8 protein-coding genes (1 of these 8 running past the window's edge) are annotated in these 57,671 nt (G+C 73.1%); 6 read left to right on the top strand and 2 right to left on the bottom strand.

Annotated elements, in window-relative coordinates:
- Positions 1–63: 63 nt before the first annotated feature.
- Entirely contained in the window at positions 64–708 is a 645-nt protein-coding gene (locus E1287_RS13785) for a hypothetical protein (RefSeq protein ID WP_131965318.1), read from the bottom strand.
- Positions 709–855: 147 nt separating this feature from the next.
- On the opposite strand from E1287_RS13785, the gene E1287_RS13790 reads away from it, so the two are divergent.
- Positions 856–1,818: a helix-turn-helix transcriptional regulator gene (locus E1287_RS13790; RefSeq protein WP_131965319.1), complete on the top strand. Its 963-nt coding sequence runs from the start codon at positions 856–858 to the stop codon at positions 1,816–1,818.
- 239 nt (positions 1,819–2,057) lie between these two features.
- On the opposite strand, the gene E1287_RS13795 is transcribed toward E1287_RS13790, so the two are convergent.
- On the bottom strand, positions 2,058–3,092 hold the full coding sequence (locus E1287_RS13795) for a sulfotransferase (RefSeq protein ID WP_131965320.1): 1,035 nt from the start codon (positions 3,090–3,092) through the stop codon (positions 2,058–2,060).
- Between the two features lie 348 nt (positions 3,093–3,440).
- On the opposite strand from E1287_RS13795, the gene E1287_RS13800 reads away from it, so the two are divergent.
- The 5 genes from E1287_RS13800 to E1287_RS46325 all read left to right on the top strand — a co-directional run.
- On the top strand, positions 3,441–19,250 hold the full coding sequence (locus E1287_RS13800) for a type I polyketide synthase (RefSeq protein ID WP_207934202.1): 15,810 nt from the start codon (positions 3,441–3,443) through the stop codon (positions 19,248–19,250).
- A gap of 6 nt (positions 19,251–19,256) precedes the next feature.
- Positions 19,257–35,780: a type I polyketide synthase gene (locus E1287_RS45600; RefSeq protein WP_131965321.1), complete on the top strand. Its 16,524-nt coding sequence runs from the start codon at positions 19,257–19,259 to the stop codon at positions 35,778–35,780.
- Positions 35,781–35,949: 169 nt separating this feature from the next.
- Entirely contained in the window at positions 35,950–36,819 is an 870-nt protein-coding gene (locus tag E1287_RS13810; protein ID WP_243718972.1) for a proline iminopeptidase-family hydrolase, read from the top strand.
- 7 nt (positions 36,820–36,826) lie between these two features.
- Complete coding sequence (locus E1287_RS45605) at positions 36,827–47,326, top strand: type I polyketide synthase (protein WP_165968991.1); 10,500 nt, start codon at positions 36,827–36,829, stop codon at positions 47,324–47,326.
- A gap of 40 nt (positions 47,327–47,366) precedes the next feature.
- Positions 47,367–57,671 carry part of the coding region annotated (locus tag E1287_RS46325) for a type I polyketide synthase (RefSeq protein ID WP_131965323.1) on the top strand (this coding region is incomplete at its 3' end). The annotated region continues 7,349 nt past the right edge of the window, so 10,305 of the 17,654 annotated nt are shown.

The following is a 57,671-nucleotide window of genomic DNA, read 5'->3' on the forward strand; positions in this document are numbered from 1 at the left end:
CTCCCCGACCCCGCCACCAACATGTACGCCGCCGCCGCCCGCAAGCCCTAGGCCCACCCGGCGTCAGGCCGACCACAACCAGGCTTTGGCGCGAGTCTCCTTGCAGCTGACGCGCAGGGGACGGTAGGCGTCCGGGTTGATCAGGCCGCCGCGGGCGGTGGCGTCGCCGTACAGCCTGTCGGACACGATGAGCCCGAGGTCTGCGGCGCCGTCGGCGTGCGCCTTCTTGAACGCGGCGGACTCCAGCAGGCGGAACAGATGGAGGACCGCCGGTCCGGCCACGCCGTGCGCGTCCCGGTGGACGTGACCCGCGTGGACGGCGACGCGCAACCTTAACCGCGCCGCCGACGACGCGAGGCGGTTGGAGCGGCGGAGCACCGCGGTCAGATGATGCGCGAAGGGATCCAGGAAGTCGTCGGCGGGCACGTCCGGCGGCGCGATGATGAGCGCGCCGTCCCCGCGGTCATGCCGGTAGCAGTCCCACCAGGGGATCCGGGTGATCTCGCAGGCCTCGGCCAGGCGCGTGTACATCTGGTGACGCTGGTGGAGTTGGCTGTGCGCGTCGCCGAGCAGGCCGAATGAGGAGATGTCGACGGCGGCCAGGGTGGCGTAGAGCGCGGGCGGCACGACGTGCGGCCGGACGATGACCTCCCCATCCGGCCGCGGGGGCGGCTGTTCGACGACGCGGAGATTGCGAGCGCTGGCCATGATTGCTGAACTCCGTTCATGTTTCGTGGTATCGACCTGCTCGGCGGGACCAGACGGTTACAGAAATCGGCCTGGCGTCAGGTCATTTAACGTCACGCCCTTTTCAGGACGAAGGCTCTCCTGGCTCAGATCTAGCAGATCGGCTGAATGAAGCTCGGAGCCCTTGACAAGAGTGCGAGCTTTGCTAGCGGCCAAGTGTGGCAGCGGAACTTTCCGAACTTCGGCGAATTTCTCCGGGTGATGCCGGACAATGACGGGCAACGATGCCTGCCGGAGCCTGTTGACATGCCGCCACGTCCACGCCCCTTGAACCCGTCGGTCCCCGTGGAGCGCTTCGCGCTGGCCCTGCGCCGCCTGCACAGGGACGCGGGCAGGCCCAAGCAGCAGGTGCTCGCCACCGCGATGCACTGCAGCCACGCCACCGTGTCGGCCATTCTCAACGGCCACCGGTTCCCCTCCTGGGAGCAGACGGCGGCGTTCGTCCGGGCCTGCCGCGGTGACGTCCAGGCGTGGCGGGCCCATTGGGTCGAGGTCGACCGGGAGATCAGCGCGGAACTCGCGCCGGACCACGGCGGGGAGGCGCTGCTGCACGCCCCCTCCTCATCGGTCCAGCATTTGACCGGACGCCACCACTACAAAGCCTTGACGGCGCAGATCCGCGAGACCCGGTCGCGCATCCTTACCACTTATATCCGCGTGACGCCGCCGTCGTACTTCGTCGGATTCACCGACCGCGACACGGGAGACGCCGCGGAAGAGTACTTCGCCGAGTTGAGCAATTGGCCCCTTTTGCAAGGGGAGCGATCGATGTGCCGCCTGATCTGCCTGCCCAACCGGGAAATGGTCGACTGGGCCAGAGGGCACCACGAGAGCTGCGGAGATCTCCCGAACTACGAAATGCGGGTCGTCGACTGGCAGATCAGCGCGGACCCCGTCAATCTGGCCGTCTTCGACGACACCGTCGCCTTCCTCACGTTCGCGGCGGGCACGGCCCAGGAGATGACCGGCTTCCGCATCGACGACCGGAACCTCGTGCGCGACGCCGCCGGATACTTCGGCCGGCTCTGGTCCAGCGGCATTCCGCTCGCCGACCGGCTCAGAGAACTCTGAACGGCGGCAGCCGCCTCGCGCGCTGTCTGCGGGCGTGCGGCGTCCTCGCGGCGGCCGTCTCTCCGGCTTCGAGCGGGCCGAGGTCGTTGTCGTGATATCCGGGACGAGGTCCCGCCCGGCATGGACTCGGCGGAGTCCCCGGCCGGGACGTCCACGCGGGCAGGACCCTCCCGTCGCCTATCTCGCCGCTCGGCACGCTTTCACCGACTGGCCGTTCGCGGGGGGAGCGGGTCAGGCTTTCAGCGGCGGGCCAGGGAGGCGATCATGTCGCTGCCCGGCTTGCACGCGGCCTCCAGGGCGGCGAGCTCGTCGGGGTCCAGGCGGGACGCGGCGCCGACGCGGCTGAAGTCGATCATCTTCCGGGCCTCGTCCAACCACTCCGGGGACGAGGGGATGCCGAGGAAATCGGCGAGCTTGGACAGCTGCGCCTGGGGGTCGGTCAGCAGCTCCTCGTACTCCAGGTTCATCCACTGGTCGGCGGGAAGCTGGGCCAGCGAGGACAGGCCGGTGGCGACCATCCCCGACCACATGTCGCCGAACGCGGACACCGGGATGTCGTGCTCCATGATCCGGTCGCCGTCGAACGGCGGCTTGACCAGGCCGTCCAGTTCGGGCGGCATCCGCTGCTCGAACTCCGCCCAGGAGGCGGCGGGCGGGTCCATGGACATGAACGCCCCCATGGTGAGGACGCCGTGCCGGAACATCGGATGCCGGCTCATGGACACCGCGCAGTCCGGGCCGTCGCGGTGCATGTGGATGAACCGCGCGTCCGGGAACATCTCCCGCAGTGCCGGGACGAACATCATGCTGTTCGCGGAACGCTCGACGATCGTCGGGCGGCCCAGCGTCTCCGCGAGCCAGCCGAACAGCGCTAAGTAGTGCTCGGCCGCGGGACGGGTCGGGTACGCGGAGACCTCCTCCGCCATCCGGTCGTAGAGGGAGTCCGGGTCGTCGGTGAGCATCGGCAGCGTGAGGTTGCAGATGGCCGGGACGCCGCTTTCGCGCTCGTACCGGCCGGTGTCGAACGGGTAGCAGAGCTCGGGCACTTTCCAGCCCGCCCGCAGGACGGCGCCGAAGATGGAGTCGGTGGACGACAGCAGCCGCCACAGCTCCTTCCCGTCCATCTCGTGCGTCGGGATTCCCTGGTTGTCGGCCGCGACCGCCATGGTGGCGAAGAACTCGCTGATGCTCAGGGTTTCCGGATTACGGTGCAGAATGCGGGACAGCAGCGTCGAACCGCAGCGGCCCGTCGACACCACGATGGCCAGAGACATTCGTCGTTCTTCCTTCCGTCGACTACTTCACCCGATCGCAGATCTGTTTCTGCAGGTCGCGCCGAGCGCTTATGGTGAAAACACTTCATTGGCGGACCAGGAAGAGCCGTGACCGAATGTTATCGGCGCTGACGCTACGGACGGAATGGACGTCGAACAACCCCTATGTCAACCCCTACCATTGGCCTCCGCACCGGATGAAACCGCACTGACCTGGCCATTTTTGGGCGATAGGGGTGGTGTGCCGGTGATCAGGGGTGCGCGCGGGTAGTGGCCCGCCCGCTCTGGCCGATTGAATTCGCTGGTGGCCGCGGGTTCGCGGTGTGTCGGCCGATTTCAGTGTGCGGGGTGGTCGGGATAAATACCGAGGAGAAGCTGCTCGACTATCTCAAGCGGACGACCACGGATCTGCGTGAGGCGCGCAGGCGTGTCGCCGAGTTCGAGGAGCGGGACCGGGAGCCGGTCGCGATCGTGGGCATGGCGTGCCGGTTCCCGGGCGGCGTCGTCTCGCCCGAGACGCTGTGGGACCTGGTCGCGGGCGGCGCGGACGGGCTGTCCGGCTTCCCCGTGGACCGGGGCTGGGACGTGGCGGGCCTGTTCGACCCGGAGCCGGGCCGTCCGGGCAAGAGCTACGTGGACCGTGGCGGATTCCTGCACGACGCGGGCTGGTTCGACTCGGGGTTCTTCGGCGTCGGCCCTAACGAGGCGCTGGTCATGGACCCGCAGCAGCGGCTGCTGCTGGAGGTCTCGTGGGAGGCCCTGGAACGGGCCGGGATCGACCCGTCCTCGCTGCGGGGGAGCCGCACGGGCGTGTTCGCCGGAGTCAACTACCACGACTACGCGTTCAACAGCAGCACCGGCGCGATCGCGTCCGGCCGGATCTCCTACACGCTGGGCCTTGAGGGGCCGGCGGTGACGGTGGACACGGCGTGCTCGTCGTCGCTGGTCGCGCTGCATTGGGCGATCCAGTCGCTGCGCACGGGCGAGTGCTCGCTAGCGCTCGTCGGCGGGGTCACGGTCATGGCGACCCCCGACACGTTCATCGAGTTCAGCCGCCAGCGCGGTCTGGCGGCCGATGGGCGTTGCAAGTCGTTCGCGGCGGCGGCGGACGGCACCGGGTGGGGCGAGGGCGCCGGGATGCTGCTGGTGGAGCGGCTGTCGGACGCTCAGCGGAACGGTCATCGGGTGCTGGCGGTGGTGCGGGGCTCGGCCGTCAACCAGGACGGGGCGTCCAACGGGCTGACCGCGCCGAACGGGCCGTCGCAGCGGCGGGTGATCCGCGAGGCGCTGGCCGCGGCTGGGCTCAGCACGGTGGACGTCGACGCGGTCGAGGCTCATGGGACGGGCACGAGGCTCGGCGACCCGATCGAGGCGCAGGCGCTGCTGGCGACGTACGGGCAGGATCGTCCGGAGGGGCGTCCGTTGTGGCTGGGGTCGATCAAGTCGAACATCGGGCACACGCAGGCCGCCGCGGGCGTGGCCGGGATCATCAAGATGGTCCAGGCGATGCGGCACGGGGTGCTGCCGAAGACGCTGCATGTGGACGAGCCGACCCCGCATGTGGACTGGTCGGCGGGGGACGTGGAGCTGCTGGCCGAGGCGCGCGAGTGGGCTGTGGACGGGCGTCCGCGCCGGGCCGGGGTGTCGTCGTTCGGGATCAGCGGGACGAACGCGCACGTGATCATCGAGGCCGCCGAACCGGCCGAGAAGCGACCGGACCGGACGGCCGGAGAGCCGCCGGCCGTCCCGTGGGTGATCTCGGCACGCGATCAGGCCGGGCTGCGCGGCCAGGTCGAACGACTGCGCTCGCACGTCGGGGCGCGCTCTGAGCTGGCGCCTCTCGACGTCGGATGGTCCCTGGCGACCGGGCGGGCGGTGCTGGAGCACCGGGCGGTGGTGATCGGCCGGGATCGGGACGAGCTGCTCGCGAGCCTGGACCGGCTCGCCGATCCGGACGGCCAGACCGCCGTGCAGGGCGTCGCCGGCTCGGGTCTGACGGCCTTCCTTTTCTCGGGGCAGGGCGCGCAGCGGCTCGGGATGGGCCGGGAGTTGTACGAGGCGTTCCCGGTGTTCGCGGCTGCTTTTGATGAGGTGTGCGCGGTGTTGGACGGTCAGCTGGATCGTCCGTTGCGTGACGTGATGTGGTCTGAAGCCGAATTGCTGGATCAGACGGTGTTCACGCAGGCCGGTTTGTTCGCGGTCGAGGTGGCGCTTTTCCGGTTGCTGGAGTCGTGGGGTGTGCGGCCCGATTTTCTGGCCGGGCATTCGATTGGTGAGCTGGCGGCGGCACATGTGGCCGGGGTGTGGTCACTGGACGATGCGGCGAAATTGGTGGCGGCGCGCGGGCGGCTAATGCAGGCCCTTCCGGCCGGTGGTGCGATGGCAGCGGTGCAGGCTTCTGAGGACGAGGTCACCGATCTGCTCGGTGATGGGCCGGTGGCGGTGGCGGCAGTGAACGGTCCTGCGTCGGTGGTGGTGTCAGGGGCCGAGGACGAGGTCGTCCGGATTGTCGAGCACTTTAAGGGGATGGAGCGTAAGGCGACGCGGTTGCGGGTGTCGCATGCGTTCCATTCGCCGTTGATGGATCCGATGCTGGACGAATTCCGCCGCGTCGCTGAGAGCTTGGATTACCGGCCCCCGGAGATCCCGATCGTCTCCACCTTGACGGGTGGAGTCGCCGCGTCCGGCGAAGTCGGCTCGGCGGAGTACTGGGTGCGGCATGTGCGTGAGGCGGTGCGGTTCGCCGACGCCGTCCAGACGCTGCGCGGCGGCGGGGTGACCCGGTTCGTCGAGCTGGGGCCGGACGGCGTCCTGACCGCGATGACCGAGACCTGCCTCGACGCGTCCGGGGAGGGCGAGGCGACGGTGGTGGCCGCCCTGCGCGGGAACCGTCCGGAGCCTGCCGCGCTGATCGCCGCGGTGGCCGCGCTGCACGTCAAGGGTGTCCCGCTGACCTGGCGGGCCGTGCTGGACGGCCAGGGCGCCGAGCAGGTGGATCTGCCGACGTACGCGTTCCAGCGGGAGCGGTACTGGCTGGTGAGCCCGGACGGGACGGGCGACGTCTCGGCCGCCGGGCTCCAGCAGGACGAGCACCCGCTGCTCGGCGCCGTGGTGGCGTTGCCGGAATCGGGCGGCGTGGTGCTCACGGGACGCCTGTCGCTGGACGCGCAGCCTTGGCTGGCCGACCACGAGGTGGGCGGTGCCGTCCTGCTACCGGGGACCGCGTTCGTCGACCTCGCGATCCGCGCCGGGGACCATGTCGGCTGCGGGTTCCTGGAGGAGCTGACGCTGCAGGCGCCGCTCGTCCTGCCGGAGCACGGCGGTGTCGCCGTCCAGGTCGTGGCCGGTGCGGCGGACGGGTCCGGACGGCGGGTCGTGGGCGTCTACTCGCGCGCCGGGGACGACGCCGCTGATCAGGTCTGGGTCCGGCACGCCACCGGGACGCTGACCGCCGAGGCGGGCGAGCCGTCCTTCGACCTCGCGGTGTGGCCGCCCGAGGGAGCGTCGGCCATCGAAGTGGACGGCGCCTACGAGCGGCTGGTGGACGCCGGATACGGCTACGGCCCCCTGTTCCAGGGCTTGAGAGCGGCGTGGCGCCGCGGGGACGAGCTGTTCGCCGAGGTCGCGCTGCCCGACGACGCATGGGAGGACGCCGGCCGGTTCGGGCTGCACCCGGCGGTCCTGGACGCGGTGCTCCACACGGGACTCGTAGCCAGGGCGCAACGTGAGCGACCGGAACACGAGGAGGAGGATGCGACGCTGCTGCCGTTCGCGTGGAACGGCGTCCGCCTCTACGCCTCGGGAGCGCCCGCCGTCCGGGCGCGGCTGACCCCGGTCGGCTCGGACGGGACGGCTCTGCACCTCGCCGATGGGGCGGGACGCCCGGTCGCGGCGGTGGAGTCCCTGGTGTCGCGCCCGATGACGCCGGGCCCGCTCACCGCAGCGGCTTCGGCGTCCCGTGATCCGCTTTACCGCCTGGAGTGGTCCACGTCGCCGGTTCCGGTCCCGAGCGCCCGCAGCGCGGGCGCCGCCAGTTCCTGGAGCGTGTGGGACGAACTCGCCGGGCAGGACGAGGACGCCGCCCCGGCCCCCGAAATCGTGGTCCTTCCCGTCGAGCACGGCCCGGCCGAGGAGGTCGGGGACGCTGTGCACCGCGTGCTCGCGGCTGTCCAGGCATGGTCGTCGGGGCGCCGGTTCGCGTCGTCGCGGCTGGTGGTCGTCACCGCGGGCGCCGTCCCGGCGGGCGGCGAGGACGTCACGCATCTGGCGGGCGCGGCGGTGTGGGGCCTGGTCCGCTCGGCGCAGTCGGAGGATCCGGGACGGATCGTCCTGGTGGACGTGGAAGACCTGGAAGAGCTGGCCGCAGCTGTGGCCGTCGTGTCGGCGACCGACGAGCCGGAGATCGCGATCCGGGGCGGTGCCGTTCGCGTCCCGAGGCTGGCGCGCGTGGACGCGGGGCAGCCGGGCGAGGCGGAGGAGCGCCCGTTCGGCGAGGGAACCGTGCTGGTCACGGGCGCGATGGGTGCTCTGGGTGCGCTGGTCGCACGGCATCTCGTGACCGTCCACGGTGTGCGACGCCTGCTGCTGGTCGGCCGCCGCGGCGCGGAGGCGCCCGGGGCCGGTGAGCTGGTGGCGGAGCTGACGGACCTGGGCGCGGACGTCGAGGTGGCCGCGTGCGACGTCGCCGACCGGACGGCGCTCGCGGACCTGCTGGCCGCCGTTCCCGACCGGCATCCTCTCTCGGCGGTGGTGCATGCGGCGGGCGTGCTGGACGACGGCGTCATCGCGTCCCTGACCCCCGAACGTGTGGACGCGGTGCTCGCACCGAAGGCCATCGGCGCGTGGAACCTGCACGAACTGACCCGCGACGCGGACCTGACGCAGTTCGTCGTGTTCTCCTCGGCGGCCGGTGTCCTCGGCGCGCCCGGACAGGGGAACTACGCGGCGGCGAACGCGTTCCTGGACGGGCTCGTCCAGCATCGCCGCGCGCTGGGCCTGCCCGGCCGGTCGCTGGCGTGGGGCCTATGGGCCTCCGACGAGGGGATGGCCGGGCGCCTCGATGACGACGGCGCGCGGCGGATGGCCCGCTCCGGCGTCCATGCCCTGACGGTTGACGAAGGGCTGCGGTTGTTCGACGCGGCCCTGACGGTCGAGCAGCCGTTGCTGGTGCCGATCCGGCTGGACCCGGCGGAACTGGCCGGAGCCGGAGCCGGCGACGAGCCGCCGCACGTCCTGCGCGGGCTGGTGACCCGCCGGCGTCCCACGGCGGACGCCGGAGCCGGAAGTGTGGCGGGCGCGGCCGGAGTGCTGCGGGAGCGCCTGTCCGTGCTCCCGGAGGACGAGCGCCGGACGGTCCTGCTGGAGATCGTGCGGGCGCAGGCGGCGTCCGTGCTCGGTTACTCCGATCCGGACCCGGTCGACGGCGAACGCGCGTTCCGCGACCTCGGCTTCGACTCCCTCTCGGCGGTTGACCTGCGAGGACGACTCAGCAAGGTGACCGGCCTGCGACTTCCCGCGACACTGGTGTTCGACTATCCGACGCCGGTGGCGCTGGCGGGCTATCTGGTCGATGAGCTGCTGGGGACCGATTCGGCCGGGGCGGGGGTCGCGGTCCGGGCGGCGGCGGTCGATGACGATCCGATCGCGATCGTCGGGATGGCGTGCCGCTACCCCGGCGGCGTCGTCTCGCCCGAGGGTCTCTGGGACTTGGTCACCGGCGAGATGGACGGGGTGTCCGCATTCCCCGCCGACCGCGGCTGGGACGTCGAGCGAATCTACGACCCGGACGGCCTCCGTCCGGACACCAGCTACGTCAACTCCGGTGGCTTCCTCCAGGACGTGGCGGGCTTCGATCCCGGCTTCTTCGGCATCAGCCCGAACGATGCCTGGCTGATGGATCCGCAGCAGCGGTTGCTGTTGGAGGTGTCGTGGGAGGCGCTTGAGCGGGCGGGTATCGATCCGACGTCTCTGCGTGGCAGCGCCACCGGTGTGTTCGCCGGGATGATGTATCACGACTACGCCTACAACAACAGCACGGGTTCGGTGGCGTCGGGCCGTATCTCCTACACGTTCGGTCTGGAAGGCCCGGCGGTGACGGTGGACACGGCGTGTTCATCGTCGTTGGTGGCATTGCATCTGGCGGTTCAGGCGCTTCGGGCAGGGGAGTGCTCGCTGGCGCTGGCGGGCGGTGTCGCGGTGATGGCGACGCCGGACGCGTTCGTGGAGTTCAGCCGTCAGCGTGGTCTTGCTCCGGATGGCCGGGCCAAGTCGTTCGCGGCTTCGGCAGATGGCACGTCCTGGGGCGAGGGTGCCGGGATGTTGCTGGTGGAGCGGCTGTCGGACGCCCAGCGCAATGGTCATCGGGTGTTGGCGATCGTGCGGGGCAGTGCGGTCAACCAGGACGGTGCCTCCAATGGCCTGACCGCGCCGAACGGCCCGTCGCAGCGCCGGGTGATCGGCCAGGCGCTCGCCACCGCTGGCCTGACCACGGGTGATGTGGACGCGGTCGAAGCGCATGGCACCGGCACCACGCTGGGCGACCCGATCGAAGCGCAGGCGGTGTTGGCGACTTACGGGCAGAACCGTGCAGAGGGACGTCCGCTGTGGCTGGGGTCGATCAAGTCGAACATCGGGCACACGCAGGCCGCTGCTGGTGTGGCGGGGATCATCAAGATGGTCGAGGCGATGCGCCACGGCGTCCTGCCCAAGACCTTGCACATTGACGAGCCGACCCCGCACGTCGACTGGTCGGCCGGGGACGTGGAACTGCTGACCGAGGCGCGGGACTGGCCGGTCAATGGGCATCCGCGCCGCGCCGGGATCTCCTCCTTCGGGATCAGCGGCACCAACGCGCACGTCATCATCGAGGAACCCGAGCCTGAACCGCAGCCGTCCGAGCCCGTCGATGAAGCGCGGGACCCGCTGCCGGTCGTGCCGTGGGTGATTTCGGCCCGCGACGAGGCCGGGCTTCTCGGTCAGGCCGGTCGTCTCCGCGAACACGTTCAGGCACGTCCGGAGCTGGCACCGGCGGACGTGGGGTTCTCGCTGGTGAGCACGCGTGCGCTGCTGGAGCATCGAGCAGTGGTGCTGGGCCGCGACCGCGATGAGCTGCTGTCGGGCTTGGACGCACTGACCGGTCCTGATGCTCTGCGCGGAGTGGCCGCGTCCGGTTCGACCGCGTTCCTGTTCTCTGGTCAAGGTGCGCAGCGGCTCGGGATGGGCCGGGAGCTGTACGAGGCGTTCCCGGAGTTCGCCGCCGCCTTCGATGACGTGTGCGGCGCATTGGACGAGCACCTGGAGCGGCCGATTCGGGACGTGGTCTGGTCTGAGGCTGAGCTGCTGGATCAGACGGTGTTCACGCAGGCCGGACTGTTCGCGATCGAGGTGGCGCTGTTCCGGCTCCTTGAGGCGTGGGGCGTCCGTCCCGATTTCCTGGCCGGGCATTCGATCGGTGAGCTGGCGGCGGCGCATGTGGCCGGGGTCTGGTCGCTGGATGATGCGGCCAAGCTGGTGGCGGCTCGCGGACGGCTGATGCAGGCGCTCCCGGCCGGTGGTGCGATGGCGGCCGTCCAGGCGTCCGAGGACGAGGTGACCCCGCTGCTCGCCGCCGGACGCGTCGACATCGCGGCGGTGAACGGCCCGGAATCCGTGGTGGTGTCAGGGGCCGAGGACGAGGTCGCCGGGATTGTCGATCACTTCGCGGGGCTGGGGCGTAAGACGTCGCGGCTCCGGGTGTCGCATGCGTTCCATTCGCCGCTCATGGACCCAATGCTGGACGAGTTCCGGGAAGTGGCCGACAGCCTCGGCTACGGGACACCGGCCGTCCCGATCGTGTCGACATTGACCGGCCGGGCCGCCATGGCGGAGGAGCTGGGCACGCCCGCCTACTGGGTGCGGCACGTGCGGGAGGCGGTGCGGTTCGCCGACGCCGTCCAGACATTGCACGCCGACGGGGTGACCCGGTTCATCGAGCTGGGACCGGACGGCGTCCTGACCGCGATGACCCACGCCTGCCTCGACGACGCTTCCGGCCGGGTGCTCGTGGCCCCGGCGCTGCGCAAGGGCGCACCGGAGATCGAAGCCTTTCTGGGCACGGTCGGGCGCCTGCACGTGGACGGTGTCCCGGTCGACTGGACGGCGGTCTTCGCCGGTCGTCCGTCCGGCGAGGTCGACCTGCCCACCTACGCCTTCCAGCGGCAGCGGTACTGGCTGGACGGGCCGGGCGCCGCAGGCGACGTCTCGGTGGCGGGGCTGCGTCCGGCCGAGCATCCGCTGCTCGGCGCGGTCGTGACGCTGCCGGAGTCGGGCGGCGTGGTGCTGACCGGCCGCCTGTCACTGGGGACGCGGCCGTGGCTGGCCGACCATCGGGTGCTGGGCAGCGTGCTCTTCCCCGGGACGGGGCTCGTCGAGCTGGCGATCAGAGCCGGTGATCACGTCGGCTGCGGGGTGCTGGAGGAGCTGACGCTTCAGACGCCGCTCGTCCTGCCGGAGCACGGCGGCGTGACCGTCCAAGTCGTCGTGGGAGAGGACGACGAAGCGGGACGGCGTTCCGTGGGCGTCTACTCCCTGCCCGCGGACGGCTCCGCCGACGACGCCTGGGTCCGCCATGCCACCGGAACACTGACCGCTGATGCCGGTGAACCGTCATTCGACCTGGCGGCATGGCCACCGGAGGGCTCCTCGCCCGTCTCGCTGGACGGCGCGTACGAGCGGCTGGCGGACGCGGGCTACGGCTACGGCCCGCTGTTCCAAGGGCTTCGGGCGATGTGGCGGCGCGGGGACGAGCTGTTCGCCGAGGTCGCGCTGCCCGACGAGTCCTGGGAGGAGGCCGGCCGGTTCGGGATGCACCCGGCGGTGCTCGACGCCGTCCTCCACACCGGTCTGATCTCCGGGGGCGGCGAACGGGCCGACGAACGAGACGGCGACGGCGAGATGGTCCTCCCGTTCTCCTGGAACGGTGTGCGGCTGTTCGCGTCCGGGGCGCCCGCCGTCCGGGCGAGGGTGGCTCCGTCCGGGCCGGACGGTGTGTCGCTGCAGCTCGCGGGTCTGGACGGGCGTCCCGTCCTGGCGGCGGATTCGCTGATCTCGCGGCCGGTTTCGCCGCGCCAGCTGTCCGCGCCCGCGTTCCACGACTCGCTGTACCGCCTGACATGGTCCGCCGCCGTCCCTGCCGCCGTCTCCGCCGCTCCGGCGGAGGTGACGTGGTGCCTGTGGGACGACATCGACCTTCACGACGGACCGGCACCGGACGTCGTCGCCGTCCGCGTCGCAGGCGACCTCGCAGGCGACTCGGTCATCGACGGGGTGAACCAGGTGCTCGCCGTCATCCGCGCGTGGTCGGCGGACGAGCGGTTCTCATCGTCCAGGCTGCTGGTCGTCACCTCCGGCGCGGTCGCGCTGGACGGCGAGGACGTGCGTGACCTGGTGGGCGCGGCGGTGTGGGGCCTGGTGCGGTCCGCGCAGGCTGAGGACCCCGGCCGCGTCGTCCTGGCCGACACCGACGACACCGACCTCGCCGAGGTGGTGCGGCTGGTGGCGGCGATCGGCGAGCCGCAGGCCGTGGTCCGCGCCGGGACGGGACATGTCCCGCGCTTGACCCGGACACCCGTTCCGACCGCCCCGGAATCCGAGACCGGCGAACCGGACGGACCAATGCTCGGCACCGGCACCGTCCTGGTCACCGGCGGGACAAGCGGGTTGGGCGCCTTGGTCGCGCGGCATCTGGTGTCGGCGCACGGCGTCCGGGATCTGCTGCTGACGAGCCGTCGCGGCATGGAGGCTCCGGGCGTGGCGGAACTGGTGGCGGAGCTTGCGGAATCGGGCGCGCGGGCGGAGGTGGCGGCGTGTGACGTGAGCGATCGTGCCGCGTTGGCGCGGTTGCTGGAAGGCCGCCGGTTGTCGGGTGTGGTGCACGCGGCCGGGGTGCTGGACGACGGGATGATCTCGTCGCTGACGCCTGAGCAGGTCGCGGGCGTGTTGGGCCCGAAGGCGGTGGGCGCGTGGAATCTCCATGAGCTGACCCGCGAGATGGACGTGTCGGCGTTCGTGATGTTCTCGTCGTCGGCGGGCGTGCTCGGCGCGCCGGGCCAGGGCAATTACGCGGCGGCGAACGCGTTCGTGGACGGGTTGGTGCAACACCGCCGTGCGATGGGCCTGCCGGGCCAGTCGCTGGCCTGGGGACTGTGGGCCGCCGACACCGGGATGGGCGGACGTCTCGATGACGGTGACCTCCGCCGGATGCGGCGCTCCGGCGTCCGTCCGCTGACCGTCGAGCAGGGCCTGAGCCTGTTCGACGCCGCCGCCCGGGCCGGGGACCCGCTGCTGGTCCCCATCGGGCTGGACCTCAACGCGCTGGCCGGGGCCGGTGACGGAGTGCCGCATGTGCTGCGGATGCTGGCGGGAGGCGCGCGTCCCGCGGCCGGGGCATCCGCAGGCGGTGCGGGCGGCGCGAGCGGTGCGCTGCGCGGGCGGCTGGCGTCGCTGCCGGAGGACGACCGCGTCCAGGCGCTGGTGGAGATCGTCCGGGTGCAGGCCGCGTCGGTGCTCGGCTACGACGGCCCGCGCGCAATCGACGGTGAGCGGGCCTTCCGGGACCTCGGCGTCGACTCGCTGTCGGCCGTCGAGCTGCGCAACCGGCTGAACCAGGCGACGGGCCTGCGGCTTCCCGCGACGCTGGTGTTCGACTATCCGACGCCGGTGGCGCTGGCGCGCTATCTGGTCGATGAGCTGCTAGGGACGGATTCCGCCGGGACGGGGGTCGCGGTCCGGGCGGCGGCGGTCGATGACGATCCGATCGCGATCGTCGGGATGGCGTGCCGCTACCCCGGCGGCGTCGTCTCGCCGGAGGACCTCTGGAGCCTTGTCGCGGACGGGACGGACGGCATCTCCGCCTTCCCGGACGACCGCGACTGGAGCGTGGAACGCCTCTACGACCCGGACGGCACTCGTCCGCGCACGAGTTACGTCGATCAGGGCGGGTTCCTCTACGACGCCGGTGATTTCGATGCGGACTTCTTCGGCATCAGCCCCAACGAGGCCTGGCTGATGGATCCGCAGCAGCGGTTGCTGCTGGAGGTTTCCTGGGAGGCGCTTGAACGTGCGGGCATTGATCCGACGTCTCTGCGTGGCAGTGCGACGGGTGTGTTCGCCGGGATGATGTATCACGACTACGCCTACAACAACAGCACGGGTTCGGTGGCGTCGGGCCGTATCTCCTACACCCTCGGCCTTGAAGGACCGGCGGTCACGGTCGACACCGCCTGCTCATCATCGCTGGTCGCGCTGCACTGGGCCGTCCAAGCCCTGCGCTCGGGCGAATGCTCGCTGGCGCTGGCCGGCGGCGTGACCGTCATGGCCACGCCGGATACCTTCATCGAATTCAGCCGCCAGCGCGGCCTGGCCCCAGACGGCCGGGCCAAGTCGTTCGCCGCCTCGGCGGACGGCACATCCTGGGGCGAGGGTGCCGGGATGCTGCTGGTGGAGCGGTTGTCGGACGCCCGCCGCAACGGGCACCAGGTGTTGGCGATCGTGCGGGGCAGTGCGGTCAACCAGGACGGCGCGTCCAATGGCCTGACCGCGCCGAACGGCCCGTCGCAGCGCCGGGTAATCGGCCAAGCCCTCACTACCGCCGGTCTGACCACGGGCGATGTGGACGCGGTCGAAGCGCACGGCACCGGCACCACCCTGGGCGACCCGATTGAAGCGCAGGCGGTGTTGGCGACTTACGGGCAGAACCGTCCCGAGGGACGCCCGCTGTGGCTCGGGTCGATCAAGTCGAACATCGGCCACACGCAGGCCGCCGCCGGGGTGGCGGGGATCATCAAGATGGTCGAGGCGATGCGCCACGGCGTCCTGCCCAAGACCTTGCACATTGACGAGCCGACCCCGCACGTCGACTGGACGGCAGGCGCGGTCGAGCTGCTGACCGAGGCGCGGGAGTGGCCGGTCAACGGGCATCCGCGCCGTGCCGGGATCTCCTCGTTCGGGATCAGCGGCACCAACGCGCACGTCATCATCGAGGAACCCGAGCCTGAACCGCAGCCGTCCGAGCCCGTCGAAGAGACGCGGGACCCGCTGCCGGTCGTGCCGTGGGTGATCTCCGCCCGCGACGAGCCGGGACTTCGCGCCCAAGCGGAGAAGCTCGGCTCGTACCTCGATGCACGTCCGGACGTGTCCCCGCTCGACGTGGGGTTCTCGCTGGCGACCTCCAGGGCCGCGCTTCCGCATCGCGCGGTGGTGCTGGCCGCCGACCGGGACGCGGCACTGCGAGGACTGGCGAGGCTTGCCGAGGGATCGGATCCCCGTCCCGGCCTCCTCCGGGCCATCGCCTCCGCCGGCTCGACGGCGTTCTTGTTCACCGGCCAGGGAGCGCAGCGCGTGGGCATGGGCGGGGAGCTGCACGCCACGTTCCCCGCGTTCGCGGACGCCTTCGACGCCGTGTGCGCCGAGCTGGACACCCACCTCGACCGTCCGCTCAAGGACGTGATCGGTTCCGCAGGCGAGCCCGGCGACGGCGACGCCCTCGACCAGACCGGCTACGCGCAGGCGGGCCTGTTCGCCGTCGAGGTGGCGCTGTTCCGGCTCCTCGAATCCTGGGGCGTCCGCCCCGACTTCCTGGCCGGTCACTCCATCGGCGAGATCACCGCCGCGCACGTCGCCGGAGTGTGGTCGCTGCGGGACGCGGCCACGCTGGTCGCGGCGCGCGGACGCCTGATGCAGGCGCTCCCTGCGGGCGGCGCGATGGCGGCCGTCCAGGCATCCGAGGACGAAGTGACCCCGCTGCTCGCCACCGGACGCGTCGACATCGCCGCGGTGAACGGCCCGGACTCGGTGGTCGTGTCGGGCGACGAGGCGGCAGTGGACGACCTCCGGTCCCATTTCGACGGGCTCGGCCGCAAGACGTCCAGGCTCCGGGTGTCACACGCGTTCCACTCACCGCTGATGGACCCGATGCTCGACGAGTTCCGCGAAATCGCCGAGAGCCTCGCCTACGCCCCGCCCCGCGTCGCCGTCGTGTCCGCCCTCACCGGCGGGGTGGCCGAGGCGGAGGAGCTGACGTCCCCGGAGTACTGGGTGCGGCATGTGCGGGAGGCGGTCCGGTTCGCCGACGCCGTCGCGCGGCTGGAGTCCGAGGGCGTGACACGGTTCGTGGAGCTGGGACCGGACGGCGTCCTGACCGCGATGGTCCGGGGCCTGCTGGACGACCCGTCCGGCGAACGTGTCGCGGTGCCGGTGCTGCGCCGCGACGGCGCCGAGGCGACCGGCCTGCTCACCGCCGCCGGGCATCTCCACGCCTCGGGCGCGTCCGTCGACTGGCACGCGGTGTTCGGCGGGCGGGGCGCGCGGCGCGTCGACCTGCCCACGGCCGCGTTCCAGCGCCGCCGGTACTGGCTGAGCGACCAGGTGACCGGCGGGGACCCGCTGTCGATGGGGCTGGGCCAGGCCGGGCATCCGCTGCTCGGCGCCGTGGTCCCGTCGCCCGAGTCCGGTGGGGCGGTGCTGACCGGGCGGCTGTCGCTGATCGCGCAGCCGTGGCTGGCCGATCACACGGTCGGGGGGACGGTCCTGTTCCCGGGCGCCGGGTTCGTGGAGCTGGCCGTCCGGGCCGGGGAGCAGGCCGGTTGTGGCGCACTGGACTCGCTGACGCTGGAGACGCCTCTCGTCCTGCCCCGCGACGGAGGCGTGGCGCTGCAGGTCGTGGTCGGCGACGCCGAGGAGACGGACCCTGACCGCAGGCCCGTCGCCGTGTACTCGCGCGCCGACGCGGACACCGACGGCCCGTGGCGGCGGCACGCCGCCGGAGTCGTCACCGCGGGCGCCGCGGAGCCGGTTCCCGACACGCGGCCGTGGCCGCCGCCGGACGCCGTGCCCGTCGACCTGGACGGGTTCTACGAGGACATGGCGGAGGCGGGCCTCGGCTACGGCCCGGTCTTCCGCGGTCTGACGGCGGCATGGCGGTCGGGCGACGAGGTGTTCGCCGAGGTCGCGCTGCCCGAGCAGGCTCAGGAGGACGGCTTCGGGATGCATCCGGCGCTGCTGGACGCGACGTTGCACGCGATCGCGCTGAGCGGGCGGGCGGGCTCCGGCACGGCCGTGCCGTTCGCGTGGTCCGGGGTGGAACTGTTCGCCTCAGGCGCGACGGCGCTGCGCGTGCGAGTGACACCGAACGACGGCGACGATATGTCGCTGCACCTGTCGGACGCCGCCGGGCGCGCGGTCGCGTCCGTCGGGTCGCTGGCCCTGCGGGAAATCTCCGCGGATCAGCTGGCGTCGGCCGGTCCGGAGTTCCACGAATCGCTGTTCCGGGTGGAATGGTCATTGGCGGCGGCTGGCGCGGACGGTGAGCCCGGCGCGTCGTGGGCGGACTGGGAGGCGCTGAAGCCGGACGGCGACGTGCCCGAGGTCGTCGTTCTCCCGGTGACCGGCGGGACGGACGCCGCCACCGTCAGGAGAACCCTCCACCACGTCCTGGACGTCCTGCGGACCTGGCTGGACGAGGAGCGGTTCGCCGCGTCCAGGCTCCTGGTCGTCACGTCCGGCGCGGTGTCCGTGGACGGCGAGGACGTCACCGACCTGGCGGGCGCGGCGGTGTGGGGCCTCGTCCGTTCTGCGCAGTCGGAGAACCCCGGCCGCGTCACGCTCGCAGACCTCCCGGGCGGGGCCGCAGAGGACCTCGACGTCCGCGCGGCGCTGGCCGCAATGGTCCCGGGCGAGCCGCAGGTCGCCGTTCGCGACGGCGCGGCGCACGTCCCGAGGCTGGCGCGCGTGCCGGCGCGCGTGCCGGCGGGACCGTCCGGCGGCGCGCCCGCCTCCGTCCTGGCGGGCGAGGGTCCGGTGCTGGTCACCGGCGCGATGGGCGCGCTCGGCGGGGCGGTCGTGCGGCATCTGGTGACCGGGCACGGCGTCCGTCGGCTGCTGCTCGCCGGACGGCGCGGCATGGACACCCCAGGAGCGGCGGAGCTGCGCGCCGAGCTGGCCGCGCTGGGCGCCGAGGCCGAGATCGCGGCCTGCGACCTCGCCGACCGGGACGCCGTCGCGGACCTGCTGGCGGATCGGCGCCTGACCGGGATCGTCCACGTGGCCGGGGTGCTGGACGACGGCGTCATCCCGTCGCTCACACCGGAGCGCATGGACACCGTCCTCCGCCCGAAGGTGGACGCGGCCTGGAACCTGCACGAGCTGACCCGCGACATGGACCTGTCGGCGTTCGTGCTGTTCTCCTCGGCCGCCGGAGTGATGGGCGCCCCCGGCCAGGGCAACTACGCGGCGGCGAACGCCTACCTGGACGCGCTGGCCGCGCACCGGCGCGCGCACGGCCTGCCCGCCCAGTCGCTCGCGTGGGGGCTGTGGCGGACCGACGACGACGGCATGGCGGGCCGCCTCGGCGACGGCGACGTCCGGCGGATGGCCCGCTCCGGCGTGACCGCGCTGCCGGCCGCGCGGGCGCTGGAGCTGCTCGACACGGCGGGCACGCTGGACGATGCCGCGCTGGTCCCAATCGGGCTGGACCTCAAGGGCCTGGCCGCAACCGGCTCCGCCACCGGCGCCGATGACCTGCCTCCGCTGCTGCGGGGTCTGGTGCGGCGGCCGTCCCGGAGAGTCGCGGGTGCCGGGCCGGGCTCGGCGGACGCGCTGCGCCGCCGCCTGGCCGGGCTGTCCCCGGACGAGCGGGACGAGGCGCTGCTGGAGATCGTCCGGACGCATGCGGCGGCGACCCTCGGACACGACGGGCCGCGGGCGATCGAGCCCGGCCGTGCCTTCAGCGAGCTGGGGTTCGACTCGCTCACCGCGGTGGAGCTCCGCAACGGCCTGAACGCGGCGACGGGGCTGCGGCTCTCTCCGACGCTGGTGTTCGACTATCCGAGCCCCCGCGTCCTCGCCGCCCATCTCGGCGCGGAGCTGGCCCCGGACCTCGGCGCCGACGGCGACGGCGGGGAGGCGGAGGTGCGCCGCATCCTCCAGGCGATCCCCCTCAACCGGCTGCGGGACGCCGGGCTGATGGACAGCCTCCTGGAGCTCGCCGGGGCCCGGGACCTGGCCGCGGAGCCCGCCGGCGACGACGGCGGCGAGCGCGGCCCGATCGACGCGATGGACACCGAAAGCCTGATCAGCATGGCGCTCGACGGCGCCGGGTTCGACGACACGACGCGGGAAGAGTGAGCGACGATGCCTGAAACCGACGAAAAACTCCTGACGGCACTTCGGGCGTCGCTGAAGGAGACCGAACGCTTGCGGGCGCGGCACCGCAAGCTCACGGCCGAGCTGCGCGAGCCGATCGCGATCGTGGGCATGGCGTGCCGCTACCCCGGCGGCGTCACCTCGCCCGAGGACCTCTGGACCCTGGTCGCGGACGGCGTGGACGCGCTGTCGGGCTTCCCGTCCGACCGCGGCTGGGCCTCGGACCTGTATGACCCGGAACCGGGCCGTCCGGGCAAGAGCTACGTGGACCGGGGCGGGTTCCTGCACGATGCGGCCGGTTTCGATCCCGGCTTCTTCGGGGTCGGCCCGAACGAGGCGTTCATGATGGACCCGCAGCAGCGGTTGCTGCTGGAGGTTTCCTGGGAAGCGCTCGAACGTGCGGGCATCGACCCCACGTCCCTGCGTGGCAGTGCGACCGGTGTGTTCGCCGGGATGATGTACCACGACTACGCCTACAACAACAGCACGGGTTCGGTGGCGTCGGGCCGGATCTCCTACACCCTCGGCCTGGAAGGCCCGGCGGTCACGGTCGACACGGCGTGTTCCTCATCCCTGGTCGCTTTGCATCTGGCGGTTCAGGCGCTTCGGGCAGGGGAGTGCTCGCTGGCCCTCGCCGGTGGTGTCGCGGTGATGGCGACGCCGGACGCGTTCATCGAGTTCAGCCGCCAGCGCGGCCTGGCCCCGGACGGCCGGGCCAAGTCGTTCGCGGCTTCGGCAGATGGCACGTCCTGGGGTGAGGGCGCCGGGATGTTGCTGGTGGAGCGGTTGTCGGACGCCCAGCGCAACGGTCACCGCGTGTTGGCGATCGTGCGGGGCAGCGCGGTCAACCAGGACGGCGCGTCCAATGGCCTGACCGCGCCGAACGGGCCGTCGCAGCGGCGGGTGATCGGCCAGGCCCTGGCGAACGCACGGCTGGCCGCCGATCAGGTCGACGCGGTGGAAGCGCACGGCACCGGCACGGCCCTGGGCGACCCGATCGAGGCGCAGGCGCTCCTCGCGACCTACGGCCGGGACCGTCCCGAGGAGCGTCCGCTGTGGCTGGGGTCGATCAAGTCGAACATCGGCCACACACAGGCCGCCGCAGGCGTGGCCGGGATCATCAAGATGGTCGAGGCGATGCGCCACGGCGTCCTGCCCAAGACCCTGCACATAGATGACCCGACCCCGCACGTCGACTGGTCGGCCGGGGACGTAGAGCTGCTGACCGAGGCGCGCGAATGGCCGGTGGACGGGCATCCGCGCCGCGCCGGGATCTCGTCCTTCGGGATCAGCGGCACCAACGCCCACGTCATCATCGAAGAACCCGAGGCCGAGCCCGAGTCCGAGCGGTCGGCCGAGCCGCAGCCGCAGCCGCTGCCCGCCGTGCCGTGGGCGCTGTCCGCACGCGGCGAGGACGGGCTGCGCGCACAGGCCCGGCGGCTGGCGTCGTTCCTCCGGGACCGCGCGGAGCTCGACCCCCTGGACGTGGCGTTCTCCCTGGCCACGACACGCGCCGTCCTCGAACACCGCGCGGTGGTCGTGGGCGCGGACCGCGACGCCCTCCTGGCGGACCTGGACGCGCTCGCCGAAGGCGCACCCGGCCGCGACATCGCGCGGGGAGTCGCCGCTCCCGGCCTGACCGCGTTCCTGTTCTCCGGGCAGGGCGCCCAGCGCGTGGGAATGGGCCGCGAGCTGCACGAGGCGTTCCCGGAGTTCGCGGACGCCTTCGACGCCGCCTGCGCGGAATTCGACAAGCATCTGGACACACCGCTGCGGCAGGTCGTCTGGTCCGACGCCGAGCTGCTCGACCGGACGGCCTACACCCAGGCCGGGCTGTTCGCGGTCGAGGTGGCGCTGTTCCGGCTCCTCGAATCCTGGGGCGTCCGTCCCGACCTGCTGGCCGGTCATTCGATCGGCGAGCTCGCGGCCGCGCACGTCGCGGGACTCTGGTCGCTGGAGGACGCCGCCACCCTCGTCGCCGCACGCGGACGGCTGATGCAGGCGCTCCCGGCAGGCGGTGCGATGACCGCGGTCCAGGCGTCCGAGGACGAGGTGACGCCGCTGCTGGACGCCGCCGCGATCGACATCGCCGCCGTGAACGGCCCGGACTCGGTCGTCGTCTCCGGAGCCGAGAGCGCCGTGGCCCGCATCGTCGACGAGTTCGCCGCGCGGGGCCGCAAGACGACCCGGCTGCGCGTCTCGCACGCGTTCCACTCGCCGCTGATGGAACCGATGCTCGACGAGTTCCGCCGGGTGGCGGAGAGCGTCGCCTACAGCCCGCCCGCGATTCCCGTCGTGTCCGACCTCACCGGCCGGACCGCGACGCCTGAGGAGCTCGCCGCACCGGACTACTGGGTGCGGCACGTCCGGCACGCGGTGCGGTTCGCCGACGCCGTCCGGCACCTGGAGGACGAAGGCGCGACACGGTTCGTCGAACTCGGCCCGGGCGGAGTGCTGACCGCCCTGGCGCAGGCCGCGCTGACCGCGCCGGACGGCATCGCCGCCGTGCCCGCGCTGAAGGCCGACGCCCCCGAGGCCGCGACGCTGCTGTCCGCGATCGGCGCGCTGCACGCGACCGGCGCCGACGTCGACTGGTCCGCGCTCCTGGCGGGACGCGGCGCCCGCCGGGTGGACCTGCCGACCTACGCGTTCCAGCGCGAGCGGTTCTGGCTGGTGGACCGGCCGGGCGCGGCCGACGCGGCGGCCCTCGGCCTCGGCCCGGTGGAGCATCCGCTGCTCGGCGCCGCGGTCGTGCTCCCGGACGCGGGCGGCGCGGTGCTGACGGGGCGGCTGTCGGTCGACTCGCAGCCGTGGCTCGCCGACCACCGGATGCTGGGCAGCGTGGTGCTGCCCGGAACCGCGTTCGTCGACCTCGCGATCCACGCGGGCGACCTGCTCGGCTGCGGGACGCTGGAGGAACTGACCCTGCAGGCGCCGCTCGTCCTGCCCGAACACGGCGACATCGCCGTCCAGGTGGTCGTGGAGGCCGCCGACGACGAGGGCCGCCGGGTTGTGGGCGTCCACTCCAGGGCGGATGACCGGATGTGGGTCCGGCACGCCACCGGTGTGCTCGCGGACGACGCCCCGGAACCGGCGTTCGACCTGGCCGCGTGGCCGCCAGAGGGCACCGCGCCGGTGCCGGTGGACGGCGCGTACGAGCGGCTGGCAGACGCGGGCTACGGCTACGGCCCGCTGTTCCAGGGCCTTCGCGCGGTGTGGCGGCGCGGCGACGAGCTGTTCGCCGAGATCGCACTGCCCGAACAGGACCAGGAGGACGGCTTCGGCGTCCACCCGGCGCTGCTGGACGCGGTGCTCCACGCCGGGCTGGTCGCCTCGGACGGCGCGCACCACGACGGCGGGATGGTGCTGCCGTTCGCGTGGAACGGGGTGCGGCTGCACGCGTCGGGCGCCACGTCCGTCCGGGCGCGGCTGACGCCCGCCGGCGCGGACGGGATGACGATCCTGCTCGCCGACGAGTCCGGCCGCCCGGTGCTGAGCGCCGGCTCGCTCGTGTCGCGGCCCGTCCAGGCCGAGCGGTTCACGAGCGGGGCGTCCGGCCATCACGACTCGCTCTACCGGCCGAACTGGACCCCCGTCCCGGCCGACGAGCCCGCCGTCCCGTCGTGGGCGCTGTGGAACGACCTGGATGACGACGACGCCGCCGACGTTCCGGAGACGGTCGTGCTGCCCGTCGACGGCGGGACGGCCCGCGACGTCCGCGACGTCCGCGACGCCGTGCACCGGGTGCTCGACGTGACGCGCTCATGGCTGGACGGCGACCGGTACGCCGCCTCGCGCCTCCTGGTGCTGACGAGCGGCGCGGTCGCGGTGACCGGCGACGACCTGTCCGACCTCGCGGGCGCGGCGGTGTGGGGCCTGCTGCGGTCCGCCCAGGCGGAGCACCCGGACCGGATCGTCCTCGTGGACTCCGACGACCCCGCCGACCGGCCCGCCGCCGTCGCGGCCGCCGCGGCGGCGGGCGAGCCGCAGGTGGCGCTCCGGGACGGGCGCGGGCACGTGCTCCGCCTGGCCCGCGTCCCGGCCCACCCCGACCCGTCCGACCCGGGCGTTACCGGGACGGCGTCCACCGCCCCGGTGCTGGACGGCGCCGGAACCGTACTGATCACCGGCGGGACCGGCGGCCTCGGCGCGCTGCTCGCCCGGCACCTGGTCACCGAGCGCGGCGTGCGGCGGCTGCTGCTGACCAGCCGCCGCGGCATGGACGCGCCCGGCGCCGCGGACCTGGCCGCCGACCTGCGCGGGCTCGGCGCCGACGTCACGGTGGCCGCCTGCGACGCGGCCGACCGCGACGCGCTGGCGCGGCTGCTCGGCGGCCTGCCCGCGGACCGCCCACTGACCGGCGTGATCCACGCCGCCGGAGTCCTGGACGACGCGACGTTCACCGCGCTCACCCCCGAACGCGTGGACGCCGTCCTGCGGCCCAAGGCGGACGCGGCCTGGAACCTGCACGAGCTCACCCGCGACATGAGCCTGTCCGCGTTCGTCCTGTTCTCCTCGGCCGCCGGTGTCCTCGGCACGCCGGGCCAGGCCAACTACGCCGCCGCGAACGCCTTCCTGGACGGCCTCGCCGCCTACCGCACGGCGCGCGGCCTGCCCGCGCAGTCGCTGGCGTGGGGCCTGTGGGCGGCGGACGGCAGCGCCATGACCGGCGCGCTGGACGGCGGCGACGTCCGCCGCATGGCCCGCTCGGGCGTCCGGGCGCTGCCCGCCGACGAGGGCCTCGCGCTCTTCGACGCCGCGTCCCGGTCCGCGGAGCCGCTGCTCGTGCCGATCGGGCTGGACGTCAAGGCGCTCGCGGGCGCCGGCGACGACCTGCCGCCCGTGCTGCGCGACCTGGTGGGCGGGCGCGCCCGCCGCCGGGCCGCGTCCTCAGCCGGGGCCGGTGCCGCGCTGCGGGACCGGCTCGCGGCGCTGCCGGAGGCGGACCGGCGCCCCGTGCTGGTGGACATCGTCCGGAACCAGACCGCGCTGGCCCTCGGCTTCGACGGGCCGCGCGCCATTGACGCCGTCCGCGCGTTCCGGGACCTCGGCGTGGACTCGCTGTCGGCCGTCGAGCTGCGCAACCGGCTGAACCAGGCGACGGGCCTGCGGCTTCCCGCGACGCTCGTCTTCGACCACCCGACCCCGGACGTCCTTGCCGGGCACCTCCTCGACGAGCTGTCCGGCGGCGACCCGTCCGGCGCGGTTCCGGCCGTGGCCGTCCGGGTGCCGGTCGACGACGACCCGATCGCGATCGTCGGGATGGCGTGCCGCTACCCCGGCGGCGTCGCCACCCCCGACGACCTGTGGCGGCTCGTCGCCGGAGGCGTGGACGGCGTCTCCGGTCTTCCGTCCGACCGCGGCTGGAACCTGGCCGGGCTGTACGACCCCGAGCCCGGCCGTCCGGGCAAGAGCTACGTGAACCAGGGCGGCTTCCTGGACGACGCGGCCGACTTCGACGCGGACTTCTTCGGCATCAGCCCCAACGAGGCCTGGCTGATGGATCCGCAGCAGCGGTTGCTGTTGGAGGTGTCGTGGGAGGCGCTTGAGCGGGCGGGTATCGATCCGACGTCTCTGCGTGGCAGTGCGACGGGTGTGTTCGCCGGGATGATGTATCACGACTACGCCTACAACAACAGCACGGGTTCGGTGGCGTCGGGCCGTATCTCCTACACCCTCGGCCTGGAAGGCCCGGCGGTCACCGTTGACACCGCCTGCTCATCATCGCTGGTCGCGCTGCATTGGGCCGTCCAAGCGCTGCGCTCGGGCGAATGCTCGCTGGCGCTGGCCGGTGGCGTCGCGGTGATGGCCACCCCTGAGACATTCGTGGAGTTCAGCCGCCAGCGCGGCCTGGCCCCAGACGGCCGGGCCAAATCGTTTGCGGCCTCGGCGGACGGCACGTCCTGGGGCGAGGGTGCCGGGATGTTGCTGGTGGAGCGGCTGTCGGACGCCCAGCGCAATGGTCATCAAGTGTTGGCGATCGTGCGGGGCAGTGCGGTCAACCAGGACGGTGCGTCCAATGGCCTGACCGCGCCGAACGGGCCGTCGCAGCGGCGGGTGATCGGCCAGGCGCTCGCCACCGCCGGCCTGACCACGGGCGATGTGGACGCGGTCGAAGCGCACGGCACTGGCACCACGCTGGGCGACCCGATCGAAGCGCAAGCGGTATTGGCGACCTACGGGCAGAACCGTGCAGAGGGACGTCCGCTGTGGCTGGGGTCGATCAAGTCGAACATCGGCCACACGCAGGCCGCCGCCGGGGTGGCGGGGATCATCAAGATGGTCGAGGCGATGCGCCACGGCGTCCTCCCCAAAACCCTGCACATTGACGAGCCGACCCCGCACGTCGACTGGTCGGCCGGGGACGTAGAGCTGCTGACCGAAGTGCGGGAGTGGCCGGTCAACGGGCATCCGCGCCGTGCCGGGATCTCGTCCTTCGGGATCAGCGGCACCAACGCGCACGTCATCATCGAAGAACCCGAGGCGGTAGACGACGTCGCGGAGTCCGGCGAGGAGTCCGGTGTTGTGCCCTGGGTCGTGTCCGGCAAGTCCGCCGAGGGCCTGCGGGGACAAGCGGAGAAGCTGCACGCGTACCTGGTGGAGCGTCCGGAGCTGACGCCACTGGACGTGGGCTTCACGCTCGCGACCTCGCGCGCCGTCCTCGACCATCGTGCGGTTGTGGTGGCGGGTGACCGGGCCTCGGGGCTGCGCGGGCTGGCGGCGGTCGCGGCGGGCGAGTCCCGTCCGGACGTGCCCACCGGAACCGTCTCCACCGGCTCGACGGCGTTCCTGTTCTCCGGTCAGGGCGCGCAGCGGCTCGGCATGGGCCGCGAGCTTTACGCGGCGTTCCAGCCCTTCGCGGACGCCTTCGACGACGTGTGCGCGGCGCTGGACGAGCACCTGGACCGTCCGCTCCGCGACGTGATCTGGTCGGACGCCGAGCTGATCGATCAGACGGTGTTCACGCAGGCCGGGCTGTTCGCCGTCGAGGTGGCGCTGTTCCGGCTCCTCGAATCCTGGGGCGTCCGTCCCGACTTCCTGGCCGGTCACTCCATCGGCGAGATCACCGCCGCGCACGTCGCGGGAGTGTGGTCGCTGCGGGACGCGGCGACGCTGGTGGCAGCGCGCGGACGCCTGATGCAGGCGCTCCCCGCGGGTGGTGCGATGGCGGCCGTCGAAGCCGCCGAGGACGAGCTGACATCGCTGCTGGACGCCGAGCCCCGCGTGGCGATCGCCGCGCTGAACGGGCCCCGGTCGGCCGTGATCTCCGGAGCGGAGGACGCGGTCGCGGAGATCCAGGCCACTTTCGAGGCTCAGGGGCGCAGGACGACCCGCCTCCGGGTCTCGCACGCCTTCCATTCGCCCCTCATGGACCCGATCCTCGACGACTTCCGCGCCGTCGCGGAAGGGCTCGCCTACGCGACTCCGTCCGTGCCGATCGTGTCGGGTCTCACCGGCCGCGTCGCGGCGGCGGAGCTGACGTCGCCCGAGTACTGGGTGCGGCATGTGCGGGAGGCGGTCCGGTTCGCCGACGCCGTCGCGCGGCTGGAGTCCGAGGGCGTGACGCGGTTCGTTGAAGTCGGGCCGGACGGCGTCCTGACGGCGATGGCGCAGAGCTGCGTCGCCGACCCGGCCGAGGCCGTGCTCGTCCCGGTGTTGCGCCGGGACCGGGCGGAGGAGCCGGAGGTGTTCGCGGCACTCGGCGCGATCCACGCGCACGGCGCAGCCGTGGACTGGACCGCGATCTTCGCGGGACGGAACGCGCGACGGGTGGACCTCCCGACCTACGCCTTCCAGCGGCGCCGCTACTGGCTGGACGCCCCGGCGGTCTCGGGCGACGTGTCGATGCTCGGCCAGGTCGCCGCGGAGCATCCGCTGCTGGGCGCGGCCGTCGCGCTGCCGGACTCCGACGGCGTGGCGCTGACCGGCCGCCTGTCGGCGGGCGCGCAGCCGTGGCTCGCCGACCACGAGGTGCTCGGCAACACGCTGCTGCCCGGGACGGCGTTCGTGGAACTGGCCGTCCGGGCCGGGGACCAGGTCGGCTGCGACGTGCTGGAGCGGCTGACGCTGCTGGCGCCGTTGACGCTGCCCGAGCACGGCGGTGTCGACGTCCAGGTCGTGGTGGGCGCCGCGGATGAGGACGGCGCTCGTCCGGTGAGCGTCTACTCCCGCCGCGCCGACGCCCCGGACGACCTTCCGTGGACGCGCAACGCCGACGGCGTCCTCGCCGCCGCCGGCCCGGCACCGGAGGCCGAAGCGTCCGACCTCGCGGCATGGCCGCCCGCCGGCGCGACCGCCGTGGACGTCGACAACGTCTACGACGACCTCTCCGCGCGCGGGTTCGGCTACGGTCCGGTGTTCCAGGGGCTTCGGGCGGCGTGGCGGCTCGGGGACGAGCTGTTCGCCGAGGTCGCACTCCCGGACGAGGTCCGGGCCGAGGCCGGTGGGTTCGGCGTCCACCCGGCGCTGCTGGACGCCGCGATGCACGTGATGCTCATCAGCGGCGACGACGGCCAGGAGGCGGTCCTCCCCTTCGAGTGGAGCGGGGTGAGGCTGCTGGCCTCCGGCGCCTCGTCGGTTCGCGTCCACGTCACGCCGGCCGGTGACGGCGGTGTGGCCATGATGCTGGCGGACGAGTCCGGCGGCACGGTGCTGTCCGTGGACTCGCTGGTGACGCGGCCGGTGCCGGCGGGGGAACTCGGTGCCGCGGACGGGCCGGGCGCCGACTCGCTGTTCCAGGTGACATGGACACCGCATCCGCTGGACGGCGCGTCCGGAGCCGGCACGTCCGGAGCCGGCACGTCCGATGCCGGGGACGGCTGGGCCGTCGTCGGCGCGGACGGCCCGGACCGGCTCGGTCTCGACGCCGCGACCGCGCATTTCCCCGACCTCGCCGCGCTGGCCGAGGCGGCCGGGACCGGGCATCCGATCCCGGACGTGGTGGTGTGGTCGTGCGCGCGGCGGTCGGGCAATGTCCCGGACGCCGTCCGTTCGGCCGCGCACGAGGCCCTGGGCGTCGTGCGGACCTGGCTGGCCGATGCGCGGTTCGGCTCGTCCCGGCTGGTGGTGGTCACGCGCGGCGCGGTCGCCGCCGGCGCGGACGACGGCCCGGACGATCTCGCCGCCGCCTCCGTGCGGGGCCTGATCCGCACCGCGCAGACAGAGAACCCGGACCGTTTCGTCCTCCTGGACCTGGACGAGGACGAGCCGCCGTCCGGCCTCCTGCCTGCCGTGCTGCGGGCGGACGAGCCGGAACTCGCGGTGCGGGCCGGACAGGCCCGCGTCCCGCGCCTGGCCCGCGCCACCGGCCCCCGCCCCGGCACTGGACCATGGACGGCGGACGGGACGGTCCTGATCACCGGTGGCACGGGCGGGCTCGGCGCGCTGGTGGCGCGGCATCTGGTGGCGGCGCACGGCGTCCGGCGCCTGCTGCTGACCAGCCGCCGCGGCCTGGACGCCCCGGGCGCGGCGGAGCTGCGCGCGGAGCTCGCGGCGGCGGGCGCGGACGCCGAGGTCGCCGCGTGCGATGCGGCGGACCGCGACGCGGTCGCCGGGCTTCTCGCACGGATCCCGGACGAGCACCCGCTCACCGGCGTGATCCACGCGGCCGGGGTGCTTGACGACGGCGTGATCTCGTCCCTGACGCCCGAGCGGATGGACACCGTCCTACGGCCCAAGGCAGACGCCGCGTGGCACCTGCACGAGCTGACCCAAGACATGGATCTGTCGGCGTTCGTGCTGTTCTCGTCCGTCGCCGGGACGCTCGGCGGCGCGGGGCAGGGGAACTACGCGGCGGCCAACGCGTTCCTGGACGCGCTGGCCGCGCACCGCCGCGCGCGAGGGCTCGCCGCCACGTCGCTGGCGTGGGGGCCGTGGAGCGGGACGGGCGGGATGGCGGGCCGCCTGGACGACGCGGACGCCGAGCGGCTCCGGCGCTCCGGCATGCCGCCGCTCGCACCGGACGAGGGCCTCGCACTCTTCGACGACACAATCCGCGCAGACACAGACACGGCCGTGCTCGTGCCGGTCCGGCTTGACCTGGCGCTGATGCGGTCGTTCGCGGGTTCGGGCCTGCTGCCGCCGATGCTGCGCGGCCTGGTCCGGACTCCCGCCCGGCAGGCGGCGCGGGGCGGTGGCGCGTCGTCGCTGCGCCGCCGGCTGGCCGGGCTGGACGGCCCGGATCGCGAACGCGTCCTGCTCGACCTGGTGCGCGCGCAGGTCGCCGCGGTCCTCGGTCACGACGGCACCGCGTCCATCGAACCGGACCGGGCGTTCAGCGAGCTGGGCTTCACGTCGCTGTCGGCGGTGGAGCTGCGCAACCTCCTCAACGCGGCGACCGGGCTGCGCCTGCCGGCCACCCTGGTCTTCGACCATCCGAACGCGCGCGCCGTGGCCCGCCACATCGAGGGCGAGGTCCTCGGCGCGGACGACGACGCCGCGCTCCCCGCGGCGGCCGGCGCGGCGGCGGGCGACGACCCGATCGCGATCATCGGGATGGCGTGCCGCTACCCCGGCGGCGTCTCCCGGCCGGACGACCTGTGGCGCCTGGTGTCGGCGGGCGTCGACGCGGTGGCGCCGTTCCCCCGCGACCGCGGCTGGGACGTCGACGGCCTCTACGACCCCGAGCCCGGCAAACCGGGCAAGACGTATGCGGCCGAGGGCGGGTTCCTCTACGACGCGGCGGACTTCGACGCCGAGTTCTTCGGCATCTCGCCGCGTGAGGCGGAGGAGACCGATCCGCAGCAGCGGCTGCTGCTGGAGACGTCCTGGGAGGCGTTCGAGGACGCCGGCATCGACCCGTCCGCGCTTCGGGGGAGCGCCACCGGCGTGTTCGCCGGGGTGATGTACCACGACTACGCGGGCGGGGCCAACGCGGGAAGCATCGCGTCGGGCCGCGTCTCCTACACGCTCGGGCTGGAGGGCCCGGCCGTCTCGGTCGACACGGCGTGCTCGTCGTCGCTCGTCGCGCTGCACCTGGCCGTCCAGGCGCTGCGGTCGGGCGAGTGCTCGCTGGCGCTGGCGGGCGGCGTGACGGTGATGGCGACGCCCGGGACGTTCGTGGAGTTCAGCCGCCAGCGCGGCCTGGCGGGCGACGGGCGCAGCAAGTCGTTCGCGGCGGCGGCCGACGGCACCGGCTGGGGCGAGGGCGCCGGGATGCTGCTCGTCGAGCGGCTGGCGGACGCCCGCCGCAACGGTCACCCGGTGCTGGCGGTCGTCCGGGGCAGTGCGATCAACCAGGACGGCGCGTCCAACGGGCTGACCGCGCCGAACGGCCCGTCGCAGCGGCGCGTGATCCGGCAGGCCCTCGCGAACGCCGGGCTGGGCCTGGACGACGTGGACGCGGTCGAGGCGCACGGCACCGGCACCACGCTCGGCGACCCGATCGAGGCGCAGGCGCTGCTCGCGACGTACGGGAAGGACCGTCCGGAAGAGCGCCCGCTGTGGCTGGGATCCGTCAAGTCCAACATGGGCCACACGCAGGCCGCCGCCGGGGTGGCCGGGATCATCAAGATGGTCGAGGCGATGCGCCACGGCGTCCTGCCGAAGACGCTGCACGTGGACGAGCCGACCCCGCACGTGGACTGGTCGGCGGGCGGCGTCCGGCTGCTGACCGAGGCGCGGGACTGGCCGGCGAACGGGCGTCCGCGCCGCGCCGGGGTGTCGTCGTTCGGGATCAGCGGGACGAACGCGCACGTGATCCTGGAAGAGCCCCCGGCCCCTGCGCCGGATACGCCCGCGAACGAGGACGGCGACGGCGTCGGCACCGGCGCGCCGGGCGTCGTCCCGTGGGTGGTGTCCGCGAAGACCGCCGACGCGGTGGCGGGTCAGGCGGAGCGGCTGGCCGCCTTCGTCCGGGCCGACGACGAGCTCGGCGCGCTGGACGTCGCGCACGCCCTCGTCACGTCCCGGGCCGTTTTCGCGCATCGCGCCGTCGTGCTCGCCGAGGACCGCGAGTCCGCGCTCGGCGCGCTCGCCGACCTGGCCGCCGGGCGGGAGTCCGGCGCGGTGGTACGCGGCGTCGCCCGCGGCGTGGCGCGCACGGCGTTCGTGTTCCCCGGGCAGGGATCGCAGTGGGCGGGCATGGCCGTGGAACTGCTCGAAACGTCGCCGGTCTTCGCGGCACGGCTGGCGGAGTGCGCCGACGCGCTGCGCCCCTACATCGACTGGGATCTGTTCGACGTCCTCCGCGGCGACGGCACGCCGCTGGAACGGGTGGACGTCGTCCAGCCCGTGCTGTGGGCGGTGATGGTCGCGCTGGCCGAGGCGTGGCGCGGGTTCGGCGTGCGTGCGGAGGCCGTCGTGGGCCACTCCCAGGGCGAGATCGCCGCGGCGTGCGTGGCCGGGGCCCTGTCCCTGGACGACGGCGCACGCGTCGTCGCGGTCCGCAGCCGCATCATCGGCGAGGGCTTGGCGGGCAAGGGCGGCATGCTGTCGGTGGCGGCGCCGGCCGACCGCGTCACCGCCCTGCTCGAAGACTACGGCGGCCGGCTGGAGCTGGCCGTGGTGAACGGGCCGGGTTCGGTCGTCGTGTCCGGCGACGTCGGCGCGCTGGAGGAACTGCGGGCGGCGCTGGACGGGGACGGCGTCCGCGTCCGGGTCATCCCCGTGGACTACGCGTCGCACTCGATGTTCGTCGAGGGCATCCGCGACCGGATCCTCGCGGAGCTGGACGGGCTGTCCCCGCGCTCGGTGAAGACGGGCTTCTACTCCACGGTCACCGGCGGGCCCGTGGACACCGCGACCCTGGACGCCGAGTACTGGTACGCCAACCTGCGCAACACCGTCCGCTTCGAGGACGCGACCCGCGCGCTGCTCGCCGACGGGTTCGGCGCGTTCGTCGAGGCGAGCCCGCACCCCGGCCTGCTGGTGGGCCTCGGCGAGACCCTGGACGCGGCCGGCGCGAACGCCGTCGCGGTCGGCTCGCTCCGCCGCGGCGAGGGCGGCCTCGGGCGGCTGCTGGCATCGGTCGCCGAGGCGTTCGCCGGCGGCGTCGACGTCGACTGGAACGCCGTGCTGGACGGTGGCGGGCGGTCCGGCCGGGTCGTGAAGCTGCCGACGTATGCGTTCCAGCGCCGCCGCTACTGGGCCGACGCCCCGGCCGGGACCGGCGACGCGACGTCCCTCGGCCTGGACGCGCCCGACCATCCGCTGCTCGGCGCCGCGCTCGCCGCGCCCGATTCGGGCGGCGTGACGCTCACGGGCAGGCTGTCGGCGGCCGCGCAGCCGTGGCTCGCCGACCACGCCGCCGGCGGTGTCGTGCTGTTCCCCGGCGCGGGCTTCGTGGAGCTGGCGATCCGCGCGGGCGACCAGGCCGGCTGCGGCCGCGTCGAGGAGCTGGCGCTGGAGGCGCCGCTGGTGCTGCCCGAGGACGGCGGCGTCCGCGTCCAGGTCGTCGTCGGCGCCGAGGGCGACTCGGGCGAACGGCCGGTGTCGGTGTACTCGCGGCCGGACGCGGACGAGCCGTGGACCCGCCACGCCGCCGGCGTCCTCACCCCCGCGGGCCCCGAACCCGAGCCCTCGCCCGCGCAGTGGCCCCCGGCCGATGCCGAACCCGTGGACGTCACCGACCTGTACGACGGTCTCGCCGTCGCCGGGCTGGAGTACGGTCCGGCCTTCCAGGGGCTGACGGCGGCGTGGCGGCGCGGCGACGAGGTGTTCGCCGAGGTCGCGCTGCCCGAGGACATGGACGTCGACGGCTACGGCCTGCACCCCGCTCTGCTGGACGCGGGCCTGCACGCGATCGCGCTGACCGGGGTGTCCGGCGACGGGATCCTGCTGCCGTTCGCATGGTCGGGCGTGGAGCTGTTCGCGTCGGGCGCGTCAGCGCTGCGAGTTCGGGTGGCGCCCGCCGAGAACGGCGCGGTGTCCCTCCGGTTCGCCGACGTCACCGGACACGCCGTCGCGTCCGTGGACGCGCTCGTGCTGCGGGCCGTCCCGGCCGACCGGCTGGCGGCCGCCGCCGGATCGCGGTTCCACGACTCGCTGTTCCGGCTGGACTGGGCCCCGCTGCCCGCGCCGGGCCCGGCCGCCGCGGCTCCGCCCGAGTGGGCGGAATGGGACGCGCTGGTCGCGGACGCCGCGGTCCCGGAGATCGTGGTGCTGCGCGTCACGGGCGGGCGGGACGCGGCCGCCGTGCGGCCCGCCGTCCACCGCGTCCTGGACGTGCTGCGGCCGTGGCTGGAGGAGGAGCGGTTCGCCGCGTCCCGGCTGGCCGTCGTCACCTCCGGCGCGGTGGCCGTGACCGGCGCAGGCGAGGTCACCGACCTCGCGGGCGCGGCGGTGTGGGGCCTGGTCCGGTCCGCGCAGTCGGAGGACCCCGGCCGGATCGTCCTGGCGGACGTCCCCGAGCCCGCCGCCGGACTCGACGAGGTCCTCGCCGTCCTCGCGTCCTCGGGCGAACCTCAGGTCGCGCTGCGGGACGGCGAGTTCCACACGGCGAGGCTGGCGCGCGTCCCGGCGGGCCAGCCTGAACCGCTCGAAGAGACCGAAGACGCTTCCGCCGAGGACGCTTCCGCTGATGGCGCGATCTTGGTGACGGGTGCTTTGGGTGCGCTGGGCGGTGTGGTGGCGCGGCATCTGGTGGCCGAACGTGGTGTGCGGCGGTTGCTGTTGACCAGCCGTCGTGGCGCGGACGCGCCGGGCGCGGCGGAATTGGCGGCGGAGTTGGAAGCGCTGGGCGCAGAAGTGGAGGTGGCCGCGTGTGACGTGGCCGACCGTGAGGCGCTGGCAAGGCTTCTGGAGGGCCGCCGCCTGTCGGGTGTGGTGCACGCGGCCGGGGTGCTGGACGACGGCATGATCTCGTCGCTCACACCGCAGCATGTGGACACCGTCCTACGCCCGAAGGTCGATGCCGCCTGGAACCTGCACGAGCTGACCCGGGACATGGAGCTGTCGGCGTTCGTGCTGTTCTCGTCGGCGGCCGGTGTTCTGGGCACGCCAGGCCAGGGCAATTACGCGGCGGCCAACGCGTTCCTGGACGCCCTGGCCCACCACCGCAGGGCCGAGGGCCTGCCCGCGCAATCGCTCGCCTGGGGGCTGTGGGCCGCCGACGACAGCGGCATGGCCGGGCAGCTCGACGACAGCGAACGCCAGCGGATCGCCAGGTCCGGTGTGGACGCGCTGCCGCCCGGTCAGGGGCTCTCGCTGCTCGACACGGCGGCCGCGCTGGACGAGGCCGCACTCGTCCCGATCAAGCTCGACCTCAGGGCCCTCGCCGCCGTGCCCGAGCCGCCGCACCTGTTCCGCGGGCTCCTGCCGCGGTCCCGGCGCAGCGCGTCGGGGGCGCGGGCGGACGCCGAGTCGCTGCGCGAGCGCCTCGCCGGGCTCCCGGAGGAGCAGCAGGAACGCGAGCTTCGGGACCTCGTCCTCGCCTACGCGGCCGGGGTGCTCGGGCACAGCGGCCCCGAGGCCGTCGACCCCGAGCGCGACTTCCTCGAAGCGGGCTTCGACTCGCTGACCGCGATGGAGCTGCGGAAGGGGCTCAACGCGGCCACCGGGCTGCGGCTGCCCGCGATGGCCGTGTTCGACGCCAAGAACCCCGCCGAGCTGGCCCGGCACGTCCGGGCCCGCCTCGCCGCGGAAATGGGCGGCCACGCGGACGCCGACCCTGACGGCGCGACGCTTCCGGCGGAGTCCGGTGACGGCGCGGACGGCACAGGCGGCACGGGCGCGGCGGACGGCGGCGACACGCTGAGCGACCTCTTCCGGTCGGCCGTCCTCTCCGACAACGTCGTGAAGGGGTTCCTGATGCTCCATGCGGTAGCGGACACCAGGCCCAGGTTCCGCACCGCCGACGCGGCGCCGCCCCTGGCGCCGGTGAAGCTGGCGGACGGGCCCGCGCGCCCCCGCCTGATCTGCGTCTCGACGCCGATGGCCGTGGGCGGCGTCCACCAGCACGCGCGGCTGGTCTCCCACTTCCAGGGGGAGCGGCACGTGTCCGCGCTGCCGCTGCCCGGGTTCGCGCCGGGCGAGAGCCTGCCCGAGACGGCGGCCGTCATGACCGAGGCGGTCGCGGAGAGCGTCCTGCGGGCCGCGGAGGGGGAGCCGTTCATCCTGCTCGGCTACTCCTCCGGCGGGCTCATCGCGCACATGGCGGCCCGCCACCTGGAGAAGGCGGGCGCCGGGCCCGACGGCCTCATCATGCTGGACACCTACCGCGTCGGCGACACGGCGATGAGCGCCGGGCAGAAGCCGCTGGCCCTGGCCCTGCTGGAGATGGAACCGGCGTTCGGCCGGTTCGACAGCGCCCGGCTGTCCGGGATGGGGTACTACGCCAAGCTGCTCCTCCACTTCGCGCCCGCCCCCCTCTCCGCCCCGGTCCTGTTCGTCCAGGCCACCGAGGCGTTCATACCCGTACCCGAGAACGACCCCGAGGCCGGCGACATGCTCGCGGCGCCCTGGGACGACGCGCACACGCTCCGGACGGTCCCCGCAAACCACTTCACGCTCATCCAGGACCACGCGGAGGCCACCGCGCAGATCATTCGGGAGTGGCTCACCGCGCCGGGATAGGGGGTCCCGGAGGACTTACAGGGGGTTTCTGGGAGTGGCCCCTCTACTACCGTCGTTTTCAGTGCCCTGATCGCCGATCCAACCGCGACGGGAGTATGCCGACGCGGCGGCGTGATCCGAGCTGATCGAGGTGGTGGAGATGTCATTGGCGCCCAGTGTCAAAGGAACCGTGCCATTCGGCGAATATGAGACCTGGTATCGCGTCACGGGGGAGTTGGGCACGGGGCCGGCGCTCGTCGTCGTGCACGGCGGACCCGGAAGCACCCACGACTACCTGCTGGGTCTCGCCGGGCTCGCCGACCGCGGCCGGCCCGTCGTCCACTACGACCAGATCGGCAACGGAGGCTCCACCCACCTGCCGGACCGCGGCGCGGACTTCTGGACGGTCCGGCTGTTCCTCGACGAACTCGACAATCTGCTGACCCGGCTCGGCATCGCCGACGACTACGTCCTGTTCGGGCAGTCCTGGGGAGGAATGCTCTGCGCCGCGCACGCCGCGACACGTCCGGAAGGGCTCCGCGGCCTCGTCATCGCCAATTCTCCCGCCTCGTATCCGCGGTGGCGGAAGGCGATGAAGGAATTGCGGGACCGGCTTCCCGACGGCGTCGACGCGACACTCCGCCGCCACGAGGAGGCGGGCACCACCGAAAGCGACGAATACCTCGAGGCGATGACCGTTTTCTATGACCGGCACCTTTGCCGCGTACGGCCGTGGCCGCGCGAATTGACGGCGACATTCATGGAGATCCAGAACGACCCGACCGTCTACGGCGTCATGAACGGCCCCAGCGAGTTCCACGTCGTCGGCACCCTGCGCGACTGGTCGGTCGAGGACGGCCTCGCCGGCATCGCGGCCCCGACCCTGGTGATCTCCGGCCGCCACGACGAGGCGACGCCCGCGACCGTCCGCCCGTTCGCCGACCTGATCCCGGATGTCCGCTGGGAGCTGTTCGAGGAGTCGAGCCACTCGCCCCACCTGGAGGAGCCCGACCGCTTCATCCGCGTCATGACCGGATTCCTGGACGAGATCGGGGGCTGAGAACACCGTGGACGCATCCGTCGAGGAGATCGTCGAGGCGCTGCGCGACTCGCTGGTGGAGAACGAGCGGCTGCGCCGCCGCGCCGACCGGCTGGCGAACGCCGCCGCCGAACCGATCGCGATCGTCGGGATGGCGTGCCGCTACCCCGGCGGCGTCGCCACCCCCGACGACCTGTGGCGCCTCGTCGCGGACGGCGTGGACGCGGTCACCGGCTTTCCCGCGAACCGGGGCTGGGATGTCGCGGGCGTCTACGACCCGGAGCCCGGTGTGCCGGGCAAGAGCTACGTGAACCAGGGCGGCTTCCTGCACGACGCGGCGGAGTTCGACCCCGCGTTCTTCGGCATCAGCCCCCGCGAGGCACTGGCGATGGACCCGCAGCAGCGGCTCCTGCTGGAGGTCTCCTGGGAGGCTCTCGAACGCGCCGGAATCGATCCGGTCACCCTGCACGGCAGCCGGACCGGCGTGTTCGCCGGGGTCATGTACCACGACTACGGCAACAGCTCCAGCAACGGCAGTATCGTCCCGGGCCGCGTCGCCTACACGCTCGGCCTGGAAGGCCCGGCGGTGACGGTGGACACGGCGTGCTCGTCGTCGCTGGTGGCGCTGCACTGGGCCGTCCAGGCGCTGCGGTCCGGTGAGTGCTCATTGGCATTGGCCGGTGGCGTGACCGTCATGGCGACACCGGAGACCTTCGTCGAGTTCAGCGAGCAGCGCGGCCTCTCGCCGGACGGCCGCTGCAAGTCGTTCTCGGCGTCGGCGGACGGCACCGGCTGGGGCGAAGGCGCCGGCGTGGTGCTGGTGGAGCGGCTGTCGGACGCTCAGCGCAACGGCCATCCGGTGCTGGCGGTGGTGCGGGGCTCGGCCGTCAACCAGGACGGCGCGTCCAACGGGCTGACCGCGCCGAACGGGCCGTCCCAGCAGCGGGTGATCCGGCAGGCGCTGGCGAGCGCGGGCCTGGACGCCGCCGATGTGGACGCGGTCGAGGCCCACGGGACCGGGACGAGTCTGGGCGACCCGATCGAGGCGCAGGCGCTGCTCGCGACCTACGGGCAGGGCCGTCCGGAGGGGCGTCCGTTGTGGCTCGGATCGATCAAGTCGAACGTGGGCCATGCGCAGGCGGCGGCGGGCGTGGCCGGAATCATCAAGATGGTCCAGGCGATGCGGCACGGGGTGCTGCCACAGACGTTGCATGTGGACGAGCCGTCCCCGCATGTGGACTGGTCGGCCGGTGATGTGGAGCTGCTGGCAGAGGCGCGGGACTGGCCGGTGGACGGGCGTCCGCGCCGGGCCGGGGTGTCGTCGTTCGGGATCAGCGGCACCAACGCGCACGTGATCCTGGAGGAGGCCCCCGCGGAGGAGAGCGCCGGGGACCGCGAGGTGTCCGGCGGCGTGGTGCCGTGGGTGATCTCGGCGAAGTCGGCCGAGGCGTTGCGGGCGCAGGCGGAACGGCTGCGCTCCTATGTGGCTGCGCGTCCGGAGCTGTCGCCGGTGGACGTGGGCTGGTCGCTGGCGACCGGCCGTGCGGCGCTGGAGCACCGCGCGGTGATCGTCGCCGATGACCACGCCGCTGGATTGGCCGCGCTTGCCGAGGGTGGACCGGCCGCCGGACTGGTCACCGGTGTCGCCGCTGCTGGCTCAACGGCGTTTCTGTTCTCGGGGCAGGGCGCGCAACGGCTCGGGATGGGCCGGGAGCTGTACGAGGCGTTCCCGGCGTTCGCGGCTGCTTTTGATGAGGTGTGCGCGGCATTGGACGGTCATCTGGATCGTCCGTTGCGTGACGTGATCTGGTCGGACGCCGAGCTGCTCGATCAGACGGTGTTCACGCAGGCCGGACTGTTCGCGATCGAGGTGGCGCTGTTCAGGCTTCTTGAGGCGTGGGGCGTCCGCCCTGATTTCCTGGCGGGTCATTCGATCGGTGAGTTGGCGGCGGCGCATGTGGCCGGGGTGTTGTCGCTGGAGGATGCGGCGAAGCTGGTGGCGGCTCGCGGACGGCTGATGCAGGCCCTTCCGGCGGGCGGCGCGATGGCGGCCGTGCAGGCGTCCGAGGACGAGGTCACCGGCCTGCTCGGAGACGGGCCGGTGGCGGTGGCGGCGGTGAACGGCCCGGAGTCGGTCGTGGTGTCGGGGGCCGAGGACGAAGTCGCTCGTCTTGTCGAGCACTTCACGGGGATGGGGCGTAAAACGTCGCGGTTGCGGGTGTCGCATGCGTTCCATTCGCCATTGATGGACCCGATGCTGGACGACTTCCGCAAAGTCGCCGAAAGCCTGGACTACGGAGCCCCGTCCATTCCGATCGTGTCCACCTTGACCGGTGCGGTCGCTGGGCCGGAGCAGCTCGGCACGGCCGAGTACTGGGTGCGGCATGTGCGGAACGCCGTCCGGTTCCACGACGGCGTCCGGGCGTTGCGCTCTGAGGGCGTGTCCAGGTTCGTCGAGGTGGGCCCGGACGGGGTGCTGACCGGGATGGCGCAGCAGAGCGTCGAGGCCGAGGACGCGGTGCTCGTCGCGGCGCAGCGCAGGGACCGTCCAGAGCAGGACGTCCTTCTCCAGGCGGTCGCGAGCCTGCACGTCTCGGGTGCGGCGGTCGACTGGACGGCGGTCTTCGCGGCCCGTGACGGCCGCCAGGTCGAGTTGCCGACCTACGCGTTCCAGCGCCAGACGTACTGGCTCACCCCGCGCACCGGGGAGGCGGACATCTCCTCGGCAGGTCTCGACGTGGCCGGGCATCCGCTCCTGGCCGCCATTGTGACCTCCCCTGACTCGGACGGCGTCACGCTTACGGGCCGGTTGTCGGTGGACGCCCAGCCGTGGCTCGCCGATCACCGGGTGCTCGGCAACGTGCTGCTCCCCGGGACCGCGTTCGTGGAGCTCGCGATCCGGGCGGGGGACGCGGTCGGCTGCGACGTCCTCCGGGAACTGACCCTGGAGGCCCCACTGGTCCTTCCCGAGCAGGGCGGGGTCGCGCTGCGGGTCACGGTCGGCGAGGCGGCGGACGAGTCCGGAGACCGGCCGGTAAGCGTCCACTCCCGTCCCGAGGACGCATCGTCCAGCGACGACTGGACCCGGCACGCCAAGGGCGCGCTCGGCACGGCCGGTCCGGCGGCCGCCTCCACTCTCCTGGCCTGGCCGCCCGCCGACGCCACTGCGCTGGACCTCACCGGCGCCTACGACCGGCTGCTGGACGAAGGCTATGGATACGGGCCCGTCTTCCGCGGGCTGCGGGCGGCCTGGCAGCGCGGCGACGAACTGTTCGCGGAGGTCGCACTGCCCGAGGAGTACCGGGACGAGGCCGAGGGGTTCGGCATCCATCCGGCCCTGCTGGACGCGGCCATGCACGCCGAGCTGCTTCATCACGACGAGCAGAGCGGAGACGAGACCCTGCTCCCGTTCGAGTGGAGCGAGGTGCGGCTGCATGCGTCCGGCGCGTCGGTGCTGCGCGTCCACACCCGTCTCGGACGCGGCGACGGCACCGCGTCCATGACCCTCGCCGACGAGTCCGGACGCGAGGTCCTCGCGGTGGACTCGCTCGTGTCGCGGCCGGTCTCGTCCGGACAGTTGCGCCCCGCCGAAGGGTCCGGCGGCTCGCTCTTCCGCATCGGATGGTCCCGCCGTCCCCTCCCCGAAGTGTCCGAGGACGCGGACGTGACGGTGTGGACGTGCCCGCAGGCGTCGGGCGAGGTGCCGACGTCTGTGCGTTCGGTGGCGGGTGAGGCGTTGTCCGCGATCCAGGGGTGGCTGGCTGGTGAGGAGTCTGCGGGTTCTCGGCTGGTGGTGATGACGCGTGGTGCGGTGTCGGTTGCCGGTGAGCCGGTGGAGTTGTCGCAGGCTCCGGTGTGGGGTCTGGTGCGGGCGGCTCAGGCGGAGAATCCGGACCGTGTCGTGCTGATGGACGTGGACGACGATCCGGATTCGGTGTGGCTGGCGTCGGCGGTCGCGGCCTCGGGCGAGCCTGAGGCGGCGGTACGCGGCGGGGAGCTGTGGGTGCCGAGGCTGACCGGAGCGTCGGTGGACGACGGCCGGACGGTCGATGGTCCGTGGGCAGGGCACGGGACGGTGCTGGTCACCGGCGGTACGAGTGGTCTGGGCGCGCTGGTGGCGCGGCACCTGGTCTCGGCGCACGGTGTGCGGCGTCTGCTGCTGACGAGCCGACGTGGCATGGACGCGCCCGGCGCGGACGCGCTGTGTGCGGAGCTGGCGGACCTGGGTGCGGAGGTGAGGGTCGCGGCCTGTGACGTGTCCGACCGGCGGGCGGTGGCGGACCTGCTGGCCGCGATCCCGGACGAGCACCCCCTCACCGGCGTGATCCACGCCGCCGGTGTCATGGACGACGGCGTCTTCTCCTCCCTCACCCCGGAGCGGATCGATGCCGTCCTGGCGCCGAAGGCGGACGCGGCCTGGCATCTGCACGAGCTGACCGAAGGCATGGGTCTTTCAGCGTTCGTGCTGTTCTCTTCGGCAGGCGGGTTGGTCCTGGCCGCCGGGCAGGGCAACTACGCGGCGGCGAACGTCTTCCTTGACGCGCTGGCCGTGCACCGGCGGGCGCAGGGCCTGGCGGCGACGTCGATCGCCTTCGGCCTGTGGGACGTCACCACCGGTCTGACCGACGCCGAGATGGACCGGGTCGCCCGGCTCGGCATGCCCGCCCTCACGGTCGAGACGGGTCTGGCGTTGTTCGACGCGGCGTCGTTCGCGGACGAAGCCGTCCTGGTGCCGGTTCAGCTCGACCGGAAGGCCCTGCGTGCGAGGGGCGACACGGTTCCGGCGCTCCTGCGCGACATGTCCGGCGGATCACTGCGTCGAACCGTGCAGGCACGTCCTCAGAACGCCGAGGCGATGACGCGGCGACTTGCCGGGCTGCCCGAGGCGGAACGCATCGAGACGCTGCTTCAACTCGTCCGTACCCACGTCGCCTCAGTGCTTGGACACGGCTCGGCCGACGCCGTCCAGCCCGAGCGTCCATTCAAGGAACTGGGTTTCGATTCGCTGTCGGCGGTGGAGTTGCGCAACGCGTTGCGCGGCGAGACGGGTTTGCGGTTGCCGGCGACGTTGGTGTTCGACTATCCGACGTCGCGTGCGGTGGCGGGCTTCCTGGACCAGGAGATCGCCGGAACCGGTGCGGCCGTGGCTGCGGCTCCGGTGGGTCGGACCGCGCAGGACGACGATCCGGTGGTGATCGTGGGGATGGCGTGCCGCTATCCAGGCGGTGTCGGGTCCCCGGACGAGTTGTGGCGGCTGGTTGTTGATGGTGTGGACGCGGTGTCGGGGTTCCCGGTCGATCGGGGCTGGGATGTGGACGGGCTGTATGACCCGGTGCCGGGTCGTGCGGGCAAGAGCGTCGCTCGCGAGGGCGGGTTCGTGTACGACGCGGCGGAGTTCGATGCCGACTTCTTCGCGATTTCACCGCGTGAGGCGGCCGACACCGATCCGCAGCAACGATTGTTGTTGGAGGCGTCATGGGAGGCGCTGGAGCGGGCCGGAATTGACCCGTCGTCGTTGCGGGGCAGCGCCACGGGCGTCTTCGCCGGATTGATGTACCACGACTACGGCCTAGGTGGAGATTCCGCTACGACAAGCGGCGGCAGTCTGGTTTCGGGTCGCGTGGCCTATGCGCTGGGTCTGGAGGGTCCGGCGGTGACGGTTGACACGGCCTGTTCCTCGTCGCTGGTGGCGCTGCATTGGGCCGTCCAGGCGCTGCGTTCGGGCGAGTGCTCGCTGGCGCTGGCCGGTGGTGTGACCGTGATGTCCACGCCAAACATGTTCCTGGAATTCAGCGAGCAACGCGGGCTTTCGCCGGAGGGCCGGTGCAAGTCGTTCTCGGCGTCGGCGAATGGCGCCGGGTGGGCCGAGGGCGTCGGCGTGGTGCTGGTGGAGAGGCTGTCGGACGCCCGCCGCAATGGTCATCCGGTGCTGGCGGTGGTGCGGGGCAGCGCCATCAACCAGGATGGCGCGTCCAACGGGCTCACGGCACCGAACGGACCGTCCCAGCAGCGGGTGATCCGCCAGGCTTTGGCGAACGCGGGCCTGAACACCGGTGACGTGGACGCGGTGGAGGCGCATGGCACCGGTACCACGCTGGGCGACCCGATCGAGGCGCAGGCGGTCCTGGCGACCTACGGCCGGGACCGTCCCGAGGAGCGTCCGCTGTGGCTGGGGTCGATCAAGTCGAACATGGGCCACGCCCAGGCCGCCGCCGGTGTGGCGGGGATCATCAAGATGGTCGAGGCGATGCGCCACGGCGTCCTGCCCAAGACGTTGCATGTGGACGAGCCGACCCCGCATGTCGATTGGTCGGCGGGCGCGGTCGAGTTGTTGACCGAGTCGCGGGAATGGCCGGTCAACGGTCATCCGCGCCGGGCCGGGGTCTCGTCGTTCGGGATCAGCGGCACCAACGCCCACGTGATTCTGGAGGAAGCTCCCGCTGAAGAGGTCACCGAACGCGATGACGTTCCCGGTGGGGCGGTGCCGTGGGTGATCTCGGCGAAGTCGGCCGAGGCGTTGCGGGCGCAGGCGGAACAGCTGCGCTCCTATATGGCTGCGCGTCCGGAGCTGTCGCCGGTGGACGTGGGCTGGTCGCTGGCGACCGGCCGTGCGGCGCTGGAGCACCGCGCGGTGATCGTCGCCGATGACCATGCCGCTGGATTGGCCGCGCTTGCCACAGGTGAGCCAGCCGCCGGACTGGTCACCGGTGTTGCCGCTGCTGGCTCAACGGCGTTCCTTTTCTCCGGTCAGGGCGCGCAACGGCTCGGGATGGGCCAGGAGTTGTACGAGGCGTTCCCGGTGTTCGCCGAAGCGCTCGATGAAGTGTGCGCGGTGTTGGACGAGCACCTGGATCGTCCGTTGCGTGACGTGATCTGGTCTGAGGCTGAGCTGCTGGATCAGACGATGTTCACGCAGGCCGGGCTGTTCGCCGTCGAGGTGGCGCTGTTCCGGCTGCTGCGTTCGTGGGGCGTGCGACCCGGTTTCCTGGCCGGGCATTCGATCGGTGAGTTGGCCGCCGTGCACGTCGCCGGGGTGTGGTCGCTGCCGGATGCGGCGAAGCTGGTGGCGGCGCGCGGACGCCTGATGCAGGCGCTCCCGCCGGGCGGCGCGATGGCGGCCGTGCAGGCGTCCGAGGACGAGGTCACCGATCTGCTCGGCGATGGGCCGGTAGCAGTGGCGGCGGTGAACGGCCCGGGTTCGGTCGTCGTCTCGGGGACCGATGCCGAAGTCGGCCGCATCGTCGACCATTTCGCCGCCCAGGGCCGCAAGACGACCCGCCTGCGGGTGTCGCACGCGTTCCATTCGCCGCTCATGGACCCGATGCTGGACGACTTCCGCAAGATCGCCGAAAGCCTGAACTACGAAGCCCCGGCCATCCCGATCATCTCCAATGTGACCGGCGGGCTCGCGGCACCCGAGCAGCTCGGCACGGCCGAGTACTGGGTGCGGCATGTGCGGGACGCCGTCCGGTTCCACGACGGTGTCCAGGCGTTGCGCTCTGAGGGCGTGTCCCGGTTCGTCGAGGTGGGGCCGGACGGCGTGTTGTCCGCGCTGGTCAGGTCGGCGCTGGACGAGGCCACGGCCGTCCCCGCACTGCGCGCCGGGCAAGACGAGCCGACCGCGCTGCTCACCGCGATCGGACACCTCCACACCGACGGCGCCGACGTCGACTGGCGCGCAGTGTTCGCCGGACGCGGCGCCCGCCAGGTCGAGCTGCCGACCTACGCCTTCCAGCGGAAGCGGTACTGGACGGACGCCGCCGCCACGTCGGGCAACGTGTCGGGCCTCGGCCAGATAGCGGCGGAGCATCCGCTGCTCGGCGCCGTGGTGGTGGCACCGGAATCCGGCGGGGTCGTGTTGACGGGTCGCTTGTCGGTGGACACGCAGCCGTGGCTGGCCGAGCACGAGGTGCTGGGCGCCGTGGTGTTCCCGGGCGCGGGTTTCGCGGAACTGGCGATCCGGGCCGGTGACCAGGTCGGCTGCGACGTGCTGGAAGAGCTGGCGATGGAGGCGCCGCTCGTCCTGCCCGAGCACGGCGGGGTGGACGTGCAGGTCGTGGTCGGAGCGCGGGACGAGTCCGGAACCCGGCCGGTGAGCGTCCACACCCACCGGGACGGGGCGGCGGCCGATGAGTCGTGGGTGCGGAACGCGGTCGGCACGCTCAGTACCGGGGCCCCGGCGCCCGGCGCGGAGCTGGACGTGTGGCCTCCGGTCGGGGCGAACCCGGTGGACGTCGCCGACGCGTACGCGCGGTCGTTCGAGCAAGGCTTCGGCTACGGGCCGGTGTTCCAGGGGCTGCGGGCGGTCTGGCGGCGCGGTGACGAATGGCTGGCTGAGGTGGCGTTGCCGGAGGACGCCGCCGCGGTCGCCGACCGGTTCGGGATCCATCCGGCTCTCCTGGACGCGGCGGCGCACGTCCGCTGGCTGGACGACGATGCCGCAGAAGAGGGCGAACTCCGGCTCCCCTCCGACTGGCGCCGAGTTTCGCTCCACGCGACGGGCGCGACCTCCGTCCGGGTGCGGGTGGCTCCGGCGGAGGACGGCGACGGCGTGTCCCTGCTGATGGCGGACGAGACCGGACGTCCCGTGCTGTCGGCGGCGGCGCTGGCGTCGCGGAAGGTCACGGCGGATCAGCTCCGGCCGACCGGCGAGGAGTTCGTCGATTCGCTGTTCCGGGTGGAATGGTCGCCTGTCCCGGGCGCCGCGGCCTCCGCCGTGTCCTGGACGACGTGGGACGAGGTCCAGGCGGCCGCCACCGCGGAACCGGAAGCGGTCCCGGACGTCGTCGTCATGACGCCCCGCGCGGGCACCGACGCCGAGTCCGTGCACGCCGCCGCGCAGGAGGCCATGGAGGTATTGAAGGCGTGGTCGGCCGACGAGCGGTTCCGTGAGTCGAGGCTGCTCGTCCTCACCCGCGGGGCGTCGGCGCTGGACGGCGAGGACGTCTCCGACCTGGCCGGCGCGGCGGTCGGCGGCCTGGTCCGCGCGGCCCAGGCGGAGAACCCCGGCGACGGCATACTCCTCGCCGACATCGCGAATACGACCGGCGCCGACCCCGATCCTGCGATGCCGGACGTCGGCGCGATCGTGGCGTCCGGTGAACCCCAGGTGATCGTGCGCGACGGGGTCGTGCACCGGGCGCGGCTGGCCAGGGTGCCGGCCGTCCGGCCGGGGACGCCGCCCGCCGCGACATTCGGCGACCGGGGCACCGTCCTGGTGACCGGCGGGCTCGGCATGCTGGGCCGCCTGGTGTCGCGGCACCTGGTGACCGCGCACGGCGTCCGCGCGCTGCTGCTGGTCGGGCGCCGGGGCATGGAGACACCCGGCGCCGCCGAGTTCCGGGAGGAGCTGGCGGGGCTCGGCGCCGAGGTCGAGATCGCCGCGTGCGATGTCGGCGACCGCGACGCGGTGGCCGGGCTGCTGGCCGGGATACCGGCGGACCGGCCGCTGACCGGGGTCGTCCACACGGCCGGTGTCCTCGACGACGGTGTGATCGGCTCGCTCACCCCGGAGCGGCTCGACCGGGTGCTCCGCGCCAAGGCGGACGCGGCGCTGCATCTCCACGAGCTCACCCGCGGCATGGACGGGCTGTCGGCATTCGTGCTGTTCTCCTCGAACGCCGGGGTCTTCGGCAACGCGGGCCAGGGGAACTACTCGGCGGCGAACGCGCTGCTGGACGCCCTGGCCGCACACCGGCGGGCGAACGGCCTCCCCGGCCAGTCGCTGGCCTGGAGCCTGTGGGCGGACGGCAGCGACATGACCGCCGGGCTCACCGAACTCGACCGGGAGCGGATGCGCCGCACCGGGATGATCGCGCTGACCGGGGAGCGGGGCGCCGCGCTGTTCGACGACGCCGCCGCGGTGGACGAGGCGCTGCTCGTCCCGATCCCTCTGGACGAGCACGCCGCCCGGATGAACCTGGACGAGCTGCCGTGGATGTTCCGCGGCCTGTTCCGCGGCGCCGGGGCGGCGCGTCCGGCGGCGCGGGCGTCCGCGGACGCCCGCCAGGTCCTGGAGCGGCGGCTCGAAGATCTCGCCGAGCACGAGCGCGACGCGGTCCTGCTGGAACTCGTCAGCGGCCGGGTGGCGATGGTGCTGCGGCGCGGCTCGGCCGGCGAGGTCGACCCGGACCGTGCGTTCAAGGAGCTCGGGTTCGACTCGCTGATCTCGCTGGAGCTGCGGAACGCGCTGAACGCGGCGACGGGGCTGCGGCTGCCCGCCACCCTCGTCTTCGACCATCCGACCGCACGGGCCGTCGCCCGGGAGATCAAGACGTCGATCGCGCCGCGCGAGCACGACGCGACCCGGCCCGTCCTCGCGGAGGTCGACCGGCTGGAGGCCGCGCTGTCGGCCGCGGCCGCCGCCGGAGGCGACCACACCAGGATCACTGCCCGCCTGGAGGCGCTGCTGAGGTCCTGGCAGGACAGGGAGGACGGCGGCACGGAGCCCGAACCGGACTCCGGGACCGACTGGGCCGACGACGACGAGCTGTTCGAAGCGCTCGACAACGAACTGGGCATCTCCTAGCACCGTGACCCGCGATGGCATCGGGATTGGCTGATATTCGATGGCGAACGACGACAAGCTGCGCGGCTACCTCAAGCGCGCCACCACCGAACTGCAGAACACGCGGCGCCGCCTGCGGGAGATCGAGGCCCGCGAGCACGAGCCGATCGCGATCGTCGGGATGGCGTGCCGCTTCCCCGGCGGCGCGGCGTCGCCGGAGGACCTGTGGCGGCTGGTGGCCGGCGGCGTCGACGCGGTCACCGAGTTCCCGGCCGACCGCGGCTGGAACACCGGCGAGCTGTTCGACCCGAGCGGCGCCAGGCCCGACACCAGCTACGTGAACCTCGGCGGCTTCCTGCACGACGCGGCCGAGTTCGACGCCGGGTTCTTCGGGATCGCCCCGAACGAGGCGCTGGCCATGGACCCGCAGCAGCGGCTGCTGCTGGAGACGTCCTGGGAGGCGCTGGAGCGCGCCGGGATCGACCCGGGGTCCCTGCACGGAAGCGCGACCGGAGTCTTCGCCGGGCTCGTCTACCACGACTACGCCGCCAGCCATAACACGGGCGCGCTCGTCTCCGGCCGCGTCGCCTATACGCTGGGCCTTGAGGGCCCGGCGGTGACGGTGGACACGGCGTGCTCGTCGTCGCTGGTCGCGCTGCATCTGGCCGTCCAGGCGCTCCGCCGCGGCGAGTGCTCGCTGGCCCTCGCGGGCGGCGTGACGGTGATGGCGACGCCGGACACGTTCGTCGACTTCAGCCGCCAGCGCGGTCTGGCCGCCGATGGACGCTGCAAGGCGTTCGCGGCGGCGGCGGATGGCACCGGGTGGGGTGAGGGCGCCGGGATGCTCCTGGTGGAGCGGCTGTCGGACGCTCAGCGGAACGGCCATCGGGTGCTCGCGGTGGTGCGGGGCTCGGCGGTCAACCAGGACGGCGCGTCCAACGGGCTGACCGCGCCGAACGGTCCGTCCCAGCGCCGTGTCATCGGCCAGGCGCTCGCGGACGCCCAGATCCCCGCGAACCAGGTCGACGCGGTAGAGGCTCATGGGACCGGCACGAGGCTCGGCGACCCGATCGAGGCGCAGGCGCTGCTCGCGACTTATGGGCAGGATCGTCCGGAGGGGCGTCCGCTGTGGCTGGGGTCGATCAAGTCGAACATCGGGCACGCGCAGGCGGCGGCGGGTGTGGCCGGGATCATCAAGATGGTCGAGGCGATGCGGCACGGCGTCCTGCCCAAGACGCTGCACGTCGACGCCCCGTCCCCGGAGGTGGACTGGTCGGCGGGCGACGTCGAGCTGCTGACCGAGGCCCGGGACTGGCCGGTGGACGGACGTCCGCGCCGCGCCGGGATCTCCTCCTTCGGGATCAGCGGCACCAACGCCCACGTGATCATCGAGCAGGCCCCGGAGGCCGCCGAGACCGCCGAGGAGGCCGGCGGCGAGACGGACGAAGGCGCCGCGCCGGTGGCATGGACGCTGTCCGCGCGGAGCCGGGACGCTCTGCCCGCGCAGGCCGTCCGGCTGCTGTCCTTCCTCGACGAGCGTCCCGACACGAACCTGATCGACGTGGCGTTCTCGCAGGCCATCACGCGCGCCGCGCTGGAACACCGCGCGGTGATCGTGGGCCGGGACCGCGCCGACCTGCGACGCGGCCTGACGGCACTGGCAGCGGACGAGCGCGGCCCCGGAGCCGTCCGCGGAAACGCCCGCATGGCGGGCTCCACGGCCTTCCTGTTCTCGGGCCAGGGCGCGCAACGGCTCGGGATGGGCCGCGAACTGTACGGGGCGTTCCCGGTCTTCGCCGAGGCGCTCGATGAAGTGTGCGCGGTGTTGGACGGTCATCTGGATCGTCCGTTGCGTGACGTGATCTGGTCGGACGCCGAGCTGCTGGATCAGACGGTGTTCACGCAGGCCGGTTTGTTCGCGGTCGAGGTGGCGCTGTTCCGGTTGCTGGAGTCGTGGGGCGTCCGTCCGGATGTGCTGGCCGGGCATTCGATTGGTGAGTTGGCGGCGGCGCATGTGGCCGGGGTGTGGTCGCTGGAGGATGCGGCGAAGCTGGTGGCGGCGCGTGGACGGCTGATGCAGGCGCTCCCGGCCGGTGGTGCGATGGCGGCGGTGCAGGCGTCCGAGGACGAGGTCACCGGCTTGATCGGCGACGGCCCGGTTGCCATTGCGGCGGTGAACGGCCCGGAGTCGGTCGTGGTGTCCGGGGCCGAGGACGAGGTCGTCCGGATTGTTGATCACTTCACGGGGATGGGGCGTAAGACGACCCGGCTGCGGGTTTCGCATGCGTTTCATTCGCCGCTGATGGATCCGATGCTGGACGACTTCCGTCAGGTCGCTGAGAGCTTGGAGTACGGGTCGCCGGAGATCGCGGTGGTGTCGGCGCTGACCGGCCGGGCCGCGACGGCGGAGGAGCTTGGCACGCCCGCCTACTGGGTGCGGCATGTGCGGGAGGCGGTGCGGTTCGCCGACGCCGTCCAGACATTGCACGCCGACGGGGTGACACGGTTCATCGAGCTGGGACCGGACGGCGTCCTGACCGCGATGACCAGGGCCTGCCTGGACGAGCCGTCCGCTGAAACGGCCGTCGTCGTCCCGACCCTGCGCAAGGACCACGACGAGCCGACGACGCTGCTCACCGCGGTCGGGCATCTGCACGTCACCGGCTCCAGCCCGGACTGGGGCGCGGTCTTCGCCGGACGCGGAGCCCGCGAGGTCGAGCTGCCCACCTACGCGTTCCAACGGCAGCGGTACTGGCTGGACGCCGGGACCGGCGCGGCCGACGTGACCTCGGCGGGCCTGGACAAGGCGGACCATCCGCTGCTCGGCGCGGCGATCGGCCTGGCCGAGTCCGGTGAAGTGGTGCTGACGGGCCGGTTGTCGACGGGGACGCAGCCGTGGCTGGCCGACCATGTGATCGGCGGGATGGTGCTGTTCCCGGGCACCGGGTTCGTCGAGCTGGCGATCCGGGCCGGTGACCAGGTCGGGTGCGGCCGGATCGAGGAACTGACCTTGCAGGCGCCGCTCGTGCTGCCGCCCGGCGGCGCGCGGGTGCAGATCGTCGTTGGCCCTGCCGAGGAGACGGGCGCCCGGCGGGTGAGCGTCCATTCCCGCGACGAGGGAGTCGCGGTGTGGCGGCAGCATGCGACGGGCGTCCTCACGCCCGGCACGGCGGAATCGGACGTCGATCTGGCGCAGTGGCCGCCGCGCGGCGCCGTCCCCGTCGACCTGGACGGCTTCTACGAGGGCTTGGCCGACGCGGGTCTGGAGTACGGGCCGGTGTTCCGCGGGCTGGAGGCGGCGTGGCGGCGCGGCGAAGAGGTGTTCGCCGAGGTCGCGCTGCCCGAGCAGGTCGAGGCGGACGGCTTCGGGCTGCATCCGGCCCTGCTGGACGCGGGCCTGCACGCGATCGCGCTGAGCGGCGCGGTCGGCGACGGCACCGCGCTGCCGTTCGCATGGTCGGGCGTTCGGTTGTTCGCGTCGGGCGCGTCGGCGCTGCGGGTGCGGGTGACTCCGGCGTCCACCGGAGCGGGAGCGTCGCTGCAGGTGGCGGACGCGTCCGGCCGGGCGGTCGCGGCGGTGGAGTCGCTGGTGCTGCGGGAGATCTCCGCCGAACAGCTCACGGCGGCGAGTTCGGCGTTCGCCGAGGCGATGTTCCGGCTGGAGTGGCCGGTGGTCCCGCCCGCGCCGCCCGCACGTCCGGCGTCGTGGACGTGGTGGGACGCGCTGGAACCCGGCGGTGACGTCCCGGACGTCGTCGTCCTGCGGGTGCCGTCCGGTCAGGAGCCGGACGAGGTGCGGCAGGCCGTCCAGCAGACCTTGAGCGTGTTGCGATCATGGCTGGCCGAGGAGCGCTTCGCCGAGTCGATGCTGCTGGTCGCCACGTCCGGCGCGGTAGCCGTGGACGGCGGCGCGGACGACGGCGTCACCGATCTCGCGGGCGCGGCGGTGTGGGGCCTGGTCCGGTCCGCGCAGTCGGAGGACCCCGGCCAGATCGTGCTCGCCGACCTGGACGACGCGGCGGACCCGGCGGACGCGGTGGCGATGGCGGCCTCGGGGGAACCGCAACTGGCGATCCGCGCGGGCGTACTCAGAGCGGCCCGGCTGGCGAGGATGCCGATGGGCTCGCCGGACGTCGACCCCGCCTCGGCCTTCGCGTCCGACGCCGATGGCGCGGTCCTGGTGACGGGTGCGCTGGGTGCGCTGGGTGGTGTGGTGGCGCGGCATCTGGTGGCCGAACGTGGTGTGCGGCGGTTGCTGCTGACCAGCCGTCGCGGCGCGGACGCGCCGGGCGCGGCTGAGTTGTGTGCGGAGTTGGAGGAGCTGGGCGCCGAGGTGGAGGTGGCCGCGTGTGATGTGGCCGACCGTGAGGCGCTGGCGCGGCTGCTGGAGGGCCGCCGCCTGTCGGGTGTGGTGCACGCGGCCGGGGTCCTGGACGACGGCACGATCTCGTCGTTGACGCCCGAGCGCGTGGACGCGGTGCTGCGCCCGAAGGTGGACGCGGCCTGGAACCTGCACGAGCTGACCCGGGACATGGATCTGTCGGCGTTCGTGCTGTTCTCGTCGGCGGCCGGTGTGCTGGGCACGCCAGGTCAGGGCAATTACGCGGCGGCCAACGCGTTCCTTGACGCTCTCGCTCATCACCGCAGGGCCGACGGCCTGCCCGCGCAATCGCTCGCCTGGGGCCCGTGGGCGGCCGACAACGGCGGCATGGCGGGTGAACTCGACGACGCCGACATCCAGCGCATGGCCCGCGCGGGAGTGCGCGGCCTGACCGGTGAACTTGGACTCTCGCTGCTCGACCTCGCCGGGACACTGGACGAGGCCGCACCCGTCCCCATCCACCTGGACCTCGCGGTTCTCGCGGGCACCGGCGGAGGTGCGGGCCCGGGCGATCTGCCCGCCCTCTTCCACGGGCTCGTCCCGCGGGTCAGGCGAAGTGCCGCGGGCGCGCGTGCCGAGGCGGACGCGCTGCGGGCGCTCCTGGCGAGCCGTCCAGAAGCGGAATGGGCGGACGCGCTCCTCGACCTGGTGCGCACCCAGGCCGCCAACGTCCTGGGCCATGCCGGTCCGTCCGCGATCGAACCCGACCGGGCCTTCCGCGACCTCGGCTTCGACTCGCTGTCGGCGGTGGAGCTCCGCAACGGGGTCGGCGAGGCGACCGGGCTGAAGCTGCCCGCGACGCTCGTTTTCGACCACCCCACCCCGGCCGTGCTGGCGCGGTTCCTGCTGGACGAGGTGTCCGGCGCCACCGATGGCGGGGTCGTCCCCGCCGTGTCCGCGCCGGCCGACGACGAGCCCATCGCGATCGTCGGAATGGCCTGCCGGTATCCCGGCGGCGTGGCCACGCCCGAGGACCTGTGGCGGCTCGTCGCCGGCGGTGTGGACGCGGTCTCGGAGTTCCCCGCCGACCGGGGCTGGGACGTCGCCGAGCTGTTCGACCCGAGCGGAGAGCGGCCGAACACCAGCTACGTGAACTCGGGCGGCTTCCTGCACGACGCGGCCGACTTCGACGCCGAGTTCTTCGGGATCAGCCCGAACGAGGCCCGCGCCATGGACCCGCAGCAGCGGCTGCTGCTGGAGACGTCCTGGGAGGCACTCGAACGGGCGGGCATCGACCCGGCGTCGCTGCGCGGCAGCGCGACCGGCGTGTTCGCCGGGATGATGTACCACGACTACGCGGCGAACAGCGCCACGGGCGCTATCGCCTCCGGCCGGGTCGCGTACCACTTCGGCTTCGAGGGCCCGGCGGTCACCGTCGACACGGCGTGCTCGTCGTCGCTGGTGGCGCTGCACTGGGCCGTCCAGGCGCTGCGGTCGGGGGAGTGCTCGCTGGCGCTGGCGGGCGGTGTCGCGGTGATGGCGACGCCGGAGACGTTCGTGGAGTTCAGCCGCCAGCGCGGCCTGGCCCGTGACGGGCGCAGCAAGTCGTTCGCGGCGGCGGCCGACGGCACCGGCTGGGGCGAAGGCGCCGGGATGCTGCTGGTGGAGAGGCTCTCGGACGCCCGCCGCAACGGTCATCCGGTGCTGGCGATCGTCCGGGGTAGCGCGACGAACCAAGACGGGGCGTCCAACGGGCTGACCGCGCCGAACGGCCCGTCGCAGCGGCGCGTGATCCGGCAGGCCCTCGCCAAGGCCGGGCTGAGCACCGCGGACATCGACGCGGTCGAGGCCCACGGCACCGGGACCACGCTGGGCGACCCGATCGAGGCGCAGGCACTGCTGGCGACCTACGGGCAGGATCGTCCGGAAGGGCGGCCGTTGTGGCTGGGGTCGATCAAGTCGAACATCGGGCACGCGCAGGCGGCGGCGGGCGTGGCCGGGATCATCAAGATGGTCGAGGCGATGCGGCACGGCGTCCTCCCCGCGACCCTCCACGTGGACGAGCCGACACCGCAGGTGGACTGGGCCTCGGGCGATGTCGAACTCCTCACCGAGGCGCGCGAGTGGGCGGTGGACGGGCGTCCGCGCCGGGCCGGGATCTCGTCCTTCGGGATCAGCGGGACGAACGCGCACGTCATCGTCGAGGAGGCCCCAGCCGAGGAGGGCGCCGAGGACCGCGAGGTGTCCGGCGGCACGGTTCCGTGGATCATCTCGGGCAGGTCGGCGGAGGCTCTGCGGGGCCAGGCGGAGAAGCTGCGCGCGCATCTCGCGGAGCGTCCGGAGCTGTCGCCGGTGGACGTCGGCTTCACGCTGGCGACCTCGCGCGCCGTCCACGACCACCGCGCGGTAGTCCTGGCGGGCGACCCGGACACCGGACTCGACGGGCTGGACGGCCTGGCGGCGATCGCGGCGGGCGAGACCCGTCCCGGCTGCGTGCACGACGTGGCGTCGGCCGGTTCGGTGGCGTTCCTGTTCTCCGGGCAGGGCGCGCAGCGGCTCGGGATGGGCCGTGAGCTGTACGAGGCGTTCCCGGTGTTCGCCGAGGCGCTCGATGGGGTGTGCGGGGTGTTGGACGGTCATCTGGATCGACCGTTGCGTGACGTGATGTGGTCGGACGCCGAGCTGCTGGATCAGACGGTGTTCACGCAGGCTGGTTTGTTCGCGGTCGAGGTGGCGCTTTTCCGGTTGCTGGAGTCGTGGGGCGTCCGTCCGGATGTGCTGGCCGGGCATTCGATCGGTGAGCTGGCGGCGGCGCATGTGGCCGGGGTGTGGTCGCTGGAGGATGCGGCCAAGCTGGTGGCGGCGCGTGGACGGCTGATGCAGGCGCTCCCGGCCGGTGGTGCGATGGCGGCGGTGCAGGCGTCCGAGGACGAGGTCACCGGCCTGCTCGGCGACGGCCCGGTTGCCATCGCGGCGGTGAACGGCCCGGAGTCGGTCGTGGTGTCCGGGGCCGAGGACGAGGTCGTCCGGATTGTCGATCATTTCGCCGCCCAGGGCCGCAAGACGACCCGGCTGCGGGTTTCGCACGCGTTCCATTCGCCGCTGATGGATCCGATGCTGGACGACTTCCGCCAGGTCGCTGAGAGCTTGGAATACGGGTCGCCGGAGATCGCGGTGGTGTCGGCGCTGACCGGCCAGGCCGCGACGGCGGAGGAGTTGGGCACGCCCGCCTACTGGGTGCGGCATGTACGGGAGGCGGTGCGGTTCGCCGACGCCGTCCAGACATTGCACGCCGACGGGGTGACCCGGTTCATCGAGCTGGGACCGGACGGCGTCCTGACCGCGATGGCGCGGGACAGCCTCGATCAGGTTCGCGGCACCGTCGTGGCCGTCCCGGTGCTGCGCAAGAAGCAGGACGAGGTCGCCGCCTTCCTCACGGCGGTCGGGTCGCTGCATGCGGCCGGTGTACCCATCGACTGGCGAGCTGCCTTCGCCGGACGGGACGCGCGACGGGTGGACCTGCCCACCTACGCCTTCCAGCGCCGCCCGTACTGGATCGACATCCAGAGCCACTGGCGGGACGCGTGGGCCGGGTCCTCGGCGGGGATCGGCGACATCGTCTCGGCGGGGCTGGAGGCTTCCGGGCATCCGCTGCTCGGCGCCGTGGTGCCGCTGCCCGGTTCGGACGGCGTGGTGCTGTCCGGACGGCTGTCGCCGCGGTCGCAGCCGTGGCTCGCGGATCACGAGGTCGGCGGCGTCCTGCCGTTCCCGGGGACGGGGTTCGTCGATCTGCTCGTCCGGGCCGGTGACCAGGTCGGCTGCGGCCGGATCGGGGAGCTGACGCTGGAGGCGCCGCTGGTGCTGCCCGCGGACGGCGGCGCCCAGGTCCAGGTCGTGGTCGGCGCCGCCGGCGAGTCGGGCGCCCGTCCGGTGTCGGTGTACTCGCGGGCGGACGCGGCCGAGCCGTGGCGCCGGCACGCCGAGGGCCTGCTCGAACCGGGCGGCGCGGAACCGGCGGGCGGCGCGCAGAAGTGGCCGCCGCCGGGCGCGTCCGCGATCGACCTGGACGGCTTCTACGAGGGCTTGGCCGAGGCGGGCCTGGCATACGGGCCGGTGTTCCGCGGCCTGGCGGCGGCGTGGCGGCGCGGCGACGAGGTGTTCGCCGAGGTCGCGCTCCCCGAGGACGTGGACGTCGACGGCTACGGCCTGCACCCGGCGCTGCTGGACGCGGGCTTGCACGCGATCGCGCTGACCGGTGTGTCCGGCGACGGGGTCCTGCTGCCGTTCGCGTGGTCGGGTGTGGAGCTGTTCGCGTCGGGCGCGTCGGCGCTGCGGGTGCGGATGGAACCGTCCGGCGGTGGCGTGTCGCTGCGCATGACCGACACGTCCGGGCGCGCGGTGGCGTCGGTGGACTCGGTGGCTCTGCGGGAGATCGCGCCGGAGGCGTTGTCGGCGGCGCGCGGCGCGTTCCACGAGTCGCTGTTCAGGGTCGAATGGTCCCCGGTGGCGTCCGCTCCCGCCGACCGTCCGGTGTCGTGGCTGGAGTGGGAGGCGCTGGAGCCCGGCGGCGCGGCCCCGGACGCCGTCGTGCTCAAGGTCGCAGGAGGGGCCGATGCCGCCTCGGCGCGGCGAGCCGTCGTGGACGTCCTGGCCGTGCTGCAGGAGTGGCTGGCCGAGGAGCGGTTCGCCACTTCGACACTGGTCGTCGCCACCTCAGGCGCGGTGGCCGTGGACGGCGCGGACGACGACGTCACAGACCTCGCGGGCGCGGCGGTGTGGGGCCTGGTCCGGTCCGCGCAGTCGGAGAACCCGGGCCGGATCGTGCTCGTGGACCTCGATGACCCGGCGTCCTGGGAAGACGTCGTGCCGGTGGCCGTCTCCGGCGAACCGGCGCTCGCCTTCAGGCGGGGCTCGGCCCGTGCGGCGCGGCTGGCGCGCGTCCCCGCAGAGCCACAGCACGACACGGCCCCCGCGACCGCCTTCACCGGGGACGGCACTGTCCTGGTCACCGGCGGGACGAGCGGGCTGGGCGCGCTGGTGGCGCGGCATCTGGTGTCGGCGCACGGCGTCCGGGATCTGCTGCTGACGAGCCGTCGCGGCATGGACGCGCCCGGTGCCGCCGAGCTGGCGGCGGAGCTGGCGGAGGCGGGTGCGGGCGTTGAGGTGGCGGCGTGTGACGTGAGCGATCGTGCCGCGCTGGCGCGGTTGCTGGAAGGCCGCCGGTTGTCGGGTGTGGTGCACGCGGCCGGGGTGCTGGACGACGGAATGATCTCGTCGCTGACGCCCGAACGCGTGGACGCGGTGATGGCCCCGAAGGCGGCGGGGGCATGGAACCTGCATGAGCTGACCCGTGACATGGACGTGTCGGCATTCGTGGTGTTCTCGTCCGCGGCGGGTGTGCTGGGCGCCCCTGGCCAGGGCAACTACGCGGCGGCGAACGCCTTCGTGGACGGGCTGGTGCAACGCCGCCGTGCGATGGGCCTGCCGGGCCAGTCGCTGGCCTGGGGGCTGTGGGCGGACGGCGGCATGGCCGGACAGGTGGACGAGGCCGACGTCCGGCGCCTGGCCCGCGGCGGCGTCGCGGCACTGTCGTCCGAACGGGGACTCGGCCTGCTCGACACCGCCGGTTCGCTGGACGACGCCGTCCTGATCCCCGCCGACCTGGACCTCAAGGCCCTGACCGCCGGCGGACGAGAGGTCCCGCACCTGCTGCGCGGCCTCGTCCGCGCACCGGCCCGGCGCGACCTCGGCGGACGGTCCGGTGCGTCCGGTGCGTCCGGCGCGGCGGCGGACCTGGCGCGGCGCCTGTCCGGACTGGCCGAGGCCGAACGGGAGGAGGAGGTGCTCGACGTCGTCCGCGACCGGGCCGCCCTGGTGCTCGGGCACTCCGACCCGGCCGCGATCGGCCCCGACCGGGCCTTCAACGAGCTGGGGTTCGACTCGCTGTCGGCGGTCGAGTTCCGCAACGCGCTGAGCGAGGCGACGGGTCTCCGGCTGCCCGCGACGCTCGTCTTCGACTACCCGGCCCCGGCCGCGCTGGCCCGC

The organism is Actinomadura sp. KC06, assembly GCF_004348735.1.
Lineage (GTDB): Bacteria > Actinomycetota > Actinomycetes > Streptosporangiales > Streptosporangiaceae > Spirillospora.

What these genes read in the sequence shown, in the direction of transcription:
- E1287_RS45600 (WP_131965321.1), top strand. Translation starts at nt 19,257, where the DNA reads ATGCCTGAAACCGACGAAAAACTCCTGACGGCACTTCGGGCGTCGCTG.
- E1287_RS13790 (WP_131965319.1), top strand. Translation starts at nt 856, where the DNA reads ATGAAGCTCGGAGCCCTTGACAAGAGTGCGAGCTTTGCTAGCGGCCAA.
- E1287_RS13785 (WP_131965318.1), bottom strand. Translation starts at nt 708, where the DNA reads ATGGCCAGCGCTCGCAATCTCCGCGTCGTCGAACAGCCGCCCCCGCGG.
- E1287_RS13795 (WP_131965320.1), bottom strand. Translation starts at nt 3,092, where the DNA reads ATGTCTCTGGCCATCGTGGTGTCGACGGGCCGCTGCGGTTCGACGCTG.